A 55,243-nucleotide genomic window follows, 5' to 3' on the forward strand; every position below is an offset into this window, starting at 1 on the left:
AGTCAGTGCAGCGTTAGCGTGGGACACGAGGGCCTCCTGTTTGGCGAAGTGAACCTTCAGCAGTTCCACTCCACCGCGGGAGGCCCTCCCACGTCATCCCCTCAGATCGAGGAGTCGCACTCCCTCAACCAACCTGTCAGGTCAGTACACCTAGACGCCCCTCGCCTGCCGACCCGGCGGCCGGGTGGCAGACTTCGAGACATGCCCAGCAGCGACCGCATCGACCGCGTCGCCATGCTCAGCGTGCACACCTCTCCGCTGGAGCAGCCGGGCACCGGTGACGCGGGCGGCCTCAACGTCTACGTCGTCGAGGTGGCGCACCAGCTCGCTGCCCGCGGCGTCGAGGTGGAGATCTTCACCCGCACCACCACGGCCGACCAGCCGCCGACCGTCGAGCTCGAGCCCGGGGTGCTCGTCCGGCACGTCACCGCCGGCCCCTACGAGGGGCTGGGCAAGAACGACCTGCCCGGCCAGCTCTGCGCGTTCGCAGCGGGGGTGATGCGCACCGGTGCCCACGCCCCGGAGGACCACTACAGCCTCGTGCACTCCCACTACTGGCTCTCGGGCCAGGTCGGGTGGCTCGCGGCCGACCGGTGGCAGGTGCCGCTGGTCCACACCATGCACACCATGGCGCGGGTCAAGAACCTCCACCTCGCGGGCGGTGACGACCCCGAGCCGTCGGGCCGCGAGATCGGCGAGGTCCAGGTGGTCGAGGCCGCCGACCGCCTCATCGCCAACACCTCGGGCGAGCGGTCCGAGCTGATCGAGCTCTACGCCGCCGAGCCCGAGAAGGTGGTCGTCGTGCCTCCCGGCGTCGACCTGACCCTCTTCTCTCCCGGCGACCAGCGCCAAGCCCGTGCGCAGGTCGGCCTGCCGCTCGACGCGAAGGTGCTGCTCTTCGTGGGGCGCATCCAGCCGTTGAAGGCGCCGGAGGTGCTCGTGCAGGCGGCTGCCGAACTGCTGGCCCGGCACCCGCACTGGCGCGGCGAGCTCGTCGTGGCCGTCCTCGGCGGCCCGAGCGGCTCAGGCCTGGCGCACCCGCAGTCGCTGCAGGAGCTCGCGACCGGGCTGGGCGTGCAGGGCCAGGTCAGGTTCGTCCCACCGGTGCCGCGGACCGAGCTGGCGCAGTGGTACCGCGCCGCCGACCTCGTCGCCGTGCCCTCCTACTCCGAGTCGTTCGGGCTCGTGGCGGTCGAGGCGCAGGCCTGCGGCACCCCGGTCGTGGCCGCGCGGGTCGGTGGCCTGCCGTCCGCGGTGGGGGAGGCCGGAGTGCTGGTGGACGGGCACGACATACCGGTGTGGGCGGACGCGCTGGAAGGGCTGCTGGTGGACCCGGAAACGCGAAAGGCGCTGTCGCACAAGGCGGTCGAGCACGCCGCGTTGTTCGGGTGGGACCGGACGGCGGAGCGGCTCTACGAGGTCTACGTCGAGGCGAAGCGGGCGCGCGCCCGCTCGCAGGAGACGCCGCAGCCCCAGGGCGCCCTCCAGGGCGTGCCCGCGGCGGTGGTCCCGTGAGCCGGCTGGACGAGGTCCTCGAGGAGTTCCTCCGCGAGGCCGGGCTCGAGTGGGAGCAGGGTGCCCGCCGGGGTGAGTACGTCGTGACGCTGCCGGGGGAGAAGAAGCTCAAGACGGTCGTCTCCCTCGTCGTCGGCGCCGACTCGCTGTCGGTGTCGGCGTTCGTCATCCGCAACCCCGACGAGAACCACGAGGAGTTCTACCGCTACCTGCTGCGCAAGAACCTGCGCCTGCCCGGCCTCGCCTACGCGGTCGACGGCTCGGGCGACGTCTACGTGACCGGCAGGCTCCCGGCGGCCGGCGTGGACGCGGCCTACCTCGACCAGGTGGTCGGTGCGCTGCTCGACGCGGCTGACTCCCACTTCAACGAGCTCCTGGCCCTCGGGTTCATCACGAGCATGCGCAAGGAGTGGGAGTGGCGGGTCTCGCGTGGGGAGTCGCTGCGCAACCTGGAGGCGTTCCGGCACCTGCTCGCCCGCCCGGGCGACCCTGCTCCGGCACCCCACCCCGCCTGAGACGGGTCCTGCGCCCGCCGACAGGCGGTCACTAGGCTGCTCCCCATGGCATACACGCTCATCCTCCTGCGCCACGGGCACTCCGAATGGAACGCCAAGAACCTCTTCACCGGCTGGGTCGACGTCGACCTCAACGACCAGGGGAGGCAGGAGGCCGTCGACGGCGGGAAGCTGTTGAAGGACAAGGGAGTGCTGCCGACCGTGCTGCACACCTCGGTGCTGCGTCGGGCCATCACCACCGCCAACCTCGCGCTCGACGCCGCCGACCGCCACTGGATCCCGGTGCGCCGCGACTGGAGGCTCAACGAGCGGCACTACGGAGCCCTCCAGGGCCTCGACAAGGCGGCCACCCGCGAGAAGTACGGCGACGAGCAGTTCATGCTCTGGCGTCGCTCGTTCGACACCCCGCCGCCGCCGATCGAGGTCGGCTCGGAGTTCGACCAGACCGGCGACCCGCGGTACGCCGGGGTCGAGGTGCCCCGCACCGAGTGCCTCAAGGACGTCATCGCCCGGATGATGCCCTACTGGGAGGGCGCCATCCAGGACGACCTGCGCGCCGGCGAGACGGTGCTCGTCACCGCACACGGCAACAGCCTGCGTGCGCTGGTCAAGCACCTCGACCGGATCAGCGACGAGGACATCGCCGCCCTCAACATCCCGACCGGCCAGCCGCTGGTCTACACCCTCGGCGACGACTTCATGCCGACGAAGCCGGGCGAGTACCTCGACCCCGAGGCGGCGGCCGAGGCGGCCGCCGCCGTCGCCAACCAGGGCCGCTAGGGACGGTTGGGCGCCTCGGCCCCCAGCCACGAGTCGCTGCTGGCCAGGTCGAGGGGCCAGAGCCCGAGCTGCCTGCCCTGCGCGTCGTAGGAGGCCACCTCGTACGGCGTGTTGTCGCTGCTCCACACCGGCACCGTCACCCGGGCCGAGCCGTCGACGACCGGGACCTTGGGGCTCGAGGGGTAGATGGTCGGGCTGCCTGACACCAGCTGCACGCTGGCCGCCTTCGGCGCGAAGACCTGGGCGGACGTCGTGGTCTGGCGCAGGTCGGTCCCACGCAGGACGAACGGCCGCTGGCCCGCGCTGCTGGAGTCGATCGGCGTGCCGTCGGACAGCTCGATCGTCGAGGCGCTGGTGCCGTCCTTCGCGATGATCGACAGCAGGGCGCTGCGCACCGTCGTCCTGCCCACCGCCGTGTCGACCACCGTGAGCCGCAGGGTGGAGCCGGACGCGTTCTCGGCACCCACCAGCCGGGCGACGGCCGGGTCGACCGGTCCGTCGTAGACCGTGGCCGGCGCCGCGTCCGCCGACGGCACCCCCAGCACCGTCGCGACGCCCGAGGCCATGGCGGCCTCGGCCTTGGCCAGGTAGTCCGCCCCGGTGCACGACAGGCAGATCGAGGTGCCGTCGTCCGGACGGGTGGTGCGGCCCATGAGGGTCACGGGGTTGGAGCTCTTCCCGACGACGCGCACCCGGACGAGCCTGGCCGGGGCGTCGGAGAGGGGGCCCGACCAGACGCCGTCCTTGAGCTGCTCCACGCGGTAGTCGGCGCGCGTCACCGTCCCGTCTGGGTCGATGCGGACCGTCGGTGAGACCCCGATGGAGCGGACCGAGGGCGCCGCGAGCACCAGGAGCCGCGAGTCGTTGTCCGCGTGCTCGCGCAGGCTCACCAGGTCGTCCAGCCCGCCGGAGGCGGAGGACACCTCCACGAGTTCGGTGGCCGCCGCTCCCCGGGGTCCGGAGTACATGGTCAGGGTCCCGTCCGTCCCGCTCTCTGGTGACCAGGCGACCACCACCCGCGTGGTGTCCAGGTCGGCGGCGTACAGGATGCGTGCGGGGCCGAACTGGTCGCGGACGGCGGTGAGGAAGGCGGCGTTCGTCGCCAGCCCACCCCGGGTCGGCCACGTCGACAGCGTGTTCCACCGCGGGTCCGAGGGGCCCGGGACGACCTGGGAGTGCTTGGCCGGGGTGGTGCGGTGGTCGTCGCCGCGCACCAGCGACGGCACGATGACCGCGACCGCGGCAATGGCCGCCACGGCGCCGACCGCGCCGGCCCGGCGACGACGACGGCTGGTGACGACGGCACCGGCCACGCGCTGGTAGGGGTCGAAGACGGGTCCGTCGACCTCGTCGGCGCGGGAGGACAGCACCTCGCGCAGTTGGTTCTCGATGCTCATGACAGGCTCCTCTCGGCGGTGCCCTGGGTCTGCTGGAGTACGGCGCGCAGCCGCTCGAGGCCGCGTGAGGCCTGGCTCTTCACCGAGCCGGTCGACATGCCGAGCGCCTCGGCCGTGTCGGCCTCCGACAGGTCGTCGAAGTAGCGCAGCACCACCACCGCCCGCATGCGCGGGGGAAGGGCGAGCACCGCGCGGGCGACCTCGTCACGGGTGTCGTACGCGGCGTACGCGTCACCGCGGGCGCGGTCGGCGTGGGCGGGCACCTCGCCGAGGGTCTCGGCGACGCGGCGGCGGCGCCACCACGAGGCGGACTCGTTCGCGAGTGCGGCCCGGGTGTAGGCGTACGGCGAGCCGGCGTGGGCGACGTGGCCCCAGCGCCGGTGCACCTTGACCAGGACGGTCTGCACCAGGTCCTCGGCGCGGCCCTGGTCGCCGGTGAGCAGGAACGCCGTACGCACCAGGGAGTGCCACCGCGCCTGCACGAACTGGCGGAACTCCTCCTCGCCGTCCGTATCCATCCCGGTCCCCCCTCGCCCCGGCCGACCTGATGTCGGCACCTGACCTCTAGACGCGGGTCAGCATCCCCCAGGTTGAGAGCTCCCGGAGAAACTTTCGGGTTCTCCGGTGGGTCACGCGCGGGTGGGCTGGTCTTCCTGCTCCTCGTGGTCCTCGGCGACGTCCCACTCGCCGGTGACGAGGTAGACGACCCGGTGGGCCACGGAGACGGCGTGGTCGGCGAAGCGCTCGTAGTAGCGCCCGACCAGCGTCATGTCGACGGCCGCCTCGGTGCCGTGCTGCCACGACCCGTCGATGAGGTGGCTGAACAGCTCGCGGTGCAGCTCGTCCATGGCGTCGTCGTCGCGCTCGAGGGTCTTGGCGTCCTCGACGTCCTTGGCGGCGATAACCTGCCCGCACTTGGCCACGATCCGCTCGGCGACCTGGCCCATCTGCAGGATGGTGGCGCGGATGTCGGCGGGGACGGCCGACTCGGGGTAGCGCAGCCGCGCGACCTTGGCGACGTGGCGCGCGAGGTCGCCCATGCGCTCGAGGTCGGCGCTCATGCGCATCGACGTCACGACCATGCGAAGGTCGGTGGCGACCGGCTGCTGCCGGGCGAGGAGGTCGATCGAGAGGGCGTCGAGGCCCTCTCGCAGGCGGTCGAGCTCCTTGTCGGCGTGGATGACCGACTCGGCCAGCTGGATGTCGGCGTCGAGGAGGGCGGTGGTCGCCCGCGACATGGCCGAGCCCGCGAGGCGGGTCATCTCGACCAGCTGGTCGGAGATCGTGTCGAGGTCCTCGTGGAAGGCGTCGCGCATTACATCCCTAGCGTGAGTGCGGTCTACGTGCGAGCCGAGGCTCCCACGGGGCAGTGAACGGTCGGATGACCTCAGGTGAACATCTGGGGGCCGTCCGCAGGGGCCCTGCTTTCGTGCGCGGATGGGTATGGCGCGCACCGTACATTGGGAACCGTGGATGCGACCACTGCCGCCGTGCTGGCCGGGTTCGCCGGTCTGCTCACCGGCGCCCTGGCCGTCGTCGCGGTGCGCTACTCCGAGCGGCAGCAGCGCAGCGTCCCCCCGAGCCCGGCGCCCACGCCGCTCCCCGCAGGAGTCGGCGACGTCCTCGCGGTCCTGCGCTCGAGCGCGATCGTCGTGGACTCCGCCGACGCCGTCATCAAGACCTCACCGGCTGCCGTCGCCTACGGCCTGGTCCGCGGGAGCGAGCTCGTCCACGCCGAGCTGCGCCACCTCGCGCGCCAGGTGCGCCGCGACGGCGTGATCCGGGAGTCGCAGCTCGAGCTGCCCCGCGGCCCCCTCGGGCAGGGGCGCTCGATCATGCAGGCGCGCGTGGCGCCGTTGGGCGCCAACCACATCCTGCTCCTCGTCGAGGACCACACCCAGGCCCGTCGGGTCGAGGAGGTCCGCCGCGACTTCGTGGCCAACGTCAGCCACGAGCTCAAGACCCCGGTCGGGGGCATCGGCCTGCTCGCCGAGGCGATCCTCGACGCCAAGGACGACCCCGAGGCCGTGGAGCGCTTCGCCAGCCGCATGCAGGTCGAGAGCCACCGCCTCGCCCGGCTCGTCAAGGAGATCGTCGACCTCTCCAGGCTGCAGGTGGCCGACACCCTCCACGAACCGCGTCTGGTCGACGTGACCGCGGCGGTGCACGAGGCCATCGACTACTCGCGGGTCGGCGCCGACGCCAAGCAGATCGAGATCGCCGAGGCCTGCGCGCCTGACCTCAAGGTCTTCGGCGACGAGGACCTGCTCGTCACCGCGGTGCGCAACCTCGTCGGCAACGCGGTCGCGTACTCCGAGCCCGGCACCCGCGTCGCCGTGGGCGGGAGGCTCAACGGCGAGATGGTCGAGGTCACGGTCACCGACCAGGGCCAGGGCATCCCCGAGGCCGAGCAGCAGCGCATCTTCGAGCGCTTCTACCGCGTTGACGCGGCGAGGTCGCGGGCGACCGGCGGCACGGGCCTCGGCCTCGCCATCGTCAAGCACATCTGCGCCAACCACGGCGGCGACGTGACGGTCTGGAGCGAGGAGGGCCGCGGGTCGACGTTCACCATCCGGCTGCCCGCTGCCGCCGACCGCTCCGGCGGCGCCACCCCTGCCCACCCCCACCCGGTCGTCGCCCCGGCGGACCCGGACCAGCCCCAAGGAGAAGCCCCCGCATGACCCGCATCCTGGTCGTCGAGGACGAGGTCTCGTTCTCGGACCCGCTGTCCTACCTCCTGCGCAAGGAGGGGTACGAGGTGGCCGTCGCCGAGACGGGGCCGGCGGCCCTCGAGGACTTCGACCGCGCCGGCGCCGACCTCGTCCTGCTCGACCTCATGCTGCCCGGCCTGTCGGGCACCGAGGTGTGCCGGGCGCTGCGCCAGCGCTCCAACGTGCCGGTCATCATGCTCACGGCCAAGGACAGCGAGATCGACAAGGTCGTGGGCCTCGAGATCGGCGCGGACGACTACGTCACCAAGCCGTACTCCTCCCGCGAGCTCCTCGCCCGCATCAAGGCGGTGCTGCGGCGCCTCTCCGAGCCCGAGGACCTCATGCCGGCGACGATCGAGGCCGGTCCGGTACGGATGGACGTCGAGCGCCACATCGTCACCGTCGGCGGCAGCACCACCCAGCTGCCGCTCAAGGAGTTCGAGCTGCTCGAGATGCTGCTGCGCAACACCGGCCGCGTGCTCACGCGTATGCAGCTGATCGACCGGGTGTGGGGCAGCGACTACGTGGGCGACACCAAGACCCTCGACGTCCACGTCAAACGCCTGCGCGCCAAGATCGAGCCGGACCCGGCCGAGCCGCGCTACATCGTCACGGTGCGCGGCCTGGGCTACAAGTTCGAGTCGGACTGACCCTTCAGGGCGTGGCGGTGGCCGACGGCGCGGCCGTCGGGGACATCGTCGAGTAGTAGCCCACGGCGGGGAGCACCGGCACGGTCACCACGGCGGCAGGGGCCGCCGGCGACTGGACGGTGAGCGTGATGACGTCGCCGGGGTTGACCGGCACCGAGGGGAGCTGGACCTGCGAGCCCTCGGACAGGCGCTCCTGGGAGTACGCCTTCGTCTCGGCGTAGACCGGCTGGCCCTGCGGTAGGGCGAACGCCAGTCGCTGGGCGTCGGCGCTCTTGTTGCTCACCGACGCGGACAGCACGCCGGGCTTGTCCTTGCCCACGCTGATGACCACGAGGTCGCGCAGCTGGACCGGGCCGAGGTCGACGGCGACCCCGTCGGCGGGCTGGTAGGGGTAGTCGGTCTGCACCGGCGACTGCGTCTGGCAGGCCGACAGGGCCAGTGCAGCACCCACTGCAGCCACGGGGAGGAGTCGACGCAGGGACGTGGGGCGGCCTGCGGAGCGGGCGGCCAGTGGGGTTCGGCGCATCACGGGGGACAGCCTACCGGGCCACCGCTCCGGAGCGCGCACCCGTGCGCGTTGCACGGGAGCAGCGGTTCTGTCAAGACCGAATTGGTTGCCCGACAAGGCATTTGCACGCCTCTGACCAGCACAAATGCAATTCTGCTGGCTTTCCCGGGACCGGCGTGTCGTGATATTCTGAGGGTCGCGAAAGGGGAAAACAGCACATGGTTTTCAAGGTCGGCGAGACGGTCGTGTACCCCCACCACGGGGCTGCACTGATCGAAGAAATCAACACCCGCACGATCAAGGGCGAGGAGAAGATCTACCTCAAGCTCAAGGTGGCCCAGGGCGACCTGACGATCGAGGTTCCTGCAGAGAACTGCGAGGACATCGGCGTCCGGGACGTCGTCGGACAGGAGGGCCTCGACAAGGTCTTCGCCGTCCTGCGCGCCCCCCACACCGAGGAGCCGACCAACTGGTCGCGCCGTTACAAGGCCAACCTCGAGAAGCTCGCCTCCGGCGACGTCATCAAGGTGGCCGAGGTCGTCCGCGACCTGTGGCGCCGGGACAAGGACCGCGGGCTCTCCGCCGGTGAGAAGCGCATGCTCGCCAAGGCCCGCCAGATCCTCGTCTCCGAGCTGGCTCTCGCAGAGAAGACGAACGAGGACAAGGCCGAGGCCATCCTCGACGAGGTCCTCGCCTCCTGAACGCCGCAGTCGTCCTCGTGGCCGGTGGCCGCGGGGCCAGGCTCGGTGCGAGTGAGCCCAAGGCGTTCGTCGCCCTGGGTGGCAGGTCGCTCCTGGAGCACGCCGTCGAGCGTGCACTGGGTGCACCCGAGGTCTCCCACGTGATCGTGGTCGCGCCCGCCTCCCACCTCAGGGAGGCGGGCGCGATCGCGTCCCGCAGCGCGCGCCCGCATGACGTCGACGTCGTGGCCGGGGGGGCCGAGCGCACCGATTCGGTGGCCGCCGGCCTGCGCGCCCTGCGGACGGACGACGGCATCGTCCTGGTGCACGACGCAGCCCGCTGCCTGGCGCCGTCGTCGCTGTTCAGCCGGCTGGTCCACGAGGTGCGCTCCGGTCACCCGGCCGTGGTCCCGGGCCTCCTGGTGACCGACACCATCAAGCAGGTCGACTCGCGCGGGGTCGTCGTGGCCACACCCGACCGTGCCGCGCTGCGCGCCGTACAGACCCCGCAGGCCTTCCTGCGTGAGGTCCTGGAGCACGCCCACGCGGCGGGGGTCCACGCCACCGACGACGCCGCGCTGGTCGAGGCGGCCGGTGGGCACGTGCGCGTCGTGGAGGGTGACCGCCTGGCGTTCAAGGTGACGACGCCGGACGACCTCGCGACCGCCCAGCGCCACCTCGACGACGCCTAGTCAGGCCGACCGCTCGAGGGCTGCGCGCACCTCGTCCCACGAGGTGACCGGCCCGTGCGGCGCCGGCGCGTGCAGGGTGCTGATCCAGCCGTCGACGAGCGTGCCCCGCTCGACCAGCAGGTCGGGGACGAACGTGGGAACCGGGAAGCCCGTGCGCCACACCGGCTTGGCGCTGCCCCAGTTGCCGGCGTGGGCCTCCCAGCGCACCGTCTGCCAGCCGAGGTCCTCGAACGCGTGGCGCACGACCACGCGGACGGCGTCGGTCATCACGCCGCGGCCGCGGAAGTCCTGGTGCGTGGCGTAGCCGAGCGACCCCGCGCCGGCGTCGACCTCGAGGACGCGGAGGTCGATCGAGCCCGCGTAGGCGCCGTCGACCTCGATCGCCCAGCAGATCTGGTCGGGTGAGGGAGCGGTGAACTCGGTGACGTAGGACAGCGCCATCTCGGGGGTGTAGCCGAGCGGGACCGTCGTGTAGCGCTGCGCCAGCGGGTCCGTCGCGCGCTGGAAGACACCCTCGGCGTCGGACTCGCGGTGGGGACGCAGGGTCACCAGGTCGCCGGACAGCACGGGGATCGCCAGGGGTTCGCTCATGCGCGGCAACGCTATCCGTCACGTCGGCGCTGTCCACCGGATTACCGGCGACGGTGGTTGGATGGCGCCATGGTGAAGCCAGGGATGCCGCGCACGGGGATCGGGGTCGACGTCCACGGCTTCTCCGCCGACCCGACCCGCGAGCTGTGGGTGGCCGGACTGCTCTGGCCGGGCGAGGTCGGGCTCGAGGGGCACTCCGACGCCGACGTGGCGTGCCACGCGGCGTGCGACGCACTCTTCTCTGCCGCGGGAATCGGTGACCTCGGTCTGCACTTCGGCACCGACCGGCCCGAGCTCGCCGGCGCCTCGGGGCGGACCCTGCTCACGGAGGCCGCCCGCCTGGTGCGGGAGGCCGGGTACGAGGTGGGCAACCTGGCGGTGCAGGTGATCGGCAACCGTCCCAAGATCGGCACCCGGCGACACCTTGCAGAGCAGGCGATGTCGGCCTCGGTCGACGCGCCGGTGTCGCTCAGCGGCACCACCACCGACGGGCTGGGCCTCACCGGGCGGGGCGAGGGCCTCGCCGCCATCGCGACCGCGCTGGTCTACCCGGTCTGAGCCGAGGAGTACGGCTCGGCCGGCTGCGTCGGCGCCTGCGGTGCGCGTCCCTTGAGCACAGCGAGGACCAGCAGGACGAGCCCGGCGGTGTTCACGAGCCACAGGCCCCCTTGGACCCATCCGTAGGTGCGCGCCTTGAGGGCGAGCGGGGTCCCCGCGTCCCAGAGCATCCACTGCAGCGCGAGCATCCCCCCGAACCGGGCCAGCGCGAGGAGCCCGAGGCCCGCGGCGGCACGCGTGGCCCACGCCGTGCCACGCCCGCGGGACAGGACCGCGCCGGCCGCGCCGAGGAGCAGCAGGATGGACAGCACGTCCAGCACGTTGACCCCACGGATGTCGAACTGTCCCAGCATGGTTCCCCTGATCGTCCCTGCAGCGCCGCAGCAGAGCGGCGCAGTGTGCGGCGACAGCGTAGGACGAGCGGGCCCCAGCGGGCTGGAACGCCTTCCGCCGTTTCGGCTCGGGACCCTCCCCGCAGGTAGCCTTGCGCGCGTGAGTCTTCGCCTGTACGACACCGCCACGCGCGAGCTGCGTGAGTTCACCCCGCTGGTTCCCGGCAAGGTGGGCATCTACATCTGTGGGCTCACCACGCAGAGCCAGCCCCACATCGGCCACGTGCGCTTCGCCGTGGCGTTCGACGTGCTGCGCCGCTGGCTCGAGGGGCGCCACGGCTACGACGTGACGCTGGTGCGCAACGTCACCGACATCGACGACAAGATCCTCGCCAAGTCCGCCGAGGCGGGGGAGGAGTGGTTCGCCCTCTCCTACCGCAACGAGGTGGCGACGGCGGCGGCGCTCGCGTCGCTCGGGGTGCTGCTCCCGACCTACGAGCCGCGGGCCACCGGCCACGTCCCGGAGATGGTCGAGCTCATGGAGACGCTCGTCGAGAAGGGCCACGCGTATGCCGCGCCGGACGGCAGCGGCGACGTCTACTTCGACGTCAAGAGCTTCCCCGAGTACGGCTCGCTGACCCACCAGAGGATCGAGGACATGGAGGCGGCGCAGGACGCCGACCCGCGCGGCAAGCGCGACCCCCGTGACTTCGCCCTGTGGAAGGGCCGCAAGGAGTCCGAGCCGGCCACCGCCTCGTGGGCGACGCCCTTCGGCATCGGGCGACCGGGGTGGCACCTGGAGTGCTCGGCCATGGCGCGCAAGTACCTCGGTGACGCGTTCGACATCCACGGCGGTGGCGTGGACCTGCGCTTCCCCCACCACGAGAACGAGCAGGCGCAGTCGCACGCGGCCGGCCTCGGGTTCGCGAGCTTCTGGCTGCACAACGCGTGGGTGACGCTGGGCGGCGAGAAGATGAGCAAGTCGCTCGGCAACAGCCTGGTCGTCTCCGAGGTCACCAAGACCGCGCGCCCGCTGGCGCTGCGCTACTACCTGACTGCCGCCCACTACCGCTCCACCATCGACTTCTACGAGGGCTCGCTGCGCGAGGCCGAGGCCACCGTCGAGCGCATCGAGGGCTTCCTGACCCGCGCCGTCCGCGCGCTGCCCGACGGCACCTCCACGACCCCGGATCCCGCGCGGGTCCCGGACGGGTTCGCCGCGGCGATGGACGACGACCTCAACGTCTCAGGGGCGCTGGCCGTCGTGCACGAGACCGTGCGGGCCGGCAACACCGCGCTGGACGACGGCGACACCGAGGCCCTGCTGGCGGCGTTCGAGGCCGTGGTCGCGATGACCGACCTGCTGGGCGTCAACCCGCTCGACCCGCACTGGGGAGCCGACACCACGCCCGGCTCCGGCGACGCACAGGGCGCCCTCGACGCCCTCGTGCAGGTGCAGCTCGAGGCCCGGGCAGCCGCCCGGGCCGCCCGAGACTTCGCCACGGCCGACGCGATCCGCGACCAGCTCGGTCGCGCCGGGATCGTCATCGAGGACACCGCATCGGGAGCGAACTGGTCGCTGGCCCGGCGGGACAACGAAGAGACAGGCGACATCTGATGGCAGGCAACTCCCAGCGCCGCGGCGCAGTCCGCAAGGGCGCGTCCAAGAAGGGTGCGTCGGTCGGCTCCGGCGGACAGCGCCGACGTGGCCTCGAGGGCAAGGGCCCCACGCCTCGTGCCGAGGACCGCCCCAACCACAAGGCCCACAAGATGGCCAAGGCCGCCGCGAAGAGCGGGGGGCCGTCCTCGCGCGGCACCGGCTCCCGCGGCGGTGGCCGACGCTCCGGCGGCAAGGCGTCCAGCGAAATCGTGGCCGGCCGCAACTCCGTCGTCGAGGCGCTGCGCGCCGACGTGCCGGTGACGACGATGTACGTCGCGGGCCGCATCGACGCCGACGACCGGGTGCGTGAGGCGCTCAAGACCGCGACGGCCAAGGGCATCGCGGTGCTGGAGACCCCCCGCGGCGAGCTCGACCGGCTCACCGACGGCGCGGTCCACCAGGGCCTGGCACTGCAGGTGCCGCCGTACGAGTACGCCCACCCGCAGGACTTCATCGACCCGCAGGCGCCCGGAATCCCGCTCGTCGTCGCGCTCGACGGCATCACCGACCCCCGCAACCTGGGCGCGATCATCCGCTCGGTGGCAGCGTTCGGCGGACACGGTGTCGTCGTGCCGGAGCGCCGCTCGGTCGGCATGACGGCCAGCGCGTGGAAGACCTCCGCCGGAGCTGCTGCCCGCGTGCCGGTTGCGTTGGCCTCCAACCTGACCCGCGCCCTCGAGGAGTACCGCAAGGCGGGCTTCTTCATCCTCGGCCTCGACATGGACGGCGACGTCGAGCTGCCAGGTCTGGAGCTGGCGACCGAGCCGATCGTCATCGTCGTGGGGTCGGAGGGCAAGGGTCTGTCGCGGCTCGTGCGCGAGACCTGCGACCAGATCGTGTCGATCCCCATGTCGGCGGCGACCGAGTCCCTCAACGCGGGCATCGCAGCGGGGGTCACCCTCTACGAGGTGGCTCGGCGCAGGGCGCAGGCGGGCTGAATCCCACCCAAGCGCACAGGGGTCCGATAGCGTTCCCGTTCGTCGCGCCCATTGGGGGGAGCGGCGCCCACCACGCTGGAAGGGAACAGCATGTCTGACTACGGAACCCCGCCTCCGCCCCCACCCGGGCCCGAGAGCAGCTACGGGCAGATGCCCCAGATGAGCCAGGGCGGGTCGGCGCAGGCCGCGGCCGTCCGCCCGCCGGCGATGGACCAGGCAGTCATGCTGATGAAGGTCGGCGCCGGCCTCAGCCTCCTCGGCCTGCTGCTGGCGCTCCTGAGCCGCGGCACCATCCGTGACGCGGTCGAGAAGGCCTCGCAGAGCAGCGCCACCCCGATGAGCCAGTCGCAGATCGACGCGGCGGTCACCGCCGGCGTCGCCTTCGGCATCGTCGCCGGCCTCATCGGCGTCGCGCTGTGGCTGTGGATGGCCTCGGCCAACGGCAAGGGCAAGTCCTGGGCCCGCATCGTCGCGACGGTGTTCTTCGCCATCAGCGTGCTGAGCTTCCTCGCCAGCCTGATCCAGGCCCAGCCCCTGCTGACCCGGCTGCTCGCCGTCGTGCAGGTGCTGCTCGGGGCCTACATCATCTTCCTGATCTACAAGAAGGAGTCGTCGGAGTTCTACCGCGCCGCGTCCGCGCCGCGGGCCTGACGCAGGAGAGACCGACAGCACGGGCTGCACGACTGCACCGACACCGAGAGGGCGGTGACCACCGAAGGGTGGTCACCGCCCTCTCGCGTGGGCAGCGGGTCTCCCGTGTGGCGGTCAGCCCCTGGGGACCTCGACCACGACGGTGGAGAGCACCTTGTCGGCGAACGTCTGGCGCTTCTCGTCCCACAGGGGCCAGAGGTAGCCGATGTAGAAGAAGCCGTCGAGGACGTGCGCGAGGTCGCGGACGAAGGCCATGCCCGCGCCGATCGGCTGGCCCGTGCGCTCGTCGACCAGCTTGAGCCCCAGCACCTTCTTGCCGATGCTCTGCCCGGTGCGGCCCTGCTTGAAGCTGCGGTTCCAGATCTGGATGCCGAGCATGGCCGCGAAGCCCAGCAGGGCCAGCAGCCCCCCGGCCACCATGAGGCCGACACTGCCCTCGTCGGTCGTGGCCGTGGTCATGGCACCGGTCGCCGCGTCGTAGCGCGAGGTGCTGTCGGGGGCGCCGACGATGAACAGCACGAGGCCGATGACGTAGGGCACCATCCCGATGAGCTGCACCAGCGTGTCGATGAGCATCGCCCCGACGCGCGAGCCCCAGCCGGCGAGCGGTCCCCAGGGCCCCTGACCGGGGACGTGGGGGTATGCGGCGGCACCGCCGTACTGGGGCGCCTGCCACGCCTGGTCGGGCGCCTGCCAGGCCTGACCGGCGGCCGGCTGCCCCGGGGGCGAGGCGGCCGGCGGTGGCGGTGGGTAGGACTGGTCGGTCATGGGTTCCCCTCGTGCTGGTTCAGTGGTCGTCGAACATGGCGACGACCGGCATCTCGACGGTGTCGACGCCGACGACCGTAGCCTCATCCGGCTTCGAGGGGAGGACGGTTGCCACGTAGTCGCGGATCGCGTCCTCGATGGGGATGTCGTGGCCGGCCCGCTCGGACATGTACCAGCGGTGCTCGAGCACCTCGTGGAAGAGCTCGGCCGGGGCCAGCTTGCCGGCGAGGTCGCGGGGGACCGTGCGCGTGATCGGCTCGTAGATCCGCGCGAGCCAGTCGTGGGCGACGATCTCCTCGTCGTCGTTCTGGCGGTCGGTGCCGGCGCGGTAGGAGTCGAGGTCGTTGAGCAGGCGACGGGCCTGGTTCTCCTCGACGTCGAGCCCGGTGAGGCGCAGCAGGCGCCGGGAGTGGTGACCGGCGTCGACGACCTTGGGCTGGATCGCGATGTGGGTGCCGTCGAAGTCGGTGGAGATGGCCAGCTCGTCGACGTCGAACCCGAGCTCGTTGAGCCGGCGGATGCGCTCGTCGACGCGCCACCGGTCGCCCTTCTCGAACCGCTCGAGGCCGGTGAGCTCGTTCCAGAGCTCGGTGTAGCGGGTGACGATGCGGTTGGAGGTGTCGATGGCGTCCGTGCCGGCCTCCAGGAACCCACCCGCCTCGAGGTCCATGAGCTCGCCGGCGATGTTGACCCGGGCGATGTCGAGGTCGTGCTCGCGCTGCCCGTCGGTCAGCGTCTGGTGCAGCTCACCGGTCTCCGCGTCGACGAGGTAGGCGGCGAACGCCCCGGCGTCGCGGCGGAACAGCGTGTTGGACAGGGAGACGTCGCCCCACCAGAAACCGGTGAGGTGCAGGCGCACCAGCAGGACCGCGAGCGCGTCGATGAGGCGGGTCGAGGTGCCCACGCGCAGCGACTGGCTGAACAGGGCGCGGTAGGGGAGCGAGAACTGCAGGTGCCGGGTGATCAGGCAGGCGTCGAGCGGGTTGCCGTCGGCGTCGACGCGGCCGCTGACGACGCCGAAGGGCTCGACGCAGGGCACCTCGATCCGGTTGAGCACCCGCAGCATCTGGTACTCGCGGGCCGCGATGTCCGCCTTGATCTCCTTGACGGCCAGGACGCGGCCGGACAGCTTGACGAACCGGACCACGTGCCGCGAGATGCCTCGGGGGAGCGCGGCCAGGTGCTCCTCGGGCCAGGTCTCCAGCGGGAGCTCCCACGGCAGGTCGAGCAGGGCCGGGTCGGGCCGGGATGCGGTGATGTTCAGGGCCACGGTTCCATGCTCCCAGACGAGTCGTCGCGGGCCGGGCTGCGTCCGCCGCGGGCCGGAAACGGCGCGTGGCCGGCCCCCGGGCTGGGGGCCGGCCACGCGGCGTACACGGCGGTGCGGTCAGTCGCCGAGGCGCTGCCCGGAGCCCGCGTCGAACAGGTGGACGTGGCCGGACTTGGGGGCGAGGTAGACGGTCTCGCCCTTGGCCGGGGGACGGCGGCCGTCGACGCGCGCGATGAACGGGCGCTCGGGGACCTCCGCGCCGGACTCGTCGAAGTCGGCGTGCTGCTTGGCGTTGGTGGAGCCGTAGATGTAGGCGTCCGCGCCGAGCTCCTCGACGACGTCGACCGTCACCGGGATGCCCTGGCCCTCGCTGGTCAGCTCGAGGTCCTCCGGCCGCACGCCGAGGGTGACCTGCTTGCCGCTGGAGGAGTCCAGGCGAGCACGCTCGACCGGGATCTTCGACCCGCCGACCTGGACGCCGCCGTCGGTGACGTCGACGTCGAGCAGGTTCATGGCAGGGGAGCCGATGAAGCCGGCGACGAAGACGTTGTTGGGGTGGTCGTACATGTGGCGCGGGGTGTCGCACTGCATGAGCAGGCCGTCCTTGAGGACCGCGACACGGTCACCCATCGTCATGGCCTCGACCTGGTCGTGGGTGACGTAGACCGTGGTGACCCCGAGGCGACGCTGGAGCGAGGCGATCTGGGTGCGGGTCTGGACGCGGAGCTTGGCGTCGAGGTTGGACAGCGGCTCGTCCATGAGGAAGACCTGGGGCGAGCGGACGATCGCGCGGCCCATGGCGACGCGCTGGCGCTGGCCACCGGACAGCGCCTTCGGCTTGCGCTCGAGGTACTGCTCGAGGTCGAGGATCTTGGCAGCCTCCTCCACGCGCTTGCGGATCTCGCCCTTGTCCACCCCGGCGATCTTGAGCGCGAAGCCCATGTTGTCGGCGACGGTCATGTGCGGGTAGAGCGCGTAGTTCTGGAAGACCATGGCGACGTCGCGGTCCTTGGGGGACAGGTTGGTCACGTCACGGTCGCCGATCCAGATCTTGCCGGCGTTGACCTCCTCCAGACCTGCGAGCATGCGCAGGGAGGTGGACTTGCCACAGCCGGACGGCCCGACGAGGACGAGGAACTCGCCATCCTCGATGTCGATGTTAAGCCTGTCGACAGAGGGCTTGTCGTTGCCGGGGTAGAGGCGGGTGGCCTCGTCGAACTTCACAGTTGCCATGGGCGTCTTTGCCTTTCCTTCACCGGCAGGAACGTGCCGGACGATCCGTTGTAAAGGTGGAGCACCCGGGACGTCGGTGTCCGCGGGTGAGGTCAGTCTGGCCGAGCGAGGCCCGTTGCGCCACCACCCGCCCACGGGATGGCCACGGCTCGATCGCCGGCCGGCCCACGAGCTGACCCACGACGTGGCGATGAGCCGCACCCCGCGGCAGGTGAAACTTCTTGCATGGTGGTGCTCGGGCGCGCTGCAAGTTCTTGCTAGATTGCGCGCAGCCCGCATCACAACACCAGGGGAGGGCGCGTCGTGAAGGCGAGACTGGCCGACATCGCGGCCCACGCGGACGTCAGCGAGGCCACCGTGAGCCGGGTGCTCAACGGCAAGCCGGGCGTGGCCGACTCGACCCGCGAGGCGGTGCTCACCTCCCTCGACGTGCTGGGCTACGACCGCCCCTCGCGGCTGCGGCGCAAGAGCGCCGACCTCGTCGGCCTCATCGTCCCCGAGCTGACCAACCCGATCTTCCCGGCGTTCGCCCAGATCATCGAGACCGCGCTCGCCCGGCACCAGTTCACGCCGGTGCTCTGCACCCAGACGCCGGGCGGGGTGCACGAGGACGAGTACGTCCAGATGCTCCTCGACCGCGGCGTGGCTGGGATCATCTACGTCTCCGGCCAGCACGCCGACGTGACCACCGACCCCGAGCGCTACACCAACCTGCGCGAGCGCGGCGTGCCGATCGTGCTCGTCAACGGCTACCACGAGGGCATCGACGCCCCCTTCATCTCCAACGACGACGTCGCCTCGATGGACCTCGCGCTCACCCACCTGGTGCAGCTCGGCCACACCCGGATCGGCCTGGCCATCGGCCCGGACCGCTACGTCCCCGTCATCCGCAAGATCGCCGGCTTCCGCGCGTCGATGCGCAACCTGCTCGGCCGTGACGACGTCGACGACCTCATCGAGCGGACGATGTTCTCCGTCGAGGGCGGCGACACCGCCGGGGCGCGGCTGCTCGAGAAGGGGTGCACGGCCGTCGTGTGCGGCTCGGACCTCATGGCGCTCGGTGCCATTCGCGCCGTACGCCGCGCCGGGCTGCGGGTGCCAGAGGACTTCTCCGTCGTGGGCTACGACGACTCGCCGCTCATCGCGTTCACCGACCCGCCGCTCACGACCGTGCGCCAGAGCGTCCAGGCCATGTCCGAGGCCGCGGTGCATGCCCTGCTCGACGAGATCGCCGGTGAGGCCGCGCCGCGGGCCGAGTACGTCTTCCGACCCGAGCTCGTCGTCCGCGCCTCGACCGGCGCGTCCCCGAAGCGCTAGCCCGTCGTCGCGGCGGCGCTACCCGGTGGCGGCGGCGCGCAGCTCGGCCACCAGGGCGAGCACCTCGGCGGCGTCCTGCGGTCCGTCCACGCGGAACCGCGCGGCGGTGTCGCCCGCCCCCACCTTGACGGTGAGGTCGTCCGCGCCCAGGCACTCGAAGGCGTGCTCGTCGGTGACGTCGTCACCCAGGTAGGCCACGCCCTGCGCCCCGACGGCGTCGCGCAGCACCTCCAGCGCGCTTCCCTTGTCGGCCTCGACCACGCTCATCTCCACGACCTGCTTGCCGTGCAGCACCGACAGGTGCGTATGGCGCGCGGCGACCTGCAGGGCCGCCTCCTCGGCGGCCTGCGCGTCGTCCTCGGCCATGCGCCGGGTGTGCACGACGACCGCGGCGGGCTTGGACTCGAGGTAGACGCCCTCGGGCAGCGAGGCGCACAGCTCCTCCAGCTCGGACCTGAGCCGGGCCAGGTGCTCCCGCTGGGCGTCGGTCAGCTCGGGCGCCTGCTGGTCGGCGGCACTGGACTCGCCACCGTGGCTGCCGATCCGCGTGACGTCGCTGTCGGCGAGGCCGGTCAGCTCGGTGAGGGTGGCGAGGTCGCGGCCGGACACCACAGCGGCATACGTGTCGGGCATGGCCGCGAGCCGGCGCAGGTCCTCCACGGTCCCCGGCAGGGGCCGGGACGTCGACGGGTCGAGGACCAGCGGGGCCATCACCCCGTCGAAGTCGGTCGCCACCAGGACACGGTCGTGGGCCACGAGGGCCTCGACGGCTGCTCGCAGGTCGTCCGCGATCACACCCCACCCCGCTCGGGGGCCTTGGCGAGGTTCTCGAGGAAGCGGGCCGCCCAGTGCTGGACGTCGTGGTCGGCGACCCGGCGGCGCATGGCGCGCATGAGGCGAGCCTTCTCCTTCGGCGGGGTCTCGATGGCGCGCATGATCGTCTGCTTGAGGCCCTCGATGTCATGGGGGTTGCAGACGAACGCCTGGTGCAGCTCGTGGTACGCGCCGGTGAACTCGGACAGCACGAGCGCGCCGCCGTTGTCGTGGCGGCAGGTGACGTACTCCTTGGCCACGAGGTTCATCCCGTCGCGAAGCGGCGTCACGAGCAGGACGTCGGCGGCGAGGTAGAGCGCCGCCATCTCGTTGCGCGGGTAGGAGTGGTGGAGGTACTGCACGGCCGGCGCGCCGATCGTGCTGAACTCGCCGTTGAGACGTCCCACCTCGCCCTCGATCTCGGCGCGCAGGTCGCGGTAGGCGTCGACGCGCTCGCGGCTCGGCGTGGCGACCTGGACGAACATCTGCTTCGGCGGGGCCACCCGGCCCTCCTCGAGGAGCTCGCCGTACGCCTTGATCCGGTGCCCGATTCCCTTGGTGTAGTCGAGGCGGTCGACGCCGAGGATGAGGGTCTCGGGGTCGCCCAGCGAGGCGCGGATCTCCTTGGCCCGGGCGTGGGTCCCGGGCTGCTTGGCCAGCTCCTCCAGGCCCTTGAAGTCGATGGAGATCGGTACGGCACTCGCGCGGATGCGGCGAGCACCCTCGGAGCGTGACTCCGAGACGGTGTCGCCCTTGGTGGGCAGGCTCAGCAGCTGGCGGCAGGCGCGGATGAAGTTCTGGGCGTCGGCGACGCGCTGGAACCCGAGGAAGTCGGCCCCGAGCAGTCCCTCGAGGATGGCACGGCGCCACGGCAGCTGGGCGAAGAGCTCGACCGGGGGGAACGGGATGTGGTTGAACCAGCCGATCCGCACGTCCGGGCGCATCTCGCGGACCATCGCCGGCACGAGCTGCAGCTGGTAGTCGTGGACCCAGACCGTGGCGCCCTTGGCCGCGACCTCGCACACGGCCTCGGCGAACCTGCGGTTGACCACCTCGTAGGCCGCGAACCAGTAGCGGTGGAACGTCGCCGAGACAATGACGTCGTGGTAGATCGGCCACAGGGTGTCGTTGCTGAAGCCCTCGTAGTAGTGCGCGACCTCGTCCTCGGAGAGGGCGACCGGGTTGAGGAACATGTCGTCCTGCTCGAACGGTTCGGGTGCCTCGCCGGCCTCGCCCGCCCACCCCACCCAGGCGCCCTCCCGGCCTCGCATCACCGACTCCATGGCGGTCACGAGGCCGCCCGGGCTGGTGCGCCACGAGACCTCTCCGTCGGCGTCGACGACACGGTCGACGGGCAGGCGGTTGGCGGCGATCACGAGGTCGAACTTCTGCTTGGTGCGGGGCACTGGCTCATCCACTCCGGGGTCGGGTCTGCGGTCCCCAACCCTATGCCGAGCCCGTCCTGCCGACACCCCCGCCGAGGGTGAGGAACGTGCTCGGTGGCGCGATACCTCCTCTAGCGGTGACCCCCTCGGCGGTCTACGGTCTGAGCATGAGGATCTCCGATGTGGTGCGTCGCAAGGGTGACCAGGTCGTGACCGTCCGCCCGGACGAGTCGGTCGAGAGGCTGCTGGAGCTCCTCCACGAGCACCGCATCGGCGCCCTCGTCGTGAGCGGGGACGGCCACCGCATCGACGGCATCGTCAGCGAGCGCGACATCGTGCGCCACCTGCACAGCGACGGCGCGGCGGTGCTCATCGGGCCGATCTCGGCGATCATGACCGCCGACGTCACGACCTGCGACCCCGACGTCGCCATCGAGGAGCTGGCCCGCACGATGACCGACCAGCGCATCCGCCACGTGCCCGTCGTCGTCGATGGCACGCTGCACGGCATCGTCAGCATCGGTGACATCGTCAAGCACCGGATCGACGAGCTGCAAGCAGAACGTGACCAGCTCGTGGGCTACATCCAGCAGTAGCCTGACCCGTTCCACACAGGCCCCTCCCTTACCGTAGGGGCATGCGGACGGAGGCCCTGGAGGACAGCGACGGCAGCCCCGGCCTGCCCGAGGGCCCTCGCGTCGGTCCCTACCGGCTCATCCAGCAGCTCGGCGAGGGCGGTATGGGGGTCGTGCACCTCGCGCTGGCGCCCAACGGCCGCGCCGTCGCGCTCAAGCTCCTGCGCCCGCACGTCGCCCACGACAAGGACGCCCGCACCCGCCTCGCCCGCGAGGTCGACGTGCTCGGCCGGATCCGGGACCCACGGGTGGCGGCGGTCATCGATGCCGACCTCGACGGGGAGCGGCCCTACCTCGTGACGCGCTACGTGCCCGGCCCCCCGCTCGACGAGGTGGTCAAGGAGCACGGGCCCATCCGCGGTGCCGACCTGCTGTCGCTCGGCCGGGGGCTGGCCGAGGCGCTCGATGCCATCCACTCCGCCGACGTCATCCACCGCGACCTCAAGCCCGGCAACGTGCTCATGCTCGACGGTGACCCGGTGCTCATCGACTTCGGCATCGCCCACGTCGCCGACGACGTGCGCATCACCATGACCGGACTGGTCATGGGGACGCCCGGCTACCTCTCGCCCGAGGTCGTCGAAGGGGCGGCGGTCACCGAGGCGACCGACTGGTGGGGCTGGGCGGCGACCCTGACCTTCGCGGCCAGCGGCGCGCCTCCCTTCGGCCGGGGGCCCATGGACGTCGTGCTCAACCGCGTCAGCCGCGGCGAGCCCGACCTCACCGGCGTCGACCCCGCCCTGGCGCCGCTGTTGCAGGCTGCCCTGTCACCGCGGCCCGAGCTGCGTCCCGACGCCGACGAGGTGGTCGAGGCGCTCGAGCGCTACGCCACCGGCCAGCCGGTGACGCAGGCGCTGCGTACCGATGCCCGCCACACCCAGGTGCTGCAGCAGCCGGCCACCGCGCACTGGGCAGCGCCGCCGGCAGCCGCGACGGCTCCGCCGGCGCGCGAGCCGGCGCCGTTGGCCCGGGGGCCCGTGGCCCTGCCGGCCGACCGCGACGACTGGGCCGCGCCGTACGCCGACGACGGTCTCGACCGGGGCCTGGGGGACCGGGGCGAGGGCGGCGACCTCGTGCCGTTCGACCTCGACGACGAGGAGGTCTCGGACTGGCAGGCCGCCTGGGAGGGTGAGCCGGGGGAGCCCGACCCGCGGATCGGCCGGGCGCAGCGCACCGGCAGCCTGCTGGCGCTGCTGGCGCTCTTCGTGGCCGCGGCGACCAGCTTCCCGGTCGTGGCAGCCGCCGTGGCGCTGGTCTGGTCCTGGGTCGCGCGCACCGCCGACCGCTCGGTCACCTCGCTCGTGCTCCGCCGCCACCAGAAGGGCCGGCGCCGGTCGGACGTGCCGTTCGCGGTGGCTGCCAGCCCGTGGCACCTCGTCGTGGGTGCGTTCGCGACGGTCGTCAGCGCCATCCTGCCGGTCGTCGTCGGCGTGTGTGCGGTGTTCAGCGCCGCGCTCGCGATGGTGGCGGTCACCGGCGGCTCGCCGGAGCCCAACGCCCGCGGGCCCGTCGCCGCCGGTGCCGTCGTCGCCGGCCTCATGGCGTGGTGGGGGCCCGGCGGTTCCGGCCTGCGCCGCGGCTCGCGCAGCGTGGTGCGCGGTGTCAGCCCTGGCCGCGGAGGGCGCGTCTTCGTGCTCCTGCTCCTGGCCGCTGCGGTCGGCCTCGCGGCCTGGAGCCTCGCCCGGGGCGGGGCTCCGGACTGGTGGCCCTCCCAGAACCCGTCTGCGGTGCTGCCGGGCACGGGTTCCTGATGGTGCAGCAGACCCCGCCGCTGCCTCCCCGGCGGCCGGCGCTGCGGCACAGCCGCATCTGGCGTGGTGAGGACATCACCGACACGCTGCCCATGGTCGACGCGCTGCGGCACACGCCGTACCGCGACGCCCGCGTCCGGCAGGCCGCGGCGGAGGAGCGCGACGCGCGCGCCTCCCTGGACCTCGCGCTGCGGGTGGGCGAGCTGATGCTGCGCTGCGGGGCCGGCGCGCCCCAGGTGGAGTCCTCGGTGATCGCGGTCGCCGCGGCGGCGGGGCTCGACCACCTCGAGGTCGACATCACCCTGCAGTCGCTGCTCGTGCAGTGCACGACCGCGTCCGGCCAGCCGATCACCATGCTGCGGGTCGTGCGGTCGGCGACGCGTGACTTCGCCCGCCTGACCGCCGTGCACGAGTTCGTCGAGAACCTCGTCGCCGGCAGCTACGACCTCGAGGCGGCTGCGGCCCGGCTGCGCGAGATCCGCCGGGCGCCCCGCTTCTGGCCCAGCTGGGCGGTGCGCGGGTCGCTCGGCGTCCTCGCGGCAGCCGTCGCCGTCATGCTCGGTGCCGGTCCGGTCGCCGGCCTCGTCGCCGGGCTCTCGTCGCTCCTCGTGGGGTACGCCGCCCGCACGCTGGGGCGGCACGGCCTGCCGGACTTCTACCAGTCGGCCATCGGTGGCCTGTTCGCCACCGTCATGGCGTGGGGCGCCTTCAGCCTCGGCGCGAACGGCTGGCTGCCGGTGTCGTCGGACGAGTTCGCCTTCATCGTGGCCGGTGGCATCACGGTGCTCCTGCCCGGGCGCACCGTGGCCTCGGCCTTCGAGGACGCCATCTCGGGCTACTCGGTCACCGGGGCGGGGCGGATGTTCGGCGTCTTCCTCACCACCGCCGGGATCATCCTCGGCGTCGCCACCGGGCTGTCGATGACCTTGGCGCTCACCTCGGCGTTCGACCTCCAGCTGGTCTCGCCCTCCGTCATGTCCACCCGTGCGCTCAGTGCGCCCGTCGGGCTGGCGGTGGGCGGCGCGTTCGTCGTCGGGCTCTCGGGAGCGGTGTCGCTGCGCAGCCGCCGAAGGCTGGTCGTCCCGGCCGGGCTGCTGTCAGCCACCGGCGTGGCCGTCTCGCTCGGTGTCGACCGGCTGGAGGCCCTGGGACAGCTCGCGGCTGCCGGGGTCGCGGCGACGGTGCTCGGCTGCGTCGGGCGGCTGGTCGCCCTGCGCATGGGCGCCCCGGCGATGGTCCTGGTCGTGCCCGCGTCCTACGGCCTGCTCCCGGGACTCGCCATCTTCCGCGGCCTCTACGAGATGGTGAACGGCTCGTCGTCCGACTCGGGTTCGCTGTCGCTGCAGGGCGGCATCACGACCCTGCTGGGAGCCATGGCGGTCCTGCTCGCCATCGCCGCCGGCAGCGTGCTGGGCGAGTTCATGGCTGCGCCGTTCGACCGGCGGATGGTGCAGAAGCGCCGGGTACGGCGTCGCTGACGCCTCTCGGGGGGCTCGTCAGGCAAGCGCCTGCTCCACGTCGTGCAGGGGTCGGAACGCGGCGTGGCGCGGGGCACACCTGCCACGGCTCGGTCGTTTGGCCCCATTTCCGCCGACTCGCTTGTCGTCCGGGAGCCGCCCCCTTACGGTTGACCTGCGCATTCGCGCCCCGACAACTCCACACGGCATACCCACCACCATGCACACCCGCAGCGCCGAGCCTCGTCAGGCGGGTGATTCGCCGGAAGATCTCCGGGCACGACGAGGACGGGGGACCCAACTCGACCGCTCCGGCGGCCTTGGGGTGAAGCCGGTACCACCGGCCGGGCACCTGACAGCCCGAACCCGACAGCTCACCTCGCAGGCGCCGGTCAGGAGAGGAACTCCCCCCGCAATGTTCTATGCCCCGAAGCACTCTGCTCGGAAAGCCAAGCCCGTCCGCCGCCGCCTCGCCGGCGTCGCCGTGGCCGGTGCGGCCGCCGTCGCCGGAGGTATGGCGACCACGTCCTCCGCCTCCGCGTCGACCTCCACCGTGTGGGACCGGGTCGCCTCCTGCGAGAGCGGTGGCAACTGGTCGATCAACACCGGCAACGGCTACTACGGCGGCCTGCAGTTCTCCGACAGCACCTGGGACGCCTTCGGCGGTGAGCGCTACGCCTCCACCGCCAACCGTGCCACCAAGGCGCAGCAGATCACCGTCGCCCAGAAGGTGCTCGCCTCGCAGGGCCCGGGCGCATGGCCGACCTGTGGTGCGCGGGCTGGCCTGACCAAGGCCAACGGCGGTGCCGTCAACGCCGGTTCGACCGCGACGCGCGCCTCCCGCTCGTCCGTCCGCTCGGCGCCGGCGCGCTCCGCCGCCCACTCCGTCTCTGCCGGCAAGCTGGTCGTCGACGGCGTGCGCGGCCCCAAGACGAATGCCGCCATCGAGCGCTGGGTCGGCGGGTCCGTCAACGGCACCCTGTCGCGCACGGACGTCAAGGCGCTGCAGCGCAAGGTCGGCTCGGCTCCCGACGGGGTCATCGGCCCGCGCACGGTCCGCGCCCTGCAGTCCAAGATCGGCGCCACGCGCAACGGGTCGCACTCCCTCGACCGCGCGACCGTCCGCAGCCTCCAGTCCTACCTCAACCGCCACTGACCCTCGGTGGTCGCCGCCCCACCGGGCGGGTGACCTCCCGTTCGGACCGAAGCGGCCCGGCCCCCTCGCGGTGCCGGGCCGCTTCGTCGTGTCGGTACCGGGTCGGGTTACGGGTACGCGCCGCGGCTCACTTCGGTGCCCGCCCCAACTTTCGGCCCAGTGGCCGCAAGTTGGGGAGCAGAGTGCGTCGGGGGTCCCGGCTTTCGGGCGAAGGGCCGAAAGTTGGGCGGTGGAGTGTGTCGCGGCTCGGGTTTGGGGCGAGTGGCCGAAAGCTGAACGGCTGCACACGGCCCGGCACCTCGCGGTGCCGGGCCGCTTCGTCGTGTCGGTACCATCGTGGCCGTCTGCGATGCAGGCGTGCCGGCGTGGCGCAATTGGCAGCGCACCTGTCTTGTAAACAGGGGGTTAGGGGTTCAAGTCCCCTCGTCGGCTCTCTGACCTGTATGACTTCGCCTGATGCTTGACAGTCGCTTCGGCTGATCCTTGGCACTCCCTCATGAGGGAGACGAGCGTGGCGGAGCAGCGGTACAAGGCGGTGTTGGCGGTCATTGCTGATGGCCGCACGGTGGTGGAGGTCGCGGTCCTGGAGCTGCGGCGGATGCAAGCGAGGGGCGCCGGATGTGTAGCCACCCTGCGCGGCCGCCCGCCGGCGCCTCTCGCGCAACCGTTCGAACCGGAGGCCTCAACCATCGTGCGTATGGCGCTCGGTGACGATCACGTGCCTTCGATAAGACGCCGATGGGGACGGCTGTCGGACGCACCTGTAGTGGGCTCATGATGGCTCTGGGGCGTAGTCCTCGTCGGGGTCGCTGACCACCTCTTGGCTCTGCTCGAGCATGTCCCCGTCGTCGGCGGCCCGCGCGGGTGAGCTGGGCGTCCATTCCCGGTCGGTGGCTACTGTGGAGCTGGCGGGCTGTTCCTGCTCGAGCCAGTCGGCTTCCGGGATCGGTTGGTCGTGGTCGTAGGGGGCCATGGCGGAACCTCCCTTTCCTCGCGCAGGCTCGCGTTTTCTCCCTCGAGGTCGAGGACCATGCTGATCCCGGCCAGGTTCAGACCAGCCTGGAGCAGGTCGCCGATCCGCCGTAGGCGGTCGAGGTCGTTGGCGCTGTAGCGGCGTGTCCCCCCGTTCGTGCGCTCGGGCTCGAGCAGGCCCCGGGCCTCGTACAGGCGCAGGTTCTGTACGCCCATACCGACCAGGTCGGCAGCCACCGAGATGCCGTACACGCCCTGGTCGTCAGGTGGTAGTCCTGCCACGGAGTTGCCCTTCGTCAAAGATCCTCATTCGAGCCCTTGCGCCAGTATGCCTGTGGTGATAAAAGAAATCTATAGCGGCTACCACAGAAACTAAGTGGGTTCGGTGCTGCTGACGCCACCGGGAGAACACGACGGAGGTGACGACGATGCTGGTGCGCATCGACCCTTTCCGTGAGTTGGACCGTATGACCCACCAGGCATTCGGTCCCGTCGGCACCTGGGCCCGACCTTCGGTGATGCCCATGCACGCGTGGCTCGAGGGCGGCACGTTCCACGTAGAACTCGACCTACCCGGTGTCAGTCAGAACACAATCGACCTGGACGTGGAGCGCGGGATCGACATCAGCAGCAGGCACGAGGGCCAGCAGGCCACCAACGCCTGACCCCGGCGGTGAGGGTGATGCACGCGATTTACAACGAGCCGAATGGCGCCTTGAGCGGCGTCGACCAGGAGTTCTTCGACCTGGTCTACGCCGACGAGGCGCTGCTGCGAAGCGAGTTCGACGCGATCGTGGCCGAGGCGTGGCCCGCCTGTCCTCCGCCAGTGGGGCGCAGGGCGACCCTCGGGGCGGTCCCAAGGTATCCCCGCCGGCCACCAGTCCTACCCGTCGGTGCGGCCGTCCGATACCGCCCGGCACGCCCCGGTGTCGGTGCTCGGCACCGGCAACGCTCACCGCCCGACCGTGACCGCCAGGCCCGCGGAGCGCCTCGCAAGACCTAGCACCTGCACCGTTCGACCATTGGCTCGATCAACGGGCAAATCCCCAGGCAGCCCGGACGGCCCTGACCTCCATAGCCCCTCGCCTGGGCCGCGTTCCTACCCCTTGCGCCCGACGCACCTCGCGTGGACGCCCGCGCCTCACGGCGTCTTGGTCGCGACCCGGGCGAGGCCGCGCGCCGCTCAGGACCCGCGAGCTGGTCTCACACCCAGTCCGTCAGGACACGGCGAGGGGCTGCTGCGGCATCCCCGGCGATGCGACAGCACCGCCGGGGCCGCGCTGCTGGACCCAGACGGTGTGCCGTCAAGGTCCTACCCGTTGCGAGAGCAGGCAACCCCACGATGAGACTTCGGCTCAACGCCCTATCGCCGGGGACGAAATGGTGGGACCCTCGGCGTGGGGCGTCGCCCGCGTGCAGAGACGTATGCGACGTGACCGCCGCTCCCTTCTCTTCCAGGGGTATGCCTGAGGAGGGTGTGGCGGTCAGCGTAGGCGTGCTGGGCCGAGGGGTGGATGGCATCCGCGGCGTCCTGGCTTCGAAAGTAGACGGCGGGACAGCGGATCAGGCAGCGTGCGGGTTCTCCGGCTCGAGTACGAACCACACGGTCATCCCGCCTGCGTCCAGCTCGGAGCCCCATCGGGTCGACGACGCGTCCACGACCTGCAGTCCGCGACCATGCACAGCGAGCGGGTCGCCCGCGACGCTGCCGGGGTCGACGACGACAGTCGAGCCACCGTCGCGGACAGACGTGGTGAGCACGCCCTGGTCAAGGACCAGGCGGAGGTCGCACCCTGCCTCGGTGTGGAGCAGCGCATTGGTGACCAGCTCGCTCAAGCACAAGATCGCGTCACCAGCCATGACGTCGTCGACACCCCATGCTGCGAGGGTGATGAGCGCGAAGTGCCGGGCAATGCCGACCTCTCGGAGGTCTGCAGCAACCGCCAGGTCGGCTGCCTTGGCGCCGGGTGGCACGGGCTCCGCCGCCAGGGACCTGCTGACGTGCATGGTGGCACGCTGGATGTGGCGAAGCTGTAGTCCCAGTCGTGCCCCTAGGGCCGCCAGCTCGGTCACCTGCGGCTGGTCGAAGCGCTGCGGAGTCTCGAAGAACAGTACGTACGCGCCCAGGACGTGACCGGCCGCGACAACTGGCACAAAGGCGAGAGCCTTGGTCCTAGGGAGCTGGCGGTTGATAAACGCCTCATAACGGGCGGCGAGGTTCTCCAACGAGCCCAGGACCGCCTCGCCAGTGCGAACGGCGTGTACCAGGGGCACGTCCTCGTTCGCGTCGATCTCACACCACTGCGCGTCCCGCTCGAGATCGCGATCGCTGGCGGTGAACAGAAGCCGCCGTCCACCACCTTCGGCCAGTGCGAGCCCAGCGCGATGAACGGCTGGCACGTCAGCAAGCTCCGTGAGCGCGGCCTGCGTCCACGTCTCCCCTTCGGGGACGGGTCTGCTTGCGACGGTGTACGTCACCCATGAAGGCTAGTCGCCCCGGGCACGGATAGGTGGTTTCCGAGTGCGCCGTCAGGGCCATTCCCGCGCCGAGTAGGTTTCGCAGATGAACCGCCGGCCGGCTCGGTGAGCGCCAACAGCATCGCGACGAGCCCTTCCGCACGGCGCGGTCGTTCCTCAAACCGGTTTGACGGATGCGTCACGCGGCACGGCGACCCGGCGTAGTGTCGATGCCACAGCGTCGTCCAGCGGCGCGGCCCGGGAACAGACTCGAGGTACCGCGATGGAGATCGACCCAGCCGTTCCCGCGTCCCGGCCACCACGGTCTCTGACCGAGCTCGCTCACGACGTCCGAGCGGCGGCTACAGAGGTCCGAACCAAGCGCGCCCCACCGGTGAGCGAACGGGACCTCCTTTCCGCTCGAAGAGCGCTTCTGAGAGCGATGGAAGTGTACGCCGATGAGCTCACAGCGCGACGACTACCGATCCCTCGCGTGCTGCACGACGACTTGCGCCTGCAGCAGGAAATCCAACGACACCCCAACGCCTGGGACTGGACCCGTTGAAGGAATGGGCCTCTGCGGAGAAGGCGGCGACCACGACGGCCGGCAGGGAGGTCCTTTGCGTGCAAGCCTGTGGCTGCACACCACGTCCCGCGTTTGGCAGGACGACAGGGAGGGCCCAACTGGACGCGAGCCCAGCACGGCGCCCCTCTGGTAACGAGCGAGAACGCGCACTGGTGATCGCACGACCCCGTAGGCGGGAAGAGCCACCTCTTGGCAACGCCCTGAGTCGCCGAGACAGAGACCCACGACCTACTTCGGGGACCGGCCAGGTTCCGCTCACCTGCATGAGAGGAACTTTCGAAGGGACGACCTCCGGAGTGAGCTGTGCCAGGTGACTCGGCATCTTCGACCGGTCCCGGCCTGAGGCGACGGTGTGTCCCCGCACCTCCCTCGTGCGCGCGCCCGACGGCTCCCGTGCACACCCGCGTTCCTTCGCGGGACCTTCGGCTCTGACCGAGTCCTCCGGGAGCAAGCGACCGTGACGAGAGGTGGTAGGCCGCTTTCGCTACCTGGGAGGACGACATGACACGTATCGCGCGTGCGGGGGTCCGGTGGCCCTGACCGCCATCTGCGCCCTGGCCGCGGCAGGACCGTCTGCCACCCTCCCCTCCGCCGCCGGCCACGAGAGTGCGCCATGGCACGGCGCCACCCTGGCGCAGTTCGGCCCGCCGACCACGCACCCACCGGGCCCCGACGGTCCCGGCTCCTTCAACGCCACCCTGCCCAACGGCCGGCGTGTGACGCCGGCGGGCACGAGCGTGCGGGTCGGGCAGAACCCGCTCAACTCCGCCCTGACGGAGGACAGCCGCTTCCTGCTCACCAGCAACGACATGGAACGCAACGCGCCGCCGAAGACCGGTTCAGCGGTCGACCCCCTGGACACCCAGAGCGGCGCGGACGCGGCCCTGAGCCAGTACACCGTCTCCGTCACGGACACGAGCACCACCTACGACACGCAGACCGAGGGGATCGGGACCCTGACCACCCTGTTCTTCCGGTCGCTCGACCTGGCGAAGCACCGGGCCGGCATGGGCGGCGCTGCGGACTACGAGGCACAGCAGAACCGGCTGTTCGCCCAGGCCCGGGAGGCCGTCGAGGAGGGCTGACGGGCTGGTCAGCCGTGCAGGGCTTCCGGCCTGATCACCAGCTCACCGAAGTCGCGTCGAGCCTGCTCGACCAGGCCAGGGTCGGGGAAGCGCCCCTGCCCCCAGGCGCTCTCGTCCGGAGGCTGGTACCAGGCCTCCAGGTCGTGCGCCTGCACCAGCCACCGGTCCGGGGCCACCTCCTGCACCGTCCAGGCGCCGAGGTCAGCAGCCCGATCGAGCTGGCCGGAGCCGAGGACCTGGATCCCTGCGACGTCCAGCACGTGGGTGGACCAGAGGTCACGGCGCAGGATCCACTGCGGGCCGTGCGGCAGGCTGCTCCACGATGGGAAGAGCGGGTTGGCGAGCCAGACCGCAGCGCTGTCGAGGAAGGCGCTGAGTGCCGTGACGATGGCTGCCAACGACTCCGCGGTCCGGGCCCCTGCCTCGTCCGGGGTCACGCTGGTGAACGTCGCCTGTCCCCAGTGCCCGATGTTGGCGGCCCGGTAGAGATCCGGCGGCTGCGAGAGGGCGTGGGCGACCAGCCACTGGTCGGCGTGGCGCAGGTTGGCGTGCAGCACGGCCATGCCGCCGGCGGCGTCGAGGGGGATCGTGGGGCCGGCGCCCCGCACCTCCATGTCCCCACCCACCTGGTCCAACCACCGCAACGTACTCGTGAGCACCTCAGCCGTCGCTGCGGGTGCGACTCCCCACCGGAACTCTGGGACGCCGTACGGGTTCACCGGCAGGTCCGCCAATGGGGTCGCCATGGTGAGTCCTGCGAAAACCGTTGGGGCGACTGGCCTCCCGGGCAGGAAGGAGTCGACGTCGAGCAACGGTGGAGCGCACAGGGTCGCGGTGACGCCGGCGGTGTCCAGCGTGGCTCTGATGGTTTCGACGACGTCCTTCCACCTCGACTCGCCCGGCACGATGACCCACAGGCCGCCCGTCGCCGGGTGGACAGCGGGCTCGCCACCCCAGCGAGCGTCCACGGCTGTGGCCAGCGCGGCGGTGACCGACTGGACGTCGGTCACGTTGGGGTCCTTGAGCGCCACGCGGACCTGGACGGAGGCCGGACCCGTCCGCCGCAGCGCCGTCGTCCGAGCCCTGATCTGCGCAGCCTCCACCGTTACCCCCACGGGACCATGGTGGTGTCGGGGACCAGCGCCGGCAACCAGCTCGGAACAGGGAGTCATCCGACGAGGTGCGCGAAGGCCACGATGTCGTCGACGTAGTGCCCGGTCGTCCGTTGTGATGCTGACCGGCAACGCACGGACGGTCTGGGGCGTCGACGTCCTGCGGGCGGATCGCGGCTCGAGCAGGCAGCGGCCGCGTGCGCCGGTGAGCAGATGCTGAGCTCGGCGTGCGACCGGGGCTCTGGTCGAGGGCGTCATGGAGCCGCACCAAGGTCAGGGCGGAAGAGGCCGGACGGCTCCCGGGGCCGCAGCTGCTGGACACCTCGACTCACCCATTGGGCGGAAGTGAACGGCGACAGCTGGGTGCACTCTGTAAGGACGCTGTGGGCGAAGCCCATGGGTCTGGTCTCGCCAGGACGCCGCGCGCACCGGACCTGGGGTCGGCAGGTCACAACGTGCAGTGAGGACAAAGGGAAGGTCGTCTCGATGAGGACGTATCGAGGACTGAGGCGCAACAAGGTCGGCATGACGGGGCGGGGCGTCGCTGTGGTGGTGGCCGCCATCGCGACGATCGCGGGCACCGGAGCAGCCGCGGCATCGGCCGCGACGACCTACGTCTGCCCCCTGACCATCGGTGCCGTCTGTGACGGGCCCCTGTCGGGCAGCGTGCACGGGGACGTGGTGACCGGCGACGGGTATGGCTTCAACCTCAGTGGCAACGGCGCTGCAGGCTACGTCCAGGTCGACAACTCGGGAACCATCCCGATGGGGAAGTTCCCCATCAGCTTCTCTGTCGAGGTCAAGGGAGTTGGCGTCCCGTCCTCGTCGGTCGGTGACTACGACGTGGTCCGTGGGACGCCAGCGGGCAACTGGAAGATCGAGGTCGTTGCCAAGAACAACCGCACGACGGCCCGGGCCGCCTGCTTCTTCAAAGGGGTCAGCGGCAAAGCGACCGCGGCCGGCGGCCCTGACCTCAACACCCGGCAAGGCCAGTGGACCACCATCACCTGCACCAACACCGGGTCGGCGGTCGAACTCCGCGTTGACGGGGTTCTCGTCAAACGAGTCGCCGTGACGACGGGGACCATCCCGAATCCGGGGCCGATGCTTCTCGGCGCCAAGAACACAGTTGGCGGCGACCAGTTCAGCGGCTACGCAAGGAACATACGGATCGATATCCCCTAGTCCTGGAGCCAGCCACGCTGGTCGACTCGGAGTGGCGACACGGTGTGACCAACGTGGACCTGAACGAGTTGCGATCGGCTGGCGGATCGAGTCCGACGACCGAGCTCGCGTCGGTCGTACTTCCCCTCGCAGAACTGGGTTCGCTCGGACTGCCAGCTGGGGGACTTGGTCCTGTCGCCGACGCGATTCGGGCGCGGACCAGCATTCCATCAGTAGACGCGGCACGCCACGCTCTGCTCTCCATGCCGGGAATGAGCCGGGACGAAGAGCCCGAGGACCTTGCCTCCTGGTTCGTCGATCGGCTTCACCGATCCCGCCTGAGGCCACTTGACGCACACGGGCACGAGCGCGCGGATCGCGTTCGGGACGATCGCCCGTCGCAGCCGCTCCGACGGACCGGGGCCTCGATGCGCGACCCCGGGACTTCCACCAAAGGGATGAGCCGTGGTTCAGCCGGCGTCTACGACGGGCTACGACGCGGGGACGGCCCGGGTGCGGCACCCGCCGGGTTCAATCCAAGGAGCACTCCGAATGCCCTAGGGGGAACCATGCCCGCCTCCGATCTGGCGCACGTCCTGGTCGCGCTGCTCGTCATCCTCGTGACGGCGCACGGCATCGGTGGCCTGTTCGCGCGGTTCCGGCAGCCCCGGGTGATCGGTGAGATCTGCGGCGGCCTGCTGCTCGGCCCGACGGTGCTCGGCGCGCTCGCACCCTCCGCGGAGAAGTGGCTGTTCCCGTCCGGCACGACCACGTCGACCGTGCTGGGCTGGAGCTACCAGCTCGGCCTGCTGCTGCTCATGTACTGCAGCGGCATCGAGGTGCGCTCGGTGATCAGCCGCCGGGAGGCACGGACCGTCTCGATGGTGCTCGCCTTCGGGACCGTGCTGCCCTTCCTGGCCGGTATGGCGGTGCTGCCCCTCATCGCCGAGCGCGACCTCTACGGCCCGGCCGGCAACCACACCTCGTTCCTGCTCGTGTTCGCCGTGGCCATGGCGGTGACCAGCATCCCGGTCATCTCCCGCATCATGTTCGACCTGGGCATCCTCGGCACCCCGTTCTCCCGCATCGTCATCGGCACCGCCGTGATCGAGGACGTGCTCCTCTACGTCGTCCTCGCCGTCGCCCTCGGCGCGGCTGCCCAGAGCTCCACCTCGGTGTTCGGGCTGCCGACGCTGTTGGGGTTCGAGCCGGGGTCGGCGGCCGACTTCGGCTACCACGCCGGGGCCACCGTTCTCGTGCTCGGACTCGGGCTGCTGCTGGGCCGGCCGCTCTACCAGAGGGCGGCGAACACCCCGGTCAACGTGATCCACCGCCACAGCCCCGCCGCGTTCCAGCTGATGTTCGTGCTCGCCTCGTGCCTGGCCTGCGTCTACCTGGGGATCCAGCCGTTCTTCGGTGCCTTCGTCGCCGGGATCGTCGTCGGGTCTGCGACCGCCGAGCCCAACCCGATCCACGAGGGCGCCACCGTGGCCATCAAGGACTTCGCCTTCGCGTTCTTCGTCCCCATCTACTTCGCGATCGTGGGTCTGCAGCTCGACCTCCTCCACGGCTTCAACCCGTTGTTCTTCGTCGGCTACCTGGTGCTGGCCTGCCTGGTGAAGGCCGTCAGCGTCTATGCCGGGGCGCGCGTCGGCGGGCAGCCGCACTTCGCCTCGGTCAACCTCGCCGTGGCGATGAACGCCCGCGGTGGCCCCGGCATCGTGCTGGCCTCGGTGGCGTTCGGCGCGGGCATCATCAACCAGTCCTTCTACTCCGTGCTGGTCCTGCTGGCCATCGTGACCTCGCTGCTCGCCGGGACCTGGCTCGAACGTGTTCCGCGGGACCGGCTGCTCGGCGCGCCTGCCGCACAGCCGACCGACGTGCTCCCCGCTCGTTAGCGGTGGCGATCCGCGCGAAGATGGACCATGGGCACGCAGGCCACTCGTCAGGACGAGGTCGAGCGCAAGTACGACGTCGGCCCGGACCTGGCGCTCCCAGTCCTGACGGTCGTCGACGAGGTCGCGTCGATGGGCCAGCAGGAGGTGCTCGACCTCCAGGCGGTCTACTACGACACGGCCGGACTCGACCTCCACCGGCACGGGATAAGCCTGCGCAGGCGCACGGGCGGCGTGGATGACGGCTGGCACCTCAAGCTGCCCCGCGAGGGGGATCGGCGGACCGAGGTCCACCTCCCGTTGGGCCGGGCCGTGCGTACGGTGCCGGCGAAGCTGCTCGAGCCGGTGCGGGCGATCGTGCGTGACCGTCCGCTGCTAGCGGTCGCGACGCTGACGACGCACCGCCTGCAGCAGACCGCCCTGGACGACGAGGGCCACGTGCTCGCGACGGTGTGCGACGACCGGGTCGAGGGGCAGAGCACCCTCGACCCCGACCGACGGTTGTACTGGCGCGAGGTGGAGCTCGAGCTCGGCGACGGGCAACCCGACGGGCTGCTGGCGCGCCTGGAGGCCCCGCTGCTCGAGGGCGGCGCGTCGCGCTCGCAGTCCACGAGCAAGGTGCGCCGGGTGCTCGGGGAGCCCGGCGACCTAGACGGCGACAAGGACTGCGACGGCGACGGCGTACGGGGTCGGCGCCAGGCCCGCCGCCCGCGTCGTGGGCGCAAGGCCAAGGCTGCCACCGTGTTCCTGACACAGGCCGAGCACCACGTCAGAGACCTCTACCGCCACGACCGTGGCGTCCGCGAAGGAGAGCGCGGCTCGGTCCACCAGCTGCGGATCGCTGCCCGCCGCCTCAGGTCGACGTTGGACACCTTCGGGCCCTTGATGGTGCCCGGCTCGACCGACCTGCTGCGCGCGGAGCTCCGGTGGGTGGGTCAGGCGCTGGCGGCCGCCCGGGACGCCGAGGTCCTGCGGCTGGGGATGGACCGCCTCGTAACCGACCAGCCTGCCGAGCTGGTCCTCGGCCCCGTCTCCTCGCGCATCGACCGGGACCTGGCGAAGGCGCGCGCCGCGGGTGTCGAGGCTGCCGGCGAGGCGATGTCCAGCGAGCGCTACTACCGACTGCTCGACCTGCTCGACGACGCGGTGCGTTCGCCCCGGTGGTCGGGTTCGGCCGGGCGACGCGCTGGTGAGGTGCTGCCCCGCCTGCTGGCCAAGGACGCGCGCGCCGTGCGCAGGGCCGCGTGCCGTGCCCGCGAGGTGCACGGACCCGACCGTGACCTGGCCCTGCACACGGTGCGCAAGAAGGCCAAACGCCTGCGGTATGCAGCCGAGAGTGCTCAGGTGGTGCTCGGCCCCGGGACCGCGAAGCTGGCAAAGCACGCGAAGCAGGTGCAGTCAGCCCTGGGCGACCACCACGACTCGGTGGTTGCGCGAGCAGCGTTGCGGCAGTGGGGGATCGAGGCGCACCTCGATGGTGAAAACGCGTTCACGTTCGGGCTCCTGCACGGGCTCGAGCAGGCGCGCGGCCAGGCCGCGGAGGAGTCCTTCGACGTGGCCTTGTCACGCCTGGGGAAGAAACGCGTGCGCCGAGAGCTCCGCCAGTAGACCGTCGCCAGGCTGCCGCCGTGTCCATGCACCCGTCACGGGCCGAGGTCGTCGCCTTCCGGATGGCGGCCCACCACCTCACCGAGCGCCGTCCCGTGGAGGCCCTGCTCGAGGTGGCGGGCGCCTGCGGGGTCCAGGACAGCCCGCCGGGTTCGGCGCTGACCGCCCTGGGCGCAAGGGTGCGTGACCTCACGCCCGCAACGCTCGACGACGCGCTCACCCGCGACAAGACGCTGCTGCGGACGTGGTCCCTGCGCGGTGCCCCCTACGTCGTGCCGACCGAGCTGGCGTCGGTGTTCACGACCGGCGTCCTGCCGCCGGACGAACAGGCCTTGCGCCACTTCCTTCCGGGAGCGGCGCCCTCGGTGGACCGTCTCGGCATGGGTCTCACCGAGGCGGCGCACCTCACGAGCGTCGAAGTGAGTGTGGTCCTGTCCGGGCGCCGGCTCGCCGTCGACGAGCTCGGAGTGGAGGTCGCGACGCGGGTGGCCCGCAGCCTGGCGCCGCGGCAGCGGGGGGTGTGGGAGTCGGAGGGACCGTATGCCGCGGGCCAGCCGCTCGGTGAGGGAATCGTCCACTTCTGCCTCCGTGTCCTCGCGCTGCGGCAGGTCGTGTGCTTCGGGCCGCGGGACGGCGCCAAGGCGCCGTTCGTGCTCCTCGACGAGTGGCTCGGTCACCCGGTCCCGCCGTTGGACCCGGTGGCGGCACGGGCGGAGCTGCTGCGCCACTACCTGCACTGCCACGGGCCCTCGACCCCCGCGCACATCGCAGCGTGGCTGGGGTTGCGTGTCGGGGCCGTCGGCCCGTGGTGGGCACCGGTGGAGGACGAGCTGACGCACACCCGGTACGGGGGTGGCTCGTGGATGCTCACGCGCGACGTCGAGGCGATGCGGTCGGCGGCGCCGCCGCGAGGGGTCCGGCTCCTGCCGCCGTCCGACCCGTACACGCAGACGCGCGACCGGGACGTGCTTGCGGACCCACGGCACCACCGAGAGGTCTGGAAGACCGTCGGCTCGCCCGGCGTCGTCCTCGTGGACGGTGCCGTCGCGGGCACGTGGCGTTCGCGCCGGACCGGTCGAACCGTGATCTTCACGGTCGACCTGTTCGAGTCGCTGTCGCCCGCGCTCCTCGGTGAGCTGAACGCGGAGACCAACCGGCTCGCGCTGCTGCGCGGCACCTCTGCCGCGGTGGTCCAGCTGCGCTGACGCGGTGCCCGGCCCCTGGCCCGGGCAGCCGCTCGGAGTGGCTAGTCCTCTGGTCACATCTCGTCAGGGCGGCTCATGGCCCGTGGCGCCGTGGGCCGCCCGTGACGGCTCGGGACGTGTCGTCGACGGCGATGGTTACCCACAAGCTGCGACCGCGGAGGTCGTTGTGCACAGGCCCACCTGTGGACGACACGGTGACTAGTCACCCCGGGGGCGCCGCGGTCGCCGCGCGACGCCGGACGCCGTCGGACCACCCGGACGGGCCAGGCGAGGTGTCAGTGGCAGGCCGTGGAGCCGGTGTCGGTGAAGACCGGGGAGGCGGGGTAGGCCTGCAGGTACTCCCAGTCGTAGCTCGCAGGGTGCAGGGTCAGCTGCAGCACCCCGAACGTCCGGTCGCTGCCGGCCTCGAAGTTGGGCAGTCGGGGTGACTTGAAGGTCGAGTGGCTCTTGCCGCCCATGCCGACGATGAACGCGCGGAGCCCTCGAGCGGTGTCGAGCTGGCTGCTCGGGTTCTGCTGGGCGTAGCGCGCGTACAGGTGGGAGTTGCCCGTCAGGACGACGTCGGCCCCGCCCGCGTACAGGGCGTCGATGAACGGCTTGAACTTGGCAACGGTGTTCCCGTTGGACCAGTAGGGACGGTGCATGACGGCCAGGATGCACGGCTTGCTGGTGGCGGCCAGGTCCTGCCTGAGCCACTGCAGCTGCGGGCTCGTGGACTTGCAGCCACCGATGCTCGCCTCGGTGCACGCGGTGTTGAGGGCCACGACGTGCCAGCTGGTCCCGATGTCGTAGCTGTACCAGCCAGGGCACGCCTTGGTGCACGAACCTTGCTGGGCGCGGCTGGAGAAGTAGGTGAAGTAGCCCTCGGCGCCGGGGGTGGAGCACCCGGAGCCGGAGTACTCGTCCTCGCCCACGATGGGGTAGGTCTTGTCCAGGTACTGGCCCCACGTCTTGTCGTAGCCACCCTGGTAGGAGGCGAGCCGCCCGCAGTTGTACTGGTTGTCACCCGCGGTGAGCACGTAGTCCGCCGGTCCGAGCAGCCCGGCAGTCAGGTCGTCACGGCACTTGGTCGTGCGCTTGCTCCCCGGCTCGCAGGCGATGTCGCCGGCGGCCATGACGACGGGGTCCCCCGTTGCGGCGGCCGCGGCGGTCTGCGTCACCGACGTCGAGGTCGTGGCCGCATCCGCTGTCGCAGGCAAACCGGCGCCCACGCCGACGGCGGTGCTCGTCGCGAGGCTCAGCGCCACCGCCACCACTACCCTGATCCGCGCCATCGCCCTCACCTTTCAGCCGCTTTGTGAGCACTGTGCCAATGCGCGGGCGTCTGCGCCTCGGCCGGGACGACGACCGGCCCTACGGCATCGGTAGGGCACGTGGTGGAGTCCTGCAGACGTGCTCGCCCGGGGTTACGGTGGCGGATGCGTGTTCGCCCCGGCCGTCCTCGACCCACCCTTCCCGCCGCCGCGGTCGCCATCGCCGGGCGAGGCCTCGGGCTCCTGTCCTGGGCGGCGGCACTCCTTCGGCGCAGCAAGCCGCTGCACCCTGTCGGCGTGGTGGCCGGCGCGGTCCTCACGGTCGACCCCGCACCCGTCGCCAGCGGTTCCCCGCTGCTCGACCGGCCAGGCGGGCGACGCTGCCTGGTGCGGGCCTCCTACGCCGTCGGCACCGGCCCCGAGCACACTGACATCGAGGGGTTCGCCCTCCGCGTGCTGCCCGTCGACGCCGACGACGCCCGCAGTGACCTGCTCTTCGCCAGCACCGGTGTCGGTCGGTGGACCCGCCACCTGCTCGTCCCGCGGCGACCGGGCCGCCACGGTGCGCAGACGACCCTGCTCCCCGTTCGTGCGGCAGGGCGCCCCCTGCTCGTGCGCCTCGACCCCGTCGACCGCCTCACCCAGCCGTGGCCGGCGCGGTACGTGCTGTCGTGGTCGCACGGTCAGGGCACCTGGCACCGGTTCGCCACGCTGGCCGTGGCATGGGACGGCGTCGATGACGCCCCCGACCGCTTCGACCCCGTCGCGAACCCGCTGCCGGGCACGACGCAGTACGCAGCCGTGGCCAGGCTGCGCGAGCCGGCCTACCGGTCCGCGCGCCTCGCGCGACCGTCGGCGGGCCGGCTCCCCAGGGCGTAGCCGAGGCACCCGGCCAGCAGCACCAGCCCGAGCACCGCGCCGGCCCACGCGACGAGCTCACGGTCGCTGACCACGCTTGGGAGCCGTGACTGCTCCGACAGCGGGGCGTACGCGAACCAGCCGAAGGCCGTGGTGTGCGCGTGCACGGCCAGCACCGTGCACGTCACGAGGACGACGAGCCCCACCGCGGCCACGGCCGCCAGGCGGCTTCGACGTCTCCCCATACGAGGACCGTAGTGGCAGGCGCGGTCGCGGGTCAGCGCCTCTGGGCGGGTCGCCGACGCCGGCTCCCGGAGTAGCATCGCCAACGTCCGCGAAGCACTGGCCGGGCAGCGCGGGAACGCACCAGAGGGGGGCGAGCGATGGCGACGCAGCAGTCTGAGAACCGCCGGGCGAAAAGGGTCTTCGCCATGAGCCTCGCCTCGGTCTACCCCCTCTACCTGGCCAAGGTGGAGAAGAAGGGCCGCACGCAGGCGGAGCTCGACGAGGTCATCGCCTGGCTCACCGGGCTCGACGAGCCGGCGCTGCACCGCCACCTCGAGTCGGGCACGACGTTCGAGGCGTTCTTCGACCAGGTCGAGCTCAACCCGCGCGCCTCGGCGATCACCGGCACGGTCTGCGGGGTGCGGGTGGAGGAGGTCGACGACCCACTCATGCAGAAGATCCGCTACCTGGACAAGCTGGTCGACGAGCTGGCCAAGGGCCGACCGCTCGAGAAGGTCCTGCGCGCCTAGAGCGGACGCCCGGGGTGTCGGCGCAGGGCCACCGCGGCCACGTCGTCCTCGTGCGCGTCAGCGCCCATGGTGGCCACGGCCAGTCGCAAGCCGCTCCCCAGGTCGTCGCCCGTCAGCGAGGCCAGGGCCGCCGTGAGCCTCTCCCTGCCCTTGTCGATGTCCTCGGTACGCCGCTCGATGAGCCCGTCCGTGAACAGCACGACGGTGTCGCCGGAGCAGAACCTCACGACGTGCCGACGCCGCCCGCCCTCGAGGACCGCGAGCGGCGGACCGTCGGCGCTGGGCAGCTGCTCGACCGAGGAGTCGGCCCGCAGCAGGATCGGCGCCGGGTGGCCCGCGTTGGCGATGAGGAGCTCGTCGCGCGCCGGGTCGACCAGGACGTAGGCGAGCGTGACCAGCTGCTCGTTGCCGTACTCCGCGAGCATGTGGTCGAGCTTGGCCAGCACCACGTCGGGCAGCGGGTCGGTGGCGATGTAGGCCCGCACGGACGCCCGCATCTGCGCCATCGACGCTGCGGCCTGGACGCCCCGGCCCATGACGTCCCCGACGAAGAGGGCGACGCGGCCACCGCTGAGCGCGATCACGTCGTAGAAGTCACCGCCGACCTCCGTGCGTCCCGACGCGGTGTAGCACGCGGCGACGTCGCACCCTGCGACGACGGGCAGTCCCGCCGGCAGCACGGCGTGCTGCAGGCGGACGGCCACGGCCAGGGTCTCGCTGTGCAGCTCGGAGTTGTCGATGGACACCGCGGCGCGACGGGCGAGCTCCTCGGCGAACTCGAGGTCGTCCTGCACGTAGGCCTGCTTCGACTCCGCCCGCACCCAGGTGATGACGCCCAGGGTGCGGCTGCGCGCGACGAGCGGCACGGTGATCGCGCTGTACAGCCCGAGCTCGCGGGCGATGCGCAGGTGCTCCTCGTCACGGGCGGCGGCGACCAGCAGCTCGTCGGTGATCTCGGGGATGAGCTCGCTGGCGCCGGTGCGCATGACCTGCCAGGGACCGTTGGTGGCGGCGGGGTCGGTGGGGTAGCGCTCCGCGAGCTCGTGGGCGTACTCGACCTTCGCCGGGTCGACGTGGGCCACTGCCAGGCGCCTCAGCCGGTCGTCCTTGACCAGGTCGATCGCGCACCAGTCCGCGAAGGTGGGCACCGCGAGCTCCGCCACCCGCGTCAGGGTCGCCTCGTAGTCGAGGCTGCTGGCGAGCTCGGCCGACGCCTCGGCCAGGAACGACAGCTGGGCCTGCCGGGCGGCGGCGTCCGCCTCGGCCCGGATCCGCAGCAGCGCCTGGGCGCAGCTGTCGGCCAGGATGTCGAGGAAGTCCAGCTCTGCCGGCTGGAAGTCGCGGCGCCCGGGAAAGGACAGGCTGACGGCCCCGATGGTGCCCGTCGCGGTGCCGAGCGGCAGGACGAGCAGCGACCGGTCGCCCCGGTCGATGCGCGGGGTGTCCGGGAAGGCATCCACGATGGCGTCGCGACCGACGAGCATCAGGCGCCTCCCCGACCGGATGACCTGCGTGGCCGGGTTGGCCATGGACATGGGGTAGGTGGCGTACGCCTCTGCGTCGCCCTCGTCACCCCCGCGCAGCCCCAGGAGGCGCACGACGTCGGGGCCGACCAGGAGGTTGAGCGAGGCGATGGTGGCACCGACCGCCTCGGCGATGTGCTCGACGACGATCCGGGTGACTGCTTCGGCGGTCGAGGCACGGATCAGCTCGGCGGTCACCCGCGCGAGCCCGGTCAGGCGGCCGTCGAGGGACGCGTCCGCGCGGTCGTCGGCGGTCGGCTCCTCGCGCGACCCGACTGCCATGTCGCCATGATGGCAGGCCCGGGCCGACCGGAGCAGGGGTTCGCCCCGAACCCGACCCGGACCCGACCCGGCTCCGACCCGACCCGGCTCCGAGCCGGCTCTGAACCGGGTACGGCTCAGCGCTCCCAGCCCCGCGCGGGCGCCCGGGTGCCGCGGGAGGCCTCGTCACGGCTGCGGTAGACGATGTAGGGCCTGGTGAGGTAGCCGACCGGGGCGCTGAACACGTGCACGAGGCGGGTGAACGGCCAGAGGGCGAAGAGGCTGAACGCGACCAGCGCGTGCAGCTGGAACCCGAACGGTGCCGAGGAGATCAGCTCCGAGCGCGGCTGGAAGGTGAAGATGCTGCGGAACCACAGGGACACGCCGTCGCGGTAGTCGTAGTCGCCGAAGATGCTGCTGGCCACGGTGTTCCACATGCCGAGGAGGATCACCGCGGCGAGGAACACGTACATCAGCTTGTCCATGCGGGTCGTCGCCATGAACACCGGCCCGACCGTGCGGCGCCGGTACACCAGGATCGCGAGCCCGGCGATGGTCGCGACGCCGGCGATGCCGCCCAGGCTCACGGCCAGGAAGTGGTAGACGCCCTCGCTGACGCCGACCGCCTCGGTCCAGCTCTTCGGCACGATGAGCCCCACGACGTGGCCGCCGACGACACCGAGCAGCCCGAAGTGGAACAACGGGCTGCCCCAGCGCAGCAGGCGGTTCTCGTAGAGCTGGCTCGACCGGGTGGTCCAGCCGAACTTGTCGTAGGTCCAGCGCCAGTAGTGGCCGACGACGAAGACGGCCAGGCAGATGTAGGGGAAGATCACCCAGGCCAACGTGTCCATCAGGGTGCTCCCACGGGGATGGTCGGGCCGAGCTCGACGGACTCGCTCGGTCGGGGGTTGAGGCGGGGGTCCAGCGCGTACGGCGCGAGGTCGAGCCCGACCTCCTCGGCCGGCGGGCCCTGCGCGACGAGGGCGGCGAGCTTGTCCGCGTCCTCGCCCCGTAGCTCGGGCAGGGTGGCCACCAGGGCCGCGACGACGTCGTGCCAGGGGGAGTCCTTGTCCGCCAACGCCATCCGCAGCACCTCGATGCCCGCGCGGTGGTCGTTGAGCAGCTGCCAGGCGACGTCCTTGTCGTACGACGCCCCGAACTCCAGCACCACGGCCAGGTGGTCGGGCAGCTCGTCGGCCTCGAGCTCGACGCCCGCGCGGCGGTAGGCCTGCTTGAACTGGACCAGGGCCAGGCCGCGCTTGCGGGTGTCGCCGTGCGCGAAGTACGTCAGGTAGAGGCAGCCGCGGCGGGTGACGTCGAAGGTCTCGACGTAGTCGCGCTGCAGCTCACCCACGGGCGTGGCCGAGGCGGTGCGCAGGAACGCCTGGAGCGGGTCGCGCACCGGGGTCGGCAGCGAGGCGACGGCGCCGCCCAGCACCGGCAGTCGCTCGTGCCACTCCTCGGTGGGGTAGTCGAGCAGGACCGAGACGACCTGCCACGTGGCTGCGAGGTCGCGGTCGCGCAGGCGCGGGCCCGGGTGGCGGTTGCGGCGCGGGCTCACTGCTGGTCCTCCGGCGGCTTCTTGGGGAACAGGCCCCGCGGGGAGCCCTTGCCGTCCCAGTTGAGGAGGTTGACCCGGCCCCGCGTCCGATCCCGCCCCGGGGCGTCGTCGCCGCTGAGGTCGTCGGCGGTCTGGCGCTGCTTGAGCATCTGGAAGTTCTCGACGGCCACGGGTGTCAGCTCGCCCGACCCCTCACCGAACGGGCCGGACTCGCCCATCATCCCGGGCCCGCCCTCGTAGTCGAGGGAGCACTCGGTGGCGAGCTCCTCGAGCGCGTGGGCCTGCTCCGCGTGGGCGGTGGGGATGACGTAGCGCTCGTCGTACTTGGCCAGCGCCAGCAACCGGAACATGTCGTACATCGACTCCCCGTCCATGCCGACCGCCTCGGGGATCGAGTCGTCGGGGTCGCGGCCGAGGTTGATGTCGCGCATGTAGGAGCGCATGGCGGCGAGCTTGCGCAGGACCGCCTCGACCGGGGCCGGGTCGCCTGCGGTGAACAGGTTTGCGAGGTACTCCACCGGGATCCGCAGCGTCTCGATGGCGGCGAAGAGGTTGCCGCGGTCCTCGGCGTCGTGGCCGGTGTCCCGGACCACGTCGACCACCGGCGACAGCGGCGGGATGTACCAGACCATCGGCATGGTGCGGTACTCCGGATGCAGGGGCAGGGCGACCTTGAACCGGTTGATGAGCGCGTGCACCGGTGACCGTTGGGCGGCCCTCACCCAGTCCTCGGGTATGCCGGCGCGAGCCGCCTCCCGCTGCACCTCCGGGTCGTGAGGGTCGAGCAGCACGGAGCGCTGCGCCTCGTACAGGGCGTGCTCGTCCTCGACGGACGCTGCCTCGAGGACACGGTCGGCGTCGTACAGCACCAGGCCGAGGTAGCGCAGCCGGCCGACGCACGTCTCCGAGCAGACGGTCGGGATCCCGACCTCGACGCGGGGGTAGCAGAACGTGCACTTCTCGGCCTTGCCGGTGCGGTGGTTGAAGTAGACCTTCTTGTAGGGGCAGCCGGACACGCACATCCGCCAGCCGCGGCACTTGTCCTGGTCGACGAGGACGATGCCGTCCTCGGAGCGCTTGTAGATCGCGCCGCTCGGGCACGAGGCGGCGCACGACGGGTTGAGGCAGTGCTCGCAGATGCGCGGCAGGTAGAACATGAAGGTCTTCTCGAACTCCATGACGACCTTGTCGGTGATGCCCTTGAGCATCACGTCGCGCTGGGCGTTGTCGTGGCTACCGCCGAGGTTGTCGTCCCAGTTGGCCGACCAGCTGACGTTCATCGGCTTGCCTGTGATGAGCGAGATTGGGCGCGCGACCGGGAAGTGTTGCTGCGCAGGGGCGTTCAGCAGCGTCTCGTAGTCGTAGGTCCAGGGCTCGTAGTAGTCCTCGATCGACGGGAGCTTGGGGTTGGAGAAGATGTTGGCGAGCTTCTTCCACCGCCCGCCGGCCCGCAGCGCGAGCCGGCCGTTGCGGCCCAGCACCCAGCCTCCCTGCCAGGTCTCCTGGTCCTCGTAGGTGCGCGGGTAGCCCAGGCCGGGGCGGGTCTCCACGTTGTTGAACCAGACGTACTCCACGCCCGAGCGGTTGGTCCACGCCTGCTTGCACGTCACCGAGCAGGTGTGGCACCCGATGCACTTGTCGAGGTTCATGACCATGGCCATCTGCGCCATCACCCTCATCAGTACTGCACCTCCTGGCTGCGGCGGCGGATCATGGTGACCTCGTCACGCTGGTTGCCCGTGGGCCCGAGGTAGTTGAAGGCGAACGACAGCTGGGCGTAGCCGCCGATGAGGTGGCTGGGTTTCATGAGGATCCGGGTGAGCGAGTTGTGGATGCCGCCGCGGCGCCCCGTCTTCTCGGTGAGCGGCACGTCGATGAGCCGGTCCTGCGCGTGGTGCATGTAGACAGTCCCCTCGGGCATGCGGTGGCTGACGATGGCCCGGGCGTTGACGACGCCGTTGCGGTTGACCGCCTCGACCCAGTCGTTGTCCCTGATGCCGACCTTGGCCGCGTCCTTGTCGGAGATCCAGATCGCCTGTCCGCCGCGTGACAGCGAGAGCATGAACAGGTTGTCCTGGTACTCGCTGTGGATGGACCACTTGTTGTGCGGGGTGAGGTAGCGCACCGACACCCCGAGCTCGTTCTGGGTGCCGATCTCGGCCTCTCCGAAGATCTGCGTCATGTCGAGCGGTGGCTTGTAGACGGGCAGCCCCTCGCCGAGCTCCTGCATCCAGTCGTGGTCGAGGTAGAAGTGCTGGCGGCCCGTGAGGGTGTGCCAGGGCTTGAGGCGTTCGACGTTGATCGTGAAGGGGGAGTAGCGGCGTCCGCCCGACTCCGAGCCCGACCACTCCGGGCTCGTGATGACGGGTACGGGTGCCGCCTGGGTGTCGGCGAAGCTGATCATCTTGCCCTCGTGCTCGGCGGCGAGGTCGTGCATCAGCTGCCCGGTGCGCCGCTCGAGGGTCTTGAAGCCCTGGGTGGCGAGGTGCCCGTTCGTCGTGCCGGACAGCGCCATGATCGTCTCGGCGACGTGACGGGCGTCCTTGAGCGACGGGCGCCCTGCGGCCGTGCCGCCGCGGACGGGACCGTTCTTGTGGAGCAGGTGCTCCACCTCGCGCCGTACGTCGTAGGTCACGCCCTTCTGCGTCGTGCCCAGCTTCTCCATGAGCGGTCCGAGAGCCCCCATCTGGTCGAAGATCGCTCCGTAGTCGCGCTCGACCACGACGAGCTTGGGCATGGTCCGCCCCGGGATCGGCTCGCACTCGCCCTTGGCCCAGTCGAGCACCCGCCCGTGGGGGGTGGCCATGGCATCGGCGGTGTCGTGCAACAGGGGCACGGCCACGACGTCCTTGCGCACGCCGAGGTGCTTGGCCCCGAGCGGTGCGAACGCCTCCGCGATGCTCTGGAAGGCGTCCCAGTCCGTGCGGGTCTGCCACGGCGGGCTGATGGCCGGGTTGAACGAGTGGATGAACGGGTGCATGTCGGTGGTGTTGATGTCGTGCTTCTCGTACCAGGTGGCGGCCGGCAGGACGACGTCGCTGAAGATCGTCGAGCTGGTCATCCGGAAGTCGACGGTGCACAGCAGGTCGAGCTTGCCCTTGGGCAGGCCGTCCTCGTCGGGCACCGCCGAGACCGAGCTGTCGGTGCCCAGCAGGTGCTTCAGGAAGTACTCGTTGCCCTTGGCCGAGGAGCCGAACAGGTTGGCACGCCACATCATCAGCACCCGCGGCCAGTTCTCCGGGGCGTCCGGGTCCTCGCAGGCGAAGCGGAGCGCACCCGACTTCAGCTGCTCGACGACGTGGTCACCGACGGGCTTCCCCGCGGCCTCCGCCTCGTCGGCGAGGTCGAGGGGGTTGCGGTCGAACGTGGGGTAGGACGGCATCCACCCGAGGCGAGCCGACAGCGCCAGCTGGTCGTGGGTGCTCATCCCCTCGAAGATCCCCGTACCCGTGGCACCCGCGAGAGAGTCGGCCGTGTAGTGGTCGTAGTGGAACTGGTCGGTGTGCAGGTACCAGTACGCCGTCTGGATCATCTGCCGCGGCGGGCGCACCCAGTCCAGGCCGAACGCCATCTGCGCCCACCCGGTGATCGGCCGCGCCTTCTCCTGCCCCACGTAGTGCGCCCAGCCACCGCCGTTGCGTCCCTGGCACCCGGTGATGGTGGTCAGCAGCAGCATGCACCGGTAGGTCTCGTCGGAGTGGAACCAGTGGTTGGTCCCGGCCCCGACGATGATCATGGACCGGCCGCCGGTGTCGGCGGCGTTCTGCGCGAACTCCCGGGCGATGCGTGACACCGCAGCGCCGGGGACGCCGGTGATGGGCTGCTGCCAGGCTGGGGTGTACAGCCCGTCCGGGTCGTCGTACCCGGACGGCCACGCACCGGGGAGCCCGTCGCGGCCCACGCCGTACTGCGCGAGGAGCACATCGAAGACGGTGGTCACCAGCCGGTCACCCACCCGTCGCACAGGGACGCCGCGGCGCACAACCTCCGACGCACCCTTGGGCAGGTCGAACCGGGGCAGGTCGACCACAGCCGTCTCGGTGGTCGAGTCCAGCAGGCTCAGGGCCGGCACCACGTCCCCGAGGTCGAGGTTCCAGCGGCCCTCGCCCTCGTCGCCGAAGCGGTCGCCGAGGGTGCCGTTCGGCACGACCGGCTCGCCGGTGACAGAGTCGACCAGGACGGTGCGGAAGGCCGCGTTCTCCGTGCGTGCCCGCTCGCCGCCGAGGTCCGCGGCGGTGAGGAACTTGCCCGGCCGCAGCGGCCGCGCGCCGTCGGTGGCGCGCCCGTCGTCAGCTGCAGGCGCGCCGTACTCCTCCAGGCAGACGAGGAAGGGCAGGTCGGTGAAGCGGCGGGTGTAGTCCTCGAAGTAGTCGACCTGTCGGTCGACGAAGAACTCCTTGAGCACCACGTGGCCCATGGCCATGGCGAGGGCCCCGTCGGTGCCGGGGGCGGCGGGCAGCCACTCGTCGGCGAACTTGACGTTGTCGGCATAGTCCGGCGCGACGACGACGACCTTCTGGCCGCGGTACCGCGCCTCGGCCATCCAGTGGGCGTCGGGCGTGCGGGTCACGGGGACGTTCGAGCCCCACATCACGAGGTAGCCGGCGTCCCACCAGTCACCGGACTCCGGGACGTCGGTCTGGTCTCCCCAGATCTGCGGCGAGGCCACCGGCAGGTCGGCGTACCAGTCGTAGAAGGACAGCATCGAGCCGCCGATGAGGGAGGTGAAGCGGGCGCCGGAGGCGTGGCTGACCATGGACATCGCCGGGATCGGCGAGAAGCCGGCGATCCGGTCAGGTCCCCAGGCCTTGATGGTGTGGACGTTGGCGGCGGCGACCATCTCGGCCGCCTCGGTCCAGGTGGCACGGACGAGGCCGCCCTTGCCACGGGCGGCCTTGTAGCGACTGGCCTTCTCGGGGTCGCCGACGACGTCGGCCCACGCCAGCACCGGGTCGCCCAGCCGGGCCTTCGCCTCCCGGTACATCTCCAGGAGCACCCCGCGCACATAGGGGTAGCGGATCCTGGTGGGGGAGTAGGTGTACCAGGAGAAGGCGGCGCCGCGCGGACAGCCGCGCGGCTCGTACTCCGGTCGATCGGGACCGGTGGTGGGGTAGTCGGTCTGCTGCGACTCCCAGGTGATGATCCCGTCCTTGACGTAGACCTTCCACGAGCAGGAGCCGGTGCAGTTGACGCCGTGGGTCGAGCGCACGACCTTGTCGTGGCTCCACCGGTCGCGGTAGAACGCGTCGCCGGCGCGGCCGCCCTTGGCCGTCATCGTGCGCCCGTCGGCGGACACCTCCGCCCGGGTGAAGAAGCGGCGCGTGCCCACGAGGGCCTCGGTGAGGGGCCCGTCGATCCCGGGCCCGCTGGACGTCGACCTGCTCGTGGTGGTCAAAGGACGGCGCCTCCTGCTCGGCGGGTCAGGACAGGGTCGTGCGGGTGGTCGTGCGGGTGGTCGGGCGGGTGGTTGTGCGGCTGGTCGTGCGCGTGGCCGTGGCGGTCGGACGCCTCGGTCCGGGCAGCGGAGAGGCCTGAGCCGGCCAGCGCGCGGGCGGCCTCCACCGAGGCCCACCCGGACTCGTCGAGGACCGACAGTGAGGCGGGGAAGAGCCCGTCCTGCTCCTTGAGGATGTGGTCGCGCAGGCGCTCCATGGCCTCCAGCAACCGGGGAAGCCAGCCAGGGCCGGGGGAGGTCGGGGACGCGGCTTCGGCCAGGACCGTCTCGATCTCACTGTGCTCTCGCTGGAGGACAGCGATGTGGCCGAGGAAGTCGTGGGCCAGGTGGGGGAACAGGCCGTGCTCCTCGACCGCGGTGTGGGGTCGCAGGATGGCGCTGATCCGCCGCGCCACCACCGCTGCCCCGTCGACATCACCCTCACGGACGGCCACCCGGACGTGGGCGATCTCGGCGACGACGGCGTCGTGCTCGCGGGTGAGCTCGGCGATGGCAGCGATGTCCTGGCAGCCGCAGTACTCACACACGGGCGACACCGACCTCGCGGGCCCTGGCTGTCGAGCGGACGATCGTCAGCGACAGGGCCAGGCACCCGAGGGCCACCAGCGCGAGCAGGACCAGCCCGAGGCCGTAGGAGCCGCGGCTGGCGTAGACGCTGCTCATGATCAGCGGAGGCACGAAGCCGCCGAGGCCACCGGCCGCCCCGACGAGCCCGGTGACGGAGCCGACCTGTGCGGGCGGCGCGCTCCTCGCCACGAGCGCGAACGTCGCACCGCTGCCGGCTCCGAGGGCGGCGGCCATCGCGAGGAACGCGATGGTGCCGACCGGCATGAGGTCGGGGGTCGTGGCCTGCAGCGCCGCACCGGCGGCGACGACCGCGAACACCCAGGCCAGCACGGTGACCGCGCCGACCCGGTCGGCGAGCCAGCCGCCCACCGGGCGCATCACCACGGCCAGGACCACGAAGCCCGCCATCCGGTTGGCGGCGTCGGCCTGCTCGAGGCCGTAGGCGGTCTTGAGGTAGGCCGGCAGGTAGACGGAGAAGGCGACGTAGCCGCCGAAAGCGATGGCGTAGAGGACGCACGCCTGCCACGCGATGGGCAGCCGCGCGGCAGCCCCGAGGCGGCTCAGCACCGAGGTGGTCGGGACCACGCGCCCCGGTGCGTCGCGAAGGAAGAGCCAGGCCAGCGCTGCATACGCCACGAGCGCGAGCGCGGTGATGAGGAAGGGTGCCTTGTCGCCCACCTCGGTGACCAGGCGCACGGTGGTCAGGGCGCTGACCGCGGTGCCGCCCATGCCGGCGCCGAAGACGCCGATCGCGAACCCGCGCCGCTCGGGCGGGAACCACGCGTTGACGAGCGGCACCCCGATGGCGAACGCGGTGCCGCCGATGCCGAGGAAGAAGCCGCCGACGAGCAGCCCCGCGAGAGAGTCCTGGCCCAGCAGGCCGATGAAGAGCACCGGCACGACGGTCGCCAGAGACACGATGGGGAACATCACCCGGCCGCCGAAACGGTCGGTCAGGGCGCCTACGGGGATGCGACCGACCGAGCCGACGATGACCGGGACGGCCACCACGAGGGCCTGCTGCCCCGAGGACAGCGCGAGCAGGTCCTTGAACCGCGGCCCGAGCGGGCTGAGGAGGGCCCACGCCCAGAAGTTGATGGCGAAGCCGGTCGTGGCGAGGACCAGCGCACGCGTGGGCGTGCCCGCCGAAGTGGCGGTGGCGTGCTCCCTCATCGCTCGTCCTCCCTGCCGGAGTGCCGCGCTGCTCTCACCTTCGGCCCCTTTCTAGCCCAAAATCGCTCGAATAGGGAGGCCTTCCACGACCTCCGCCCAGAGCCTCGCGGCAGCGCGGGGCCGGTACGCGGGACCAAGGGCCCGACTTCGTCCCGCCCCCGGTTCGGCCCGCCCGCCCGGCTGGTCAGCGCGCCCGTGGCCGGCCCTCTGTGCCGCACGCAGCTCCCGGTTCTGGGCCCCGAGGTCCCGAACCATGCCGATGCCGGCAAGGTTCAGCCCGGCCTGGAGCAGGTCACGGATGCGCCGCATGCGATCGAGCTCGTCGGCTGGTACTTGCGTCCAGCTCTGCCAAGTGCTAGAAGAAATCTATACCAGATGCCACAGATCGCGGCCCGATCCGTGGCAGTGGAATGCATCAGGACCAGAAATGACGGAGGTGGAGACGATGCTGATGCAGACCGACCCGTTCCGAGAGCTGGACCGGCTCACCCAGCAGGTGTTCGGCACCCACGGGACGATGGCCCGCCCTTCGGTGATGCCGATGGATGCGTGGCGCGACGGCGACGTGTTCCACGTCGAGTTCGACCTGCCGGGCGTCGACCCGGACTCGATCGACCTGGACGTCGAGCGCAACGTCGTCACGGTGAGGGCGGAGCGTCCCTCGCGTGCCAGTGACGCGGAGGCCATCGCAGCGGAGCGGCCCCGGGGGGTCTTCAGCCGGCAGCTGGTGCTGGGGGACAACCTCGACACCGAGCACATCTCGGCGCAGTACGAGGGCGGGGTGCTGAGCCTGCAGGTCCCGGTGGCGGAGAAGGCGAAGCCGCGCAAGATCGCGATCACCGGCACCGCCCAGGGGCGTCGGGAGATCCACGCCTGAGGTGAACAGGGAGGTGCCGGGAAGGGCGCCCGCCGGCTGCCGGTGGGCGCCCTTCGCGTGGCGGTCTGCACGGGGCCGCTGCGGGGCGCAGGGCGAGAGGCGTTTCTCCACCGGAGGGCGGGGTAAGAGCCGCGGGAAGGGGCTGTCAACCAGGGTGGCCCTGCGACGGAGGTGCCCTCGATGACCCGCAGACGACTCGCCGTCCTCAGCCTGGTGCCGATCCTGCTCGCCACCGGCTGTGCCGGCGTGGGGAGCAAGAGCTTCGGCGGGGGCGACAGCTCGGGGAAGTCCGGCAGCACGTGGTCCGGGACCCCGTCCGGCAAGCTCAACATCATGGGCTTCGGGGGCGAGGACGAGGTGGCCCAAGCCCGCATCAGCGCCTTCCAGAAGGCCTACCCGGACGTCAGCGTCACCCACAACAAGGGTGACTTCGACGCCCAGCAGTTCCTCACCGCGCTCGCCAGCGGCAACCCGCCGGACCTCGTCTACATCGACCGCAACCTCATCGGCACCTACGCCGCGAAGGGCGCCCTCCAGCCGTTGTCCGACTGCGTCTCGGGCCAGCAGGTCGACACCGGGCAGTACCGGCCGGCGGCCATGCGGTCGGTCACCTACAAGGACAAGCCGTATGGCATCCCGGAGTTCTACATCGTGTCCGTCGACCTCGTCGACGCCAAGACGGTCAAGGCGGCCGGCCTCACCGTCGACGACATCCAGACCAAGGACTGGGCCGCGCTGAAGGCGACCTCCGCCAAGCTCTACGAGGGCTCGGGCATCAAGATCAAGCGGATCGGCTACGACCCCAAGCTGCCCGACTCCTTCCCGCTGTGGGCTGCCATCAACGGCGCCGAGATCGTCAAGGCCGACGGGTCTCCGAACCTCAACGACCCCAAGGCCGTCGAGGCCCTCGACTTCGCCCTCGGTCTCGTGAAGGACCAGGGCGGCTGGGGCAACTTCAAGGCGTTCCGCGACTCCTACGACATCTTCGGCGAGAAGAACCCGCTCACGGTTGGCTCGATCGCGGCCTTCCCCATGGAGAACTGGTACGTCAACGTCCTGCGCGACTCGCGCAAGGCCGGCCTGCAGCTCGGCGCCGCCCCCATCCTGGGTCGCGACGGCAAGCCGGTGAGCACCCTCGGCGGCCAGGCCTGGGCGATCCCGAAGGGCGCCAAGAACCCCAAGGCCGCGTGCGCCTGGGCCAAGACGATGACCACGACGGACACCTGGATGAAGGCCGCCGAGGCGCGGATGGCGACGGTGAAGAAGGACGGCAGCTTCTTCACCGGTCTGTTCACCGCCAACAAGCAGGCCGACGACCAGATCCGCGAGAAGTACCTCACCAAGGCCCCCGACGCCGGCTTCGAGCAGGCCATCCAGGCGTTCTACGCCACCCTCGACTCGGCCAAGGCGCTCAACCCCTCCCCGGCGGGCGCGGAGATCGACGCGGCGTGGAAGAGCGGCGTGGCCCGGGCCCTCGGTGGCCAGTCCGCCAAGGCAGCACTGGACCAGGCGCAGAAGGAGGCCCAGGCGGCGTACTCGAAGGTCTCCGGTGGGTAGAAGAGCCTCCCGCAGCGCGGTGAGCCGGCACGAGAGCCGGGGAGGCTGGTGGTTCATCGCGCCGTGGATCGTCGGGTTCCTCGTGTTCACGGCGGGGCCGATGGTCGTGAGCCTGGTGCTGTCGTTCACGGACTACTCGCTCGTCGGGCAGTCGCACGCTGTCGGGCTCGAGAACTACCGCGACCTCTGGTCCGACCCCCGGGTCAGGACGTCCCTGGCCAACACCTTCACGTATGCCGCGATGTTCGTGCCGCTCGGCACGGCCGTGGCCCTCGGGCTGGCCATGCTGCTGCAGCGGGTCGGGCGGATGGCGGGCTTCTTCCGCACGGCCTTCTACCTGCCGGTGATGACTCCGGCCGTGGCGGCGGGCGCGATGTTCCTGCTGCTGCTCAACGGACAGCGTGGCCTGGTCAACGAGGTGCTCGGGTGGGTCGGCATCGACGGGCCCAACTGGACCACCGACCCGGCGTGGCTGAAGCCGTCGCTGGCCGTGGTGAGCCTGTGGACCGTCGGCGGCAGCATCGTCATCTACCTCGCGGCGTTGCACAACGTGCCGCGGCAGCTGCACGAGGCGGCCATGCTCGACGGCGCCGGACCCGTGCGCCGCTTCTGGCACATCACGCTCCCGATGATCTCCGGCGCCCTGTTCTTCACCGTCATCACGCACACCATCGCGGCGATGCAGATGTTCGACCAGGCCTACACGATGTTCTACGGGCCACAGCAGAAGGCGACCGCCTCCGACGAGTCGCTCGTCTACATGGTCTACCTGTTCCAGAACGCGTTCCAGTTCTTCAAGATGGGCTTCGCGTCGTCCATGGCCTGGCTGCTGTTCGTCATCATCCTGCTCATCACCGCCCTGCAGTTCCGGATCGGCAACCGGTTCGTCTACTACGAGGGGGAGAGCCGATGAGCGCCCTGGACGAGTCCACCCCACCTGCAGCCGCGGCGGCCTCTGCCGGCAAGGACGTGGGACCGGGCACCGGGTGGGGTGAGGGTGCTCCGTCGGCCCCCTCGCGTCCGGGTCCCCGTTCGTGGTCGTGGTGGTCGCCGCTGCGGCTGGCCCTGCTGTGGCTGGCCACGGCCGCCTTCGTCTACCCGCTGGTCTGGCTGGTCAGTGCGGCGCTGAAGCCCAAGTCCCAGGTGTTCGACAACAGGCTCATCCCGTCCGACGTGCAGTGGCACAACTTCGTCGAGGTGTGGCGGGCCGGCCCGGTCCTGCAGTGGCTCGTCAACTCGGTGGTCGTCGGCCTCATGGCCGCGACGACGGTGACGCTCTCGAGCGCGCTCGTGGCGTTCGGGTTCGCCTACTTCCGCTTCCGCGGCCGCGGGCTGGTCTTCGGCCTCGTGCTGTCG

General features: G+C 71.2%; 52 protein-coding genes, 1 tRNA gene and 1 riboswitch (1 of these 54 cut by a window edge). Of the genes, 29 read left to right on the plus strand and 24 right to left on the minus strand.

Annotated elements, in window-relative coordinates:
* Positions 1–201 precede the first annotated feature (201 nt).
* From mshA to AB4Z02_RS08500, 3 genes are read left to right on the plus strand one after another with little or no spacing between them, the layout of a single operon-like run.
* A complete protein-coding gene (gene mshA / locus AB4Z02_RS08490; RefSeq protein WP_056884899.1) occupies positions 202–1,515 on the plus strand; it encodes a D-inositol-3-phosphate glycosyltransferase in 1,314 nt (437 codons plus the stop codon).
* Entirely contained in the window at positions 1,512–2,030 is a 519-nt protein-coding gene (locus tag AB4Z02_RS08495; RefSeq protein WP_056884898.1) for a YbjN domain-containing protein, read from the plus strand. The genes mshA and AB4Z02_RS08495 overlap by 4 nt, the downstream gene beginning before the upstream one ends.
* Before the next feature lie 45 nt (positions 2,031–2,075).
* On the plus strand, positions 2,076–2,810 hold the full coding sequence (locus AB4Z02_RS08500) for a phosphoglyceromutase (RefSeq protein ID WP_056884897.1): 735 nt from the start codon (positions 2,076–2,078) through the stop codon (positions 2,808–2,810).
* Here AB4Z02_RS08500 and AB4Z02_RS08505 read toward each other — a convergent pair.
* From AB4Z02_RS08505 to phoU, 3 genes are all read right to left on the minus strand, one after another.
* Positions 2,807–4,207 (minus strand): hypothetical protein, encoded by a 1,401-nt coding sequence (locus AB4Z02_RS08505; RefSeq protein WP_441970354.1) that lies wholly within the window; start codon positions 4,205–4,207, stop codon positions 2,807–2,809. The genes AB4Z02_RS08500 and AB4Z02_RS08505 overlap by 4 nt on opposite strands.
* Positions 4,204–4,725 carry a SigE family RNA polymerase sigma factor gene (locus tag AB4Z02_RS08510; RefSeq protein WP_441970355.1) on the minus strand — a complete coding sequence of 174 codons (522 nt, stop codon included), beginning with the start codon at positions 4,723–4,725 and terminating at the stop codon, positions 4,204–4,206. Before AB4Z02_RS08510 ends, AB4Z02_RS08505 begins: the two co-directional genes overlap by 4 nt.
* 111 nt (positions 4,726–4,836) lie before the next feature.
* A complete protein-coding gene (gene phoU, locus AB4Z02_RS08515; RefSeq protein ID WP_056884894.1) occupies positions 4,837–5,523 on the minus strand; it encodes a phosphate signaling complex protein PhoU in 687 nt (228 codons plus the stop codon).
* 153 nt (positions 5,524–5,676) lie between these two features.
* Between phoU and AB4Z02_RS08520 the strand changes: the two genes are divergently transcribed.
* Both AB4Z02_RS08520 and AB4Z02_RS08525 read left to right on the plus strand, forming a co-directional pair.
* Complete coding sequence (locus AB4Z02_RS08520; RefSeq protein ID WP_441970356.1) at positions 5,677–6,888, plus strand: sensor histidine kinase; 1,212 nt, start codon at positions 5,677–5,679, stop codon at positions 6,886–6,888.
* Positions 6,885–7,568: a response regulator transcription factor gene (locus tag AB4Z02_RS08525; protein WP_056884893.1), complete on the plus strand. Its 684-nt coding sequence runs from the start codon at positions 6,885–6,887 to the stop codon at positions 7,566–7,568. Before AB4Z02_RS08520 ends, AB4Z02_RS08525 begins: the two co-directional genes overlap by 4 nt.
* A gap of 4 nt (positions 7,569–7,572) precedes the next feature.
* Here the strand turns inward: AB4Z02_RS08525 and AB4Z02_RS08530 are convergent, their stop codons facing one another.
* On the minus strand, positions 7,573–8,028 hold the full coding sequence (locus AB4Z02_RS08530) for a hypothetical protein (RefSeq protein WP_441970357.1): 456 nt from the start codon (positions 8,026–8,028) through the stop codon (positions 7,573–7,575).
* Between the two features lie 266 nt (positions 8,029–8,294).
* Here AB4Z02_RS08530 and AB4Z02_RS08535 point away from each other — a divergent pair, with 266 nt between their 5' ends.
* Complete coding sequence (locus AB4Z02_RS08535) at positions 8,295–8,777, plus strand: CarD family transcriptional regulator (RefSeq protein ID WP_056884891.1); 483 nt, start codon at positions 8,295–8,297, stop codon at positions 8,775–8,777.
* Positions 8,778–8,794: 17 nt separating this feature from the next.
* Positions 8,795–9,448: a 2-C-methyl-D-erythritol 4-phosphate cytidylyltransferase gene (ispD, locus tag AB4Z02_RS08540; RefSeq protein ID WP_235531548.1), complete on the plus strand. Its 654-nt coding sequence runs from the start codon at positions 8,795–8,797 to the stop codon at positions 9,446–9,448.
* On the opposite strand, the gene AB4Z02_RS08545 is transcribed toward ispD, so the two are convergent.
* Positions 9,449–10,039 carry a GNAT family N-acetyltransferase gene (locus AB4Z02_RS08545; RefSeq protein ID WP_056884889.1) on the minus strand — a complete coding sequence of 197 codons (591 nt, stop codon included), beginning with the start codon at positions 10,037–10,039 and terminating at the stop codon, positions 9,449–9,451.
* 69 nt (positions 10,040–10,108) lie between these two features.
* Here AB4Z02_RS08545 and ispF point away from each other — a divergent pair, with 69 nt between their 5' ends.
* Positions 10,109–10,597, plus strand: a complete 489-nt coding sequence (gene ispF, locus AB4Z02_RS08550; RefSeq protein ID WP_441970358.1) for a 2-C-methyl-D-erythritol 2,4-cyclodiphosphate synthase — start codon at positions 10,109–10,111, stop codon at positions 10,595–10,597.
* On the opposite strand, the gene AB4Z02_RS08555 is transcribed toward ispF, so the two are convergent.
* A complete protein-coding gene (locus AB4Z02_RS08555; RefSeq protein WP_441970359.1) occupies positions 10,585–10,950 on the minus strand; it encodes a hypothetical protein in 366 nt (121 codons plus the stop codon). The two genes, ispF and AB4Z02_RS08555, sit on opposite strands and share 13 nt — an antisense overlap.
* 139 nt (positions 10,951–11,089) lie before the next feature.
* Between AB4Z02_RS08555 and cysS the strand changes: the two genes are divergently transcribed.
* The 3 genes from cysS (at position 11,090) to AB4Z02_RS08570 (ending at position 14,178) form a co-directional block, all read left to right on the plus strand.
* Positions 11,090–12,547 (plus strand): cysteine--tRNA ligase, encoded by a 1,458-nt coding sequence (gene cysS / locus AB4Z02_RS08560; protein WP_441970360.1) that lies wholly within the window; start codon positions 11,090–11,092, stop codon positions 12,545–12,547.
* Positions 12,547–13,527 carry a 23S rRNA (guanosine(2251)-2'-O)-methyltransferase RlmB gene (gene rlmB / locus AB4Z02_RS08565; protein ID WP_441970361.1) on the plus strand — a complete coding sequence of 327 codons (981 nt, stop codon included), beginning with the start codon at positions 12,547–12,549 and terminating at the stop codon, positions 13,525–13,527. Before cysS ends, rlmB begins: the two co-directional genes overlap by 1 nt.
* A 90-nt stretch (positions 13,528–13,617) precedes the next feature.
* Positions 13,618–14,178, plus strand: a complete 561-nt coding sequence (locus AB4Z02_RS08570; RefSeq protein ID WP_441970362.1) for a hypothetical protein — start codon at positions 13,618–13,620, stop codon at positions 14,176–14,178.
* Positions 14,179–14,292: 114 nt separating this feature from the next.
* Here the strand turns inward: AB4Z02_RS08570 and AB4Z02_RS08575 are convergent, their stop codons facing one another.
* The 3 genes from AB4Z02_RS08575 to AB4Z02_RS08585 all read right to left on the minus strand — a co-directional run bounded on the left by AB4Z02_RS08575 (position 14,293) and on the right by AB4Z02_RS08585 (position 17,449).
* Entirely contained in the window at positions 14,293–14,946 is a 654-nt protein-coding gene (locus tag AB4Z02_RS08575; RefSeq protein ID WP_441970363.1) for an RDD family protein, read from the minus strand.
* 19 nt (positions 14,947–14,965) lie between these two features.
* Positions 14,966–16,216 carry a DUF4032 domain-containing protein gene (locus AB4Z02_RS08580; protein ID WP_441970364.1) on the minus strand — a complete coding sequence of 417 codons (1,251 nt, stop codon included), beginning with the start codon at positions 16,214–16,216 and terminating at the stop codon, positions 14,966–14,968.
* 117 nt (positions 16,217–16,333) lie between these two features.
* Positions 16,334–17,449 carry an ABC transporter ATP-binding protein gene (locus AB4Z02_RS08585; protein WP_056884881.1) on the minus strand — a complete coding sequence of 372 codons (1,116 nt, stop codon included), beginning with the start codon at positions 17,447–17,449 and terminating at the stop codon, positions 16,334–16,336.
* Positions 17,450–17,752: 303 nt separating this feature from the next.
* On the opposite strand from AB4Z02_RS08585, the gene AB4Z02_RS08590 reads away from it, so the two are divergent.
* Positions 17,753–18,766 carry a LacI family DNA-binding transcriptional regulator gene (locus AB4Z02_RS08590; protein ID WP_441970365.1) on the plus strand — a complete coding sequence of 338 codons (1,014 nt, stop codon included), beginning with the start codon at positions 17,753–17,755 and terminating at the stop codon, positions 18,764–18,766.
* A gap of 18 nt (positions 18,767–18,784) precedes the next feature.
* Here the strand turns inward: AB4Z02_RS08590 and otsB are convergent, their stop codons facing one another.
* Entirely contained in the window at positions 18,785–19,561 is a 777-nt protein-coding gene (gene otsB / locus AB4Z02_RS08595; RefSeq protein WP_441970366.1) for a trehalose-phosphatase, read from the minus strand.
* A complete protein-coding gene (locus AB4Z02_RS08600; RefSeq protein ID WP_441970367.1) occupies positions 19,558–20,985 on the minus strand; it encodes an alpha,alpha-trehalose-phosphate synthase (UDP-forming) in 1,428 nt (475 codons plus the stop codon). The genes otsB and AB4Z02_RS08600 overlap by 4 nt, the downstream gene beginning before the upstream one ends.
* A gap of 146 nt (positions 20,986–21,131) precedes the next feature.
* On the opposite strand from AB4Z02_RS08600, the gene AB4Z02_RS08605 reads away from it, so the two are divergent.
* The 5 genes from AB4Z02_RS08605 (at position 21,132) to AB4Z02_RS08625 (ending at position 26,395) form a co-directional block, all read left to right on the plus strand.
* Positions 21,132–21,560 carry a CBS domain-containing protein gene (locus AB4Z02_RS08605; RefSeq protein ID WP_056884902.1) on the plus strand — a complete coding sequence of 143 codons (429 nt, stop codon included), beginning with the start codon at positions 21,132–21,134 and terminating at the stop codon, positions 21,558–21,560.
* Positions 21,561–21,601: 41 nt separating this feature from the next.
* Positions 21,602–23,350, plus strand: coding sequence for a serine/threonine-protein kinase (locus tag AB4Z02_RS08610; protein WP_441970368.1), 1,749 nt, complete (start codon positions 21,602–21,604; stop codon positions 23,348–23,350).
* Positions 23,350–24,828, plus strand: a complete 1,479-nt coding sequence (locus AB4Z02_RS08615; protein ID WP_156400062.1) for a threonine/serine ThrE exporter family protein — start codon at positions 23,350–23,352, stop codon at positions 24,826–24,828. The genes AB4Z02_RS08610 and AB4Z02_RS08615 overlap by 1 nt, the downstream gene beginning before the upstream one ends.
* 229 nt (positions 24,829–25,057) lie before the next feature.
* A riboswitch (cyclic di-AMP (ydaO/yuaA leader) is annotated at positions 25,058–25,210 on the plus strand.
* A 12-nt stretch (positions 25,211–25,222) separates the two neighbouring features.
* Positions 25,223–25,963, plus strand: coding sequence for a transglycosylase family protein (locus tag AB4Z02_RS08620; protein WP_056884875.1), 741 nt, complete (start codon positions 25,223–25,225; stop codon positions 25,961–25,963).
* A gap of 359 nt (positions 25,964–26,322) precedes the next feature.
* Positions 26,323–26,395: transfer RNA gene (locus AB4Z02_RS08625), tRNA-Thr, on the plus strand.
* A 340-nt stretch (positions 26,396–26,735) separates the two neighbouring features.
* Here the strand turns inward: AB4Z02_RS08625 and AB4Z02_RS08630 are convergent.
* On the minus strand, positions 26,736–26,936 hold the full coding sequence (locus AB4Z02_RS08630; RefSeq protein ID WP_441970429.1) for a hypothetical protein: 201 nt from the start codon (positions 26,934–26,936) through the stop codon (positions 26,736–26,738).
* A complete protein-coding gene (locus tag AB4Z02_RS08635; RefSeq protein WP_441970369.1) occupies positions 26,858–27,217 on the minus strand; it encodes a MerR family transcriptional regulator in 360 nt (119 codons plus the stop codon). Before AB4Z02_RS08635 ends, AB4Z02_RS08630 begins: the two co-directional genes overlap by 79 nt.
* A 146-nt stretch (positions 27,218–27,363) precedes the next feature.
* Here AB4Z02_RS08635 and AB4Z02_RS08640 point away from each other — a divergent pair, with 146 nt between their 5' ends.
* Positions 27,364–27,600 carry an Hsp20/alpha crystallin family protein gene (locus AB4Z02_RS08640; RefSeq protein ID WP_441970370.1) on the plus strand — a complete coding sequence of 79 codons (237 nt, stop codon included), beginning with the start codon at positions 27,364–27,366 and terminating at the stop codon, positions 27,598–27,600.
* 898 nt (positions 27,601–28,498) lie between these two features.
* On the opposite strand, the gene AB4Z02_RS08645 is transcribed toward AB4Z02_RS08640, so the two are convergent.
* The gene (locus AB4Z02_RS08645) at positions 28,499–29,413 is read right to left on the minus strand and encodes a GAF domain-containing protein (RefSeq protein ID WP_441970371.1); all 915 of its coding nucleotides are present in this window, start codon (positions 29,411–29,413) and stop codon (positions 28,499–28,501) included.
* A 1,095-nt stretch (positions 29,414–30,508) separates the two neighbouring features.
* On the opposite strand from AB4Z02_RS08645, the gene AB4Z02_RS08650 reads away from it, so the two are divergent.
* Positions 30,509–31,063: a hypothetical protein gene (locus AB4Z02_RS08650; protein ID WP_441970372.1), complete on the plus strand. Its 555-nt coding sequence runs from the start codon at positions 30,509–30,511 to the stop codon at positions 31,061–31,063.
* An 8-nt stretch (positions 31,064–31,071) separates the two neighbouring features.
* Here the strand turns inward: AB4Z02_RS08650 and AB4Z02_RS08655 are convergent, their stop codons facing one another.
* On the minus strand, positions 31,072–32,178 hold the full coding sequence (locus AB4Z02_RS08655; protein ID WP_441970373.1) for a hypothetical protein: 1,107 nt from the start codon (positions 32,176–32,178) through the stop codon (positions 31,072–31,074).
* Between the two features lie 522 nt (positions 32,179–32,700).
* On the opposite strand from AB4Z02_RS08655, the gene AB4Z02_RS08660 reads away from it, so the two are divergent.
* The 4 genes from AB4Z02_RS08660 to AB4Z02_RS08675 all read left to right on the plus strand — a co-directional run bounded on the left by AB4Z02_RS08660 (position 32,701) and on the right by AB4Z02_RS08675 (position 38,047).
* Positions 32,701–33,360, plus strand: a complete 660-nt coding sequence (locus AB4Z02_RS08660; protein ID WP_441970374.1) for a LamG-like jellyroll fold domain-containing protein — start codon at positions 32,701–32,703, stop codon at positions 33,358–33,360.
* A gap of 548 nt (positions 33,361–33,908) precedes the next feature.
* Entirely contained in the window at positions 33,909–35,237 is a 1,329-nt protein-coding gene (locus AB4Z02_RS08665) for a cation:proton antiporter (protein WP_441970375.1), read from the plus strand.
* A gap of 27 nt (positions 35,238–35,264) precedes the next feature.
* A complete protein-coding gene (locus AB4Z02_RS08670) occupies positions 35,265–36,842 on the plus strand; it encodes a CYTH and CHAD domain-containing protein (protein WP_441970376.1) in 1,578 nt (525 codons plus the stop codon).
* A 26-nt stretch (positions 36,843–36,868) separates the two neighbouring features.
* Positions 36,869–38,047: a winged helix DNA-binding domain-containing protein gene (locus tag AB4Z02_RS08675; protein ID WP_441970423.1), complete on the plus strand. Its 1,179-nt coding sequence runs from the start codon at positions 36,869–36,871 to the stop codon at positions 38,045–38,047.
* Positions 38,048–38,322: 275 nt separating this feature from the next.
* Here AB4Z02_RS08675 and AB4Z02_RS08680 read toward each other — a convergent pair whose 3' ends face one another.
* Positions 38,323–39,321 (minus strand): metallophosphoesterase family protein, encoded by a 999-nt coding sequence (locus AB4Z02_RS08680; RefSeq protein WP_441970377.1) that lies wholly within the window; start codon positions 39,319–39,321, stop codon positions 38,323–38,325.
* 144 nt (positions 39,322–39,465) lie between these two features.
* Here AB4Z02_RS08680 and AB4Z02_RS08685 point away from each other — a divergent pair, with 144 nt between their 5' ends.
* Positions 39,466–40,179, plus strand: a complete 714-nt coding sequence (locus AB4Z02_RS08685) for a phosphodiesterase (protein ID WP_441970378.1) — start codon at positions 39,466–39,468, stop codon at positions 40,177–40,179.
* On the opposite strand, the gene AB4Z02_RS08690 is transcribed toward AB4Z02_RS08685, so the two are convergent.
* On the minus strand, positions 40,125–40,403 hold the full coding sequence (locus AB4Z02_RS08690) for a hypothetical protein (protein WP_441970379.1): 279 nt from the start codon (positions 40,401–40,403) through the stop codon (positions 40,125–40,127). The two genes, AB4Z02_RS08685 and AB4Z02_RS08690, sit on opposite strands and share 55 nt — an antisense overlap.
* Before the next feature lie 186 nt (positions 40,404–40,589).
* On the opposite strand from AB4Z02_RS08690, the gene AB4Z02_RS08695 reads away from it, so the two are divergent.
* Positions 40,590–40,913, plus strand: a complete 324-nt coding sequence (locus tag AB4Z02_RS08695) for a DUF2200 domain-containing protein (protein WP_441970380.1) — start codon at positions 40,590–40,592, stop codon at positions 40,911–40,913.
* On the opposite strand, the gene AB4Z02_RS08700 is transcribed toward AB4Z02_RS08695, so the two are convergent.
* The 7 genes from AB4Z02_RS08700 to AB4Z02_RS08730 all read right to left on the minus strand — a co-directional run bounded on the left by AB4Z02_RS08700 (position 40,910) and on the right by AB4Z02_RS08730 (position 51,453).
* On the minus strand, positions 40,910–42,718 hold the full coding sequence (locus AB4Z02_RS08700; RefSeq protein ID WP_441970381.1) for a SpoIIE family protein phosphatase: 1,809 nt from the start codon (positions 42,716–42,718) through the stop codon (positions 40,910–40,912). The genes AB4Z02_RS08695 and AB4Z02_RS08700 overlap by 4 nt on opposite strands.
* Positions 42,719–42,834: 116 nt before the next feature.
* Complete coding sequence (narI, locus tag AB4Z02_RS08705) at positions 42,835–43,548, minus strand: respiratory nitrate reductase subunit gamma (protein WP_056882041.1); 714 nt, start codon at positions 43,546–43,548, stop codon at positions 42,835–42,837.
* On the minus strand, positions 43,548–44,258 hold the full coding sequence (gene narJ, locus AB4Z02_RS08710; protein ID WP_441970382.1) for a nitrate reductase molybdenum cofactor assembly chaperone: 711 nt from the start codon (positions 44,256–44,258) through the stop codon (positions 43,548–43,550). Before narJ ends, narI begins: the two co-directional genes overlap by 1 nt.
* Positions 44,255–45,937, minus strand: a complete 1,683-nt coding sequence (gene narH, locus AB4Z02_RS08715; protein ID WP_441970383.1) for a nitrate reductase subunit beta — start codon at positions 45,935–45,937, stop codon at positions 44,255–44,257. Before narH ends, narJ begins: the two co-directional genes overlap by 4 nt.
* Positions 45,937–49,653, minus strand: coding sequence for a nitrate reductase subunit alpha (locus AB4Z02_RS08720; protein ID WP_441970384.1), 3,717 nt, complete (start codon positions 49,651–49,653; stop codon positions 45,937–45,939). The genes narH and AB4Z02_RS08720 overlap by 1 nt, the downstream gene beginning before the upstream one ends.
* Positions 49,650–50,240, minus strand: a complete 591-nt coding sequence (locus AB4Z02_RS08725) for a hemerythrin domain-containing protein (RefSeq protein WP_441970385.1) — start codon at positions 50,238–50,240, stop codon at positions 49,650–49,652. The genes AB4Z02_RS08720 and AB4Z02_RS08725 overlap by 4 nt, the downstream gene beginning before the upstream one ends.
* A complete protein-coding gene (locus tag AB4Z02_RS08730) occupies positions 50,233–51,453 on the minus strand; it encodes an MFS transporter (RefSeq protein WP_441970386.1) in 1,221 nt (406 codons plus the stop codon). Before AB4Z02_RS08730 ends, AB4Z02_RS08725 begins: the two co-directional genes overlap by 8 nt.
* Positions 51,454–51,898: 445 nt before the next feature.
* Between AB4Z02_RS08730 and AB4Z02_RS08735 the strand changes: the two genes are divergently transcribed.
* From AB4Z02_RS08735 to AB4Z02_RS08750, 4 genes are all read left to right on the plus strand, one after another.
* A complete protein-coding gene (locus AB4Z02_RS08735; protein WP_441970424.1) occupies positions 51,899–52,330 on the plus strand; it encodes an Hsp20/alpha crystallin family protein in 432 nt (143 codons plus the stop codon).
* Between the two features lie 180 nt (positions 52,331–52,510).
* The gene (locus AB4Z02_RS08740) at positions 52,511–53,887 is read left to right on the plus strand and encodes an extracellular solute-binding protein (protein ID WP_441970387.1); all 1,377 of its coding nucleotides are present in this window, start codon (positions 52,511–52,513) and stop codon (positions 53,885–53,887) included.
* A gap of 19 nt (positions 53,888–53,906) precedes the next feature.
* Complete coding sequence (locus AB4Z02_RS08745; protein WP_056882036.1) at positions 53,907–54,800, plus strand: carbohydrate ABC transporter permease; 894 nt, start codon at positions 53,907–53,909, stop codon at positions 54,798–54,800.
* On the plus strand, positions 54,797–55,243 hold the 5' end (the start) of the coding sequence (locus AB4Z02_RS08750; RefSeq protein WP_441970388.1) for a carbohydrate ABC transporter permease. The gene runs 504 nt beyond the window's last position; the window shows 447 of its 951 coding nt (coding positions 1–447); its start codon is at positions 54,797–54,799; its stop codon lies off the right edge, out of view. The genes AB4Z02_RS08745 and AB4Z02_RS08750 overlap by 4 nt, the downstream gene beginning before the upstream one ends.

It is taken from the genome of Pedococcus sp. 2YAF34 (genome assembly GCF_052114585.1).
GTDB lineage: Bacteria > Actinomycetota > Actinomycetes > Actinomycetales > Dermatophilaceae > Pedococcus.

Bases quoted from the DNA above. Each gene is read 5' to 3' on its own strand.
- mshA (WP_056884899.1), top strand. From the start codon at position 202: ATGCCCAGCAGCGACCGCATCGACCGCGTCGCCATGCTCAGCGTGCAC.
- AB4Z02_RS08500 (WP_056884897.1), top strand. From the start codon at position 2,076: ATGGCATACACGCTCATCCTCCTGCGCCACGGGCACTCCGAATGGAAC.
- AB4Z02_RS08505 (WP_441970354.1), bottom strand. From the start codon at position 4,207: ATGAGCATCGAGAACCAACTGCGCGAGGTGCTGTCCTCCCGCGCCGAC.
- AB4Z02_RS08510 (WP_441970355.1), bottom strand. From the start codon at position 4,725: ATGGATACGGACGGCGAGGAGGAGTTCCGCCAGTTCGTGCAGGCGCGG.
- phoU (WP_056884894.1), bottom strand. From the start codon at position 5,523: ATGCGCGACGCCTTCCACGAGGACCTCGACACGATCTCCGACCAGCTG.
- AB4Z02_RS08525 (WP_056884893.1), top strand. From the start codon at position 6,885: ATGACCCGCATCCTGGTCGTCGAGGACGAGGTCTCGTTCTCGGACCCG.
- AB4Z02_RS08535 (WP_056884891.1), top strand. From the start codon at position 8,295: ATGGTTTTCAAGGTCGGCGAGACGGTCGTGTACCCCCACCACGGGGCT.
- AB4Z02_RS08545 (WP_056884889.1), bottom strand. From the start codon at position 10,039: ATGAGCGAACCCCTGGCGATCCCCGTGCTGTCCGGCGACCTGGTGACC.
- ispF (WP_441970358.1), top strand. From the start codon at position 10,109: ATGGTGAAGCCAGGGATGCCGCGCACGGGGATCGGGGTCGACGTCCAC.
- AB4Z02_RS08555 (WP_441970359.1), bottom strand. From the start codon at position 10,950: ATGCTGGGACAGTTCGACATCCGTGGGGTCAACGTGCTGGACGTGCTG.
- rlmB (WP_441970361.1), top strand. From the start codon at position 12,547: ATGGCAGGCAACTCCCAGCGCCGCGGCGCAGTCCGCAAGGGCGCGTCC.
- AB4Z02_RS08570 (WP_441970362.1), top strand. From the start codon at position 13,618: ATGTCTGACTACGGAACCCCGCCTCCGCCCCCACCCGGGCCCGAGAGC.
- AB4Z02_RS08575 (WP_441970363.1), bottom strand. From the start codon at position 14,946: ATGACCGACCAGTCCTACCCACCGCCACCGCCGGCCGCCTCGCCCCCG.
- AB4Z02_RS08585 (WP_056884881.1), bottom strand. From the start codon at position 17,449: ATGGCAACTGTGAAGTTCGACGAGGCCACCCGCCTCTACCCCGGCAAC.
- AB4Z02_RS08605 (WP_056884902.1), top strand. From the start codon at position 21,132: ATGAGGATCTCCGATGTGGTGCGTCGCAAGGGTGACCAGGTCGTGACC.
- AB4Z02_RS08610 (WP_441970368.1), top strand. From the start codon at position 21,602: ATGCGGACGGAGGCCCTGGAGGACAGCGACGGCAGCCCCGGCCTGCCC.
- AB4Z02_RS08615 (WP_156400062.1), top strand. From the start codon at position 23,350: ATGGTGCAGCAGACCCCGCCGCTGCCTCCCCGGCGGCCGGCGCTGCGG.
- AB4Z02_RS08620 (WP_056884875.1), top strand. From the start codon at position 25,223: ATGTTCTATGCCCCGAAGCACTCTGCTCGGAAAGCCAAGCCCGTCCGC.
- AB4Z02_RS08630 (WP_441970429.1), bottom strand. From the start codon at position 26,936: ATGGCCCCCTACGACCACGACCAACCGATCCCGGAAGCCGACTGGCTC.
- AB4Z02_RS08640 (WP_441970370.1), top strand. From the start codon at position 27,364: ATGCTGGTGCGCATCGACCCTTTCCGTGAGTTGGACCGTATGACCCAC.
- AB4Z02_RS08660 (WP_441970374.1), top strand. From the start codon at position 32,701: ATGACGGGGCGGGGCGTCGCTGTGGTGGTGGCCGCCATCGCGACGATC.
- AB4Z02_RS08665 (WP_441970375.1), top strand. From the start codon at position 33,909: ATGCCCGCCTCCGATCTGGCGCACGTCCTGGTCGCGCTGCTCGTCATC.
- AB4Z02_RS08670 (WP_441970376.1), top strand. From the start codon at position 35,265: ATGGGCACGCAGGCCACTCGTCAGGACGAGGTCGAGCGCAAGTACGAC.
- AB4Z02_RS08675 (WP_441970423.1), top strand. From the start codon at position 36,869: ATGCACCCGTCACGGGCCGAGGTCGTCGCCTTCCGGATGGCGGCCCAC.
- AB4Z02_RS08680 (WP_441970377.1), bottom strand. From the start codon at position 39,321: ATGGCGCGGATCAGGGTAGTGGTGGCGGTGGCGCTGAGCCTCGCGACG.
- AB4Z02_RS08685 (WP_441970378.1), top strand. From the start codon at position 39,466: ATGCGTGTTCGCCCCGGCCGTCCTCGACCCACCCTTCCCGCCGCCGCG.
- AB4Z02_RS08690 (WP_441970379.1), bottom strand. From the start codon at position 40,403: ATGGGGAGACGTCGAAGCCGCCTGGCGGCCGTGGCCGCGGTGGGGCTC.
- AB4Z02_RS08695 (WP_441970380.1), top strand. From the start codon at position 40,590: ATGAGCCTCGCCTCGGTCTACCCCCTCTACCTGGCCAAGGTGGAGAAG.
- AB4Z02_RS08700 (WP_441970381.1), bottom strand. From the start codon at position 42,718: ATGGCAGTCGGGTCGCGCGAGGAGCCGACCGCCGACGACCGCGCGGAC.
- narI (WP_056882041.1), bottom strand. From the start codon at position 43,548: ATGGACACGTTGGCCTGGGTGATCTTCCCCTACATCTGCCTGGCCGTC.
- narH (WP_441970383.1), bottom strand. From the start codon at position 45,937: ATGAGGGTGATGGCGCAGATGGCCATGGTCATGAACCTCGACAAGTGC.
- AB4Z02_RS08730 (WP_441970386.1), bottom strand. From the start codon at position 51,453: ATGAGGGAGCACGCCACCGCCACTTCGGCGGGCACGCCCACGCGTGCG.
- AB4Z02_RS08735 (WP_441970424.1), top strand. From the start codon at position 51,899: ATGCTGATGCAGACCGACCCGTTCCGAGAGCTGGACCGGCTCACCCAG.
- AB4Z02_RS08740 (WP_441970387.1), top strand. From the start codon at position 52,511: ATGACCCGCAGACGACTCGCCGTCCTCAGCCTGGTGCCGATCCTGCTC.